Below are 55,533 nucleotides of genomic sequence, written 5' to 3' on the forward strand. Positions count from 1 at the left end.
TCGGCCCAGCGGTCGTGGCGAACAGCACCCGCAACGGCTCACAGCCCAGCCGCTGCCGGGCGCGGAACAGCGAGGACTTCGCCGGCACATGCCAGCCGCCCAGCAGGCCTGGCCCCGCAGACCCTCCACCAGGTGCCGCATCACTTCCAGATATAGAGCCGGAGAGAACAACGCCAGCCCCAGCACGAAGTACACCACCAGCCGCGCGGGAAGCAGCCGTCTACGTTGCTCCGCGCACCCGCAAGCCGCCACCACCCGATCCACCAACCCCGGCGGATACACCCAGGTCAACAACCCCAGACCCGATAACTCAGACACACGCACAGCCACCCAAACCACCCCCTGAGACCACTACCCAGGAACCCATGCCCAAGGCCTAAAACAACGGCATTGCCCCTAGCGGTGGTTTGTTGACTTCGGATCGGTTCAGGGGTACTTGGCTGAATGGGGGTGGTGGTGATGGTGACTGCCCGGCGGCCGTGTCCGCCTGCGCCCGGGCCGTTGGAGGAATACGCGGCCCGGTTCGACCGCCTGTTCTCCTCGCTGGCCCAGCGGCGGGGGTTTCGGGAGTACCTGACTGGGCTGCTGCTGCCGAGAGACCGCAACAAGACACTGACCTGCCTGGCCGGGGCGGAGCCGGTTGCCGGGGCCCGGCATCTAGCGGTGCAGCAACTGCAGTTCTTTCTGTCGGAGTAGCGCTGGGACCACGAGCAGGTCAACGCCCAACGCCTGGAGATGCTGCTGTCGGAACCGGCGACCACACCTCATGACGGCGGGGTGCCGGTGATCGACGATTCTGGCGACCGGAAGGACGGCCCAGCCACCGCGCATGTGGGCCTCGTCCGCCCTGCTGGCCACGGGCACTGCGCGCGGTCCGCAGTTGGCTGACCCCGTCCATCGTGTTACAACACGCCCCCGCCCGCCGAACTCCAAGCCCTCATCGACACGGTCCTCAGAGGCCAGCCACGCAACCCCTACTCCCCGGTTTAACAAACCACCGCCAGCCACGCAGGACTGCTTCCCGAGCGGCGTCGTGGCCCGGGCTGGGTGGCTGCTCCTCAGATGTCGAACCACCACATGTGGTAGGCCAGGACATGAGCGCAGGCGGGGCAGTGCCTGTACGGCGACGTGTGGGGTTCCCAGCTCCCGCTCCGCCCGGTATGACTGTGAATGGCCATAGAAGGCGCTCAGAGCAAGTCATGCCTCCTGCTGGGCGTTGATCTCGGCGATGAGAGCTTCGATGCGGGTCTTGATGTCGTCGCGGATCGGGCGCACGGCATCAACGCCCTTGCCCGCGGGGTCTTCGAGGGCCCAGTCGAGGTACTTCTTGCCGGGGAAGATCGGGCAGGCGTCGCCGCAGCCCATGGTGATCACGTAGTCCGACGCCTGCACTGCCTCGGTGGTCAGGATCTTCGGCTTCTGGTCGGCGATGTCGACGCCGACCTCGTTCATCGCCTCGACGGCGGCCGGGTTGACCTGGTCGGCGGGCAGGGAGCCCGCGGAGCGGACCTCGATCCGGTCGCCCGCGAGGTGGTTGAGGAAACCGGCAGCCATCTGGGAGCGGCCTGCGTTGTGGACGCAGACGAACAGCACGGAGGCGAGCGGGGCGGCAGGCATGGGTTCTTCCTTCGCGAAGTGGATCAGCGGCGGGTGCGCGGGGTGGTCCAGGTGGGCAGGGAGGTCAGCAGGTCGGTGATGTGGGCGGCGATGTCGTCGCGGATCGCTCGCACCTCTCCGATCGGCGCGCCGTCGGGATCGGCGACGGGCCAGTCCAGGTAGCGGCGGCCGGGCACGACAGGGCAGGCGTCCCCGCAGCCCATGGTGATCACGATGTCGGCGGCCTGGACGACCTCGTCGGTCAGCGGCTTGGGGGAAGCCCCGGCCACTTCAACGCCCGCCTCGCCGAGGACCTGTGCGATATGCGGCTCGACCTCGGCCACCGGGTGCGTCCCCGCCGAGGAGACGGTCACGCGACCGGCGGCACGGTACTCGAGGAGAGCCCGCCGCCAGCTGGGAGCGTCCGGCGTTGTGGCTGCAGACGAACAGCACGCGCGGCAGCCCGGGACCCGGCGCGCCCTGGACGTGTGCCAGGGCGTCCAGGCGCTCGGCAGTCAGGCGTTCGGCCAGCACGACGAGGTGCGTGTGGACTCGGGCGGTCGCAGCGAGGCGCCGGTAGGAGTCGGCGAGCAGGGTCTGCACGGTCTCGGCTGCGAAGCGGCCGGCGTGATGGGTGGCGAGCCGGGCTGCTCCGGCGGCAAGGCGCTCGTCGGGGAGGGCGGGTGGGGAGGCGGACATGGCGAGACCCTTCCGAGGGGCCTTACAGGTCAGCCTGGACTGGTATCAGCTCCAGGTGATGTGACAGTATCAGTCCATGATGACGTCAGTCGACACTGACCTGATCCGGGTGCTGGCCGACCCGCTCAGGCTCCAGATCGTGACCCTGCTGGCCCGCGAAACGTTGTGCACCACGCACCTGGTGGAGGAGACCGGCGCGCGCCAGACGAACCTGTCCAACCACCTCAGGGTGCTGCGCGAGGCCGGGGTGGTGGAGACCGAGCCGTGCGGCCGGTTCACCTACTACCGGCTCAAGCCCGACGTCATCGAAACCCTGGCGGGTCAGTTCGCCAACCTGGCAGCCACCGCCCGTGCCACCGCGGCCGCTGACACCAAGAGGGCCTGCCCGTGACCCGCACCGAAGCAGCCGCGACCGCCGACGAAACCTCTGTCGTCGCCAAGCTCTCCACGCTCGACCGCTACCTCGCCGTGTGGATCCTCGCTGCGATGGCTCTCGGGCTCGGGCTCGGCCGGCTGATCCCCGGCCTGAATGACACGCTGGCCAAGGTGGAGATCGGTGGCATCTCGCTGCCGATCGCGCTCGGCCTGCTGATCATGATGTACCCGGTGTTGGCGAAGGTCCGCTACGACAAGCTGGATGCCGTCACCGGCGACCGGAAGCTGATGATCTCCTCGCTGGTCATCAACTGGGTGCTGGGACCTGCGGTGATGTTCGCCCTGGCGTGGATCTTCTTGCCGGACCTGCCCGAGTATCGCACCGGTCTGATCATCGTCGGCCTCGCCCGCTGTATCGCGATGGTCATCATCTGGAACGACCTCGCGTGCGGCGACCGCGAAGCCGCCGCCGTACTCGTCGCCCTGAACTCCGTGTTCCAGGTCCTGGCCTTCGGCCTGCTCGGCTGGTTCTACCTCGACCTGCTGCCCGGCTGGCTGGGCCTGGGTGACGGCGAAGACCTGGACATCTCCATGTGGAAGATCGCCCTGAACGTCGTCATCTTCCTCGGCATCCCGCTCCTCGCGGGCTTCCTCACCCGCCGCACCGGTGAGAAGAAGCTCGGCCGCGAGACGTACGAGCAGAAGTTCCTGCCCAAGATCGGCCCCTGGGCCCTGTACGGCCTGCTGTTCACGATCGTCATCCTCTTCGCCCTCCAGGGAAAGACGATCACCTCGCAGCCGCTGGACGTCGCGCGGATCGCGGTGCCGCTGCTGGTCTACTTCGCGCTGATGTGGTTCGGCACCTTCGCGCTCGGCAAGGCGATCGGCCTGGACTACGACCGCACCGCCACCCTGGCCTTCACCGCCGCGGGCAACAACTTCGAGCTGGCCATCGCGGTCGCCATCGCCACCTTCGGCGTCACCTCCGGCCAGGCACTGTCCGGCGTCGTCGGCCCGCTCATCGAGGTTCCCGTCCTGGTCGCGCTGGTGTACGTGTCCCTGGCCTGGCGCAAGAAGTGGACGGCCGCGCGGTGACGCAGCGGGCAGATGTGGTGGTGATCGGCGGCGGCCAGTCAGGGCTCGTCGCCGGATACCACCTGCGCCGCCACGGCGTGGATTTCGTCATCCTCGATGCCCAGTCCACGCCCGGCGGGGCCTGGCAGTACATGTGGGACTCCCTGCACCTGTTCTCCCCGGCCGCCCACTCCTCGCTGCCCGGCCGCCTCATGCCACCCCAGCCCGGCGAGACCTACCGGGACGCCGGGCACGTGGTGGAATGCCTTGCCGATTACGAGAAGCGGTATGAGCTGCCGGTCCAGCACGGCGTCCAGGTCCAGGCCGTGTACCGCGACGGTGCGTGGCTTCGAGTGGAGACAGACTCCGGCGCCTGGCAGGCACATGCGGTCATCAGTGCCACCGGCACCTGGTTACGCCCCTTCCTGCCCGCCGTCCTCGGCCGCAACATCTTCACCGGCCGTCAGCTGCACACCGTGGACTACCGACGCCCAGCCGACTTCGCCGGCCAGCGCGTCATCATCGTCGGTGGTGGCAATTCCGGCGCGCAGATCGCCGCCGACCTTGCTCACGACACCGAGTTGACGTGGGTGACCCGGCGTCCGCCGCGGTTCCTGGCCGACGACATCGACGGCCGGGCCCTGTTCGATGCCGCCACCGCCCGACGTCGTGACCTCGACGAAGGCCGCACCGACACCGGCGGAGTGGCCTCCCTCGGCGACATCGTCGCCGTACCGCCAGTGCGCGCCGCCCGGGACGCCGGACTGCTCGCAGCGAAGCCAATGTTCACCCGGCTCACCGCGACCGGTGCCGAATGGGCTGATGGCACCCGCGCCAAGGCGCACACGATCATCTGGTGCACCGGCTTCCGACCCGCCCTGGCCCACCTCGCCCCGCTCGGACTGCGCGGAGCGCGCGGCCACATAGCCATAGACGGCACACGGGCAATCGGTGAGCCGCGACTACACCTGCTCGGCTACGGAGACTGGACCGGCCCCGCCTCAGCCACGCTGATCGGGGTAGGCCGCCCGGCCCGCGAGGCGGCACGCCAGGTCGCCGGGATGCTGTGAAGCCCGCCCCGCCCGGCGGTAACGAAAGTGGTGCCTAGTGGTGCTCGGGCAGCTTGGCCACATCGAACGCCTCCCGGGTCGGGGCGGCGGTCTCGAAAGTGGCGCTGCCCTCGTCGATACCCGCCTGGTAGACCGCCAAGACCTGGTCGGCGCGCTCGGCGGTCAGCGGGACGACGATCGCACTCGCTGGGTATGCGCAGGACACCCCTGAGCGCGGCTGTCAGGCGGCGGCGGTCGTCAGGAGCTTGCCCATCGCAGCCAGCACGGACGGCTCAACGCGGTAGTACACCCAGGTGCCGCGCCGCTCGGAGGTGAGCAGCCCGGCCTCCTTGAGCTTCTTCAGGTGGTGGGAGACGGTGGGCTGGGAGACGCCGACGTCGGAGATGTCGCACACGCACGCCTCGCCGCCCTTGTGTGAGGCGACGGCGGAGAACAGCCGCAGCCGTACCGGGTCGCCGAGTGCCTTGAACATCCGGGCGGCCGTCCCGGCCTCCTCGGCGGTCATGGGGCGCTCGGTCAGGGGCGGGCAGCAGGGCACCACGGCCTCAGGGGCGGCGTCCAGCAGCGGCAGCGCCTTGGCATTCGACATGCGTCTATGTTGACACATGTCGAAGCAGTGCGGCGAGGGCCGCGTGCGGCGTCAGTTCCGGGACACGTGAGCGGCCAGGCGGTGGGCTGCGCGGGCGGCGTCCCGGCCCACTCCGCGCAGGGAGTTGGAGGACAGGCTGCGCTGCCACTCCAGCCCGACGAACGCCAGGCCCGGATGCGTGGAGGAAGCGCCGTCGCGGTGGAGTGGGTGCCCTGCGGCATCGAGGGCGCCGAGGCCTCTGAGGTAGGGCAGGTCCGGCCGGTAGCCGGTGGCCAACAGGATCGTGTCGACCTGCTCCACGCTCCCGTCCAACCAGGTGACTTTGTCATCCTCGATGCCGGTGAACAGCTCCCGGCGGTCCGGCGCCGCCGCGGCGAGGGCGGCGCGGTAGCGGCCCTCGTCGATGACCAGCTGGGTCGGCGGGGTGCGCAGGAAGCGGCCGACCGGCGCCGAGTCGATGCCAGTCCACTTGAACCAGAAGTGCAGATCGCGGCCGAGGGGGCGCTGGTGCGCGAACTTCACCGGCCCCCGGCTGGCCAGGGACACCCGAGCCACGGCGGCGAGTTCGGTGGCGATCTGTATCGCGGAGTTTCCCGCGCCGACCACGACGATCCGCTGCCCGGCGAATGACTCGGGACTCCGGTAGTGGGCGGCGTGGAGCACCTGGCCGGCGAACCGGTCCAGGCCCGGCAGTGCCGGGCGGTAGGGGTGACCGAAGGTGCCGGACGCCGCGACCACGGCCCGCACCGCAAGGCTCCCGCCACCCTCCCACTCCACGACGAACCCCGATCCGTCCACACGCACGGCTGTGACGCGGCTGCCGGTGCGGATGTCGGCGTCCAGGCGGGCGGCGTAAGCGGTGAGGTAGGCGACCACCTCATCCCGGTGGGGGTATCGGTCCGGATCCTGACCGGGGAACGGCATCCCGGGCAGGGAGCTGTACCGGGCGGGCGAGAACAGGGTGAGGCTGTCGTAGTACCGCGGCCACGACCCTGCCGCCCGCTCCGATGCCTCCAGCACCACCGGGCTCAGCCCCTCCCGCAACAGCATGTGCGCCGCGGCCAGGCCCGACTGACCGCCGCCGATGACCACCACGTCAACGTGTTCCATAAGCGGACCTCGATTCGATAAATGTCTATGTTGACGCTTATCGAATCAGCTGCGATGCTGGCTACGCAAGACATCGACAGACGTCGAAACACGCAAGGAGTCGCCGTGACCGCACCCGCCACCACCGAGCTGCCCGTCGTCGTAGTCGGAGCCGGCCCCGCCGGTCTGGCCGCCGCTGCCCACCTGGTCGACCGCGGCCTCAAGCCGCTGGTCCTGGAGGCCGGTGACGCTGCAGGGGCGGCGGTGCGCGAGTGGTCGCACGTGCGGCTGTTCTCCACCTGGGGTGAGCTCACCGACCCGGCCGCGGAGAAGCTGCTCGCCCCGACCGGATGGACCAAGCCCGACGCGAGCACCTACCCGACCGGTGGGGACTGGGCCGAGCAGTACCTGCAGCCACTCGCCGATGCCCTCGGCGACCAGGTGGTGCGCTTCGGTGCCCGGGTGACCGGGGTGTCCCGATCCGGCCGCGACCGGATCGTGGATGCCGACCGTGAAGCCCAGCCCTTCGTCATCCACGTTCAGTACGCCAACGGCACCGAGCAGCGCATCTTCGCCCGCACCGTGATCGACGCCTCCGGAACCTGGACCACCCCGAGCCCGGCTGGCGCCTGCGGGCTGCCCGCGCTCGGTGAGAACGCGGCTGCCGACGGCATCGCCTACCGCATCCCCGACCTCAAGGACCCCGCCGCCAGGGCCCGGTATGCCGGCAAGCGCACTGCCGTGATCGGCTCCGGCGTTTCCGCCTTCACGGCGCTCGCCTGCCTGGCCGACCTCGCCAAGTCCGACCACGGCACTGGCACGAAGACGGTGTGGATCCTGCGCCGGGGCATCTCCGGTTCCACCTTCGGTGGCGGCACCGCCGACCAGCTGCCCGCCCGCGGTGCTCTCGGCCTCGCAGCGAAGGCTGCCGTAGACGAGGGCCACGCCGACGCGGTCACCGGGTTCCGTACCGAGGCGATCGAACGCGACGGCGCCGGGCACCTGGTGCTGGTCGGCGAGGACGGCCGACGTCTGGAGCCGGTCGACGAGGTGATCGTGCTGACGGGCTTCCGACCCGACCTGTCCTTCCTCTCCGAGATCCGCCTCAACCTGGACGAGCGCCTCCAGGCACCGATCGAGCTCGCGCCGCTGATCGACCCCAACCAGCACTCCTGCGGCACCGTCTACCCCCACGGCCACCGCGAACTGTCCCACCCTGAGCAGGGCATCTACCTGGTCGGCATGAAGTCCTACGGACGCGCCCCGACCTTCCTGGCCATGACCGGCTACGAACAGGTCCGCTCCGTCGTCGCCGCCATCGCAGGCGACCTCGAAGCGGCCGACCGTGTCGAGCTCGCTCTGCCCGAGACCGGGGTCTGCGGAGGCGCCGGCCTCTTCGACGCGCCCGAAGCCGACGAGGCGTCCAGCGGAGGCTGCTGCGTCGTCCCCGAGCCGCAGCTCGTCCAGCTCGGTGCACCAGCCGTCTCCGAGGAAGCTTCGACGGGAGGCTGCTGCGGCTCGTGACCAGCCTCAACGCTTGCGCACGCGGGGCCGCGACCGGATTGGGGGACCGGTCATGGCCCGTCGGTGGTCGGTAGGCTGCGGGCGCTCACACCGGAGTCGCGCGCCGATCTCGCGTCAACTCGCGGCCCGCCCGCCCTGGAGACGGCCGTCGCTGAAACGATGTCCCCCTATTGGGGCCTGACGCAGCGAGAGGTCGCTCGGGTTGCCTCGCTCCTGGATCAGCCGTCCGCCGAGGACGGTCTCTGGCTTTGCCCGAAGAGGAGCCCCACCAGGGCCAAACCGACGATAGCGCCGATCAGTTGCACGCCGATGAAGCCAGGCACCGAACCGGGGGCAATGCCTGCGAAGGTGTCGGAGAACGCCCGGCCGATCGTGACCGCCGGGTTGGCGAAGGACGTGGAGGAAGTGAACCAGTAGGCGGCACCGATGTACGAGGCCACGGCCACCGGCGCGATATGCGTCCGGCCGGTGCGGAGGAGTCCAAAAACCAGCAGGATGAGTCCGCTGGTCGCGACCACCTCGCCGACCAGCAGGTGGCCGGTCGCGCGGTCGTGGGCGGACCACTTCACCACCGGCTCGGCGAACATGACATTGGCCAGGACGGCACCCGCAATGGCTCCCACAGTCTGCGCGGGGATGTACGCGGAGACATCGCGGCCGGTGACACCTGGGCCTCCACGCCGGGCGGTCCACCACTCGGCAAGCGTGACCAGGGGGTTGAAGTGCGCACCGGAGACCGGGCCGAGCAGGGCTATCAGCACGCCGAGACCTAAGACTGTGGCGGTCGAGTTGGCCAGCAACTGCACACCAACGTCCCGGCTCAGCTCTGTCGCCTGGATGCCGGAGCCGACCACGACGGCCACCAGCGCGGCAGTCCCCACCAGCTCAGCGGCGGCCCGGCGGGCCAGCGGGGCGCGTGACGGCGGCGCTCCAACCACGGGTTGGGGAACAGCGTCCGTGGACTGGGATCCGGTGTCGATCTTCAAAGGGGCTCCTCATTCAGGAAGGATCAGGTGATCCCGCTCCCAGCGGTGGCACGGACAACGGCGGGGGTGCGCGCCGACAGTGTGAGTGATGATGCCGAGCTTGAGCCGGTATCGCCGCATGCGCCTGCTAGTGCATCCGTTTCCTCTACGCCGGGCTGGATGGACTGCGTCATCGGAAGTCCGGCCGACAGAGAGAAGAACGATGTCCGCCACCGCTCCCACAGGATCCGTGTTGCTCGTGTGCGCCCATAACGCCGGGCGCTCACAGATAGCTGGCGGCTTCCTCTCTCCCTGGCCGACGACCGGAACACACCCCACATCAAGGCTCTCGGGATAGATCAAATACCAGCAGGGGCCAGCTACCTCGTCGGGGTCGTCCTCGGCTCTCGCCAGGGCCGGACTACGCTTCCAGCCTGTGCACCGGGCGCGGATAGCCGGGGCGGAAAGCGGTGGCGGCAGCTGTGGCCACCGAGGCGCAGCCGCATGCCTCGTCCGCTGTGCGCACGGCCGCCCGGACTGCCTCGTCCAGTTCCAACGGATCGCACGCCACCCGAGCGTTGAACCGGACCTCGGCCGACCGCATGGTCTCGGTCGCCGTGCTGTAGGCGATGGGCTCTGCGCCCGCCGCGACAAGGCTCGCTTTGGCCAGGGCGGCGCCGGAGGTCAGAGTGACCTTGGCGTGTCCCACTGTCCAGCCGTGTTCGGCGGCTGCCGCAGACAGGTGTGTCAGGGCCGTGGTCGCCCATGTCTCCGAGGCGAAGCCGTGTGCGTCCTTGACTGCGGCGGTGTCGAACCGCTGGTTTAGCCACGCGAGATGGGCCTCGGCGCTGGCGTAGCGGTCGTAGTCGATGCTGAGGACGGGGGCGGAAGCATCAGGGGTGCTCAGCCAGGCGTCCACTAAATCTGGAATTCCGGTTCCGCTTGTCGCGGAATAGGGGATGATCGCCGTTGCCTCTGGAAAGCGCAGGCCGAGCTGAGATGTGATCTTTTCAGGGGCGTTCGGTGGCAGCTGATCGGTCTTGTTCAGGGCGATGATGTCGGCTTCTTCGAGCTGCTTTCCGAAGAGGTAGGACAGGTCGGCGTCCTTCTCTCCCACAGGCAGCGACGAGGTGAATGCCTGATAGCGGTCGGGTTCGACGACGGTGGTGAGCGGTGAGACCAGAAAACGATCTCCGTAATATCTCTTTAACGGCAGGACCACTGTGGCCTGGAGGTCCGTGCAGCTGCCCACCGACTCCGCGAGCAAGGTGTCGGCCGCGCCCCTGTCGATGAGGTCCTGGGCGACCTCCATTAAGTCCTCGAACCGGCAACAAAAACAGCCGCCGGTCACCTCCCCGACGGCTCCCATCTGCGACTTCATGAGCTGGGTGTCCACTAAGTCAGCGCCCTGGTCGTTGGTGATGACAGCGACCCGACGGCCTCGTTTCTCCAGTTCCCTGGACGCGGCCAGAAGTGTCGTCGTCTTACCTGCCCCCAGAAAACCACTCAGTGCTATGAATCGAATCATGCCATTGACGGTAGGGCGCGTGGCGGACTGCGGTCAATGGTGCCTTCGTGAAGTGCGTTTCAATATCATTTCACTGTGCTTCTGCGGCCTGGGGATGTTCCAGTAGGCACCCGAGCGATTCACGTGCAGCCGGGCTAATGCGGTAGTACACCCATGAGGCGCGTCGTTCGGACTCCACCAATCCCACGTCGCGCAGGATTTTCAAGTGGTGGCTGATGGTGGACTGTGAAAGATCGAAAGCGCCGACCAGTTCGCAGACACATACCTCACCATCGAGATGGGAGGCAATCAAGGAGAGTAGCCGTAGCCGTACCGGGTCGCCGATGGCCTTGTAACGGCGCGCGAGTTCGTTGCACCGGTCCTCGGACAGCGGGATACCTGCCATCGGGGGGCGGCGGTCCGCGACCTCGTCCACGATGTAAAGCTCGTTGGTCCCCATCGCCTGATGGTCCCATGTGTATACGGTCAGGTCGACAGTTCACGAGGTTGGCAGTTCAGTCGTCCAGTCCTCCAAGGTGGTGGCTCCCAGTTGCCGGAACAGTCCCTGCAACGCGCCGTTCGCGTGGGTCGTCGAGTACCACTCCCCGCCTCCGCGCTGGCAGAGAAACTCCCATAGCGGCGCCCGCAGTCGGAAGGCCTGGTGGTAGACGAGGGGGTAGCACGGCTGCCCTTCAAGGTACGCCTGCATCCGGCTGAACGCTTCCGCCCCGGGTGCTGCCACCTCGAACTCGGCGCTGAAGACACGTGTGTATTCGCCCTCCGGGTCCGGGCAGCCGTCGTGGACCGCCATCTCGTAGCACAGACCTGCAGCGACCAGGCGCTGTACGGCTTCCCGGCTGAACCGCAGCCGGGCCAGGGCTTCCTGCGGCACCTCCCGGCCAAGGAACTCTCGTTGCCACGAGGGCTGGTGCGCGATCTGCTCGAGGGCGAAGCCGAATCCCTCAGTCAGCGCGGGCGACGTCCGCCACAAGTCGGCGGGCCCGTTCACTCCCACGGTGAAGTGCAAGGCGTGCCCGAACTCGTGCAGCAGGACTGGCAAATCGCGAAGCGAGCGGCCGGTGCCCACCGACACGCGTACGTCCCTCGGAGGGGCGACCGGCGAGCAGAAGGAGAAGCTGAGCTTCCCCGCCCGGGCCGTGGTGTCGATCGTGACCCGTCTCAGGGCGCCGGACATGCCCCATGACGCGACGGTGTCCACGACGGCGGCCATCGGGTCCCCGCTGAGCCCAGCCGATCCGGCCCGTTCAGCGACCAGCCTGGTATCCAGGAGGCGTGGCTCGGTCAGACCGTCGATCCGCTGCCAGTCGCGCCAGCGCCGCAAGAAGTCCTCGCGGGTCTTGGCCAGCCAGCTGCGGGCGTCGGCAACCCACAGGTCGACGTCCGGGTGCAGGGCGCGCACCAGGTGGCCGTGTGTGGGGAAACCGAGCCGCTGCCGGGCCCCGGCGTATGCGTCAAGCCAGCGCAGCCGATGCTCACCCAGCTGTGCGCTGACCGCGGCCAGGGCCTGCCCGAGCATTTCCCGATCCTGTGGGGACTCCGCAACTCGGTGGGCAGCGAGCAGCTGGGAGTGGCTGAGCTCGCTGCCGCGCCATGGGGCCGTGGTGGCGCGCTGCGCCTGCCGCAACGAGAGGGTGGGCGCCGCGAGGTTGGTGCGGAAGTACCACAGGGCCAGCTCTTGGGCGAAAGCCACGTCGCCCCGGTCCAGTGCGGTGTGGAAGAGGTGGCCGTCGGTGACGTGCCGGAAGCGTTCGTACTGGTTGAGGGCCACGGCGTCGGTGCCGTTGTCCTGACCTGTGGCGGCGAGCCAGCGGTCGTGCGCGACCTGTCGTTGCAGAGCGGCCAGGTCGGCGGCGTGGTCGGTCAGGTAGTCCGGTAGCACCGTGTTCACCGTCTCACTCCCCCAGCCTGGCCGGGGCAGGGAGTCCGAGCACGTCCGCGGTGGTGTCGGCTGCCCGCTGCCAGAACGCTTGCCGGTCCTCGGGCAGCCCGGTGAAGAGCTGAGAGCAGTAGCGAGCGAGGTCGAAGGCGAGGCCCGGGTGGCTGAGCACTGCTCGGATCCAAGCCAGTTGGCCAGGTTCCGGCGGCTGGATCGTCACCTCCTCCAGCCCCGCGCGCATCCTTCCGGCGATCTTCTCCTCCACCCGCGCGCCGTACGTGATAGCTGACTCCTCCCAGCCGATGGTTCCGCTCAGCGCCGCGTCCAGGGTGTCGGCCAGGGCCCGCGCCCCGGTGAGGGCGTCGCCGATGCCCGCTCCGAAGAGGGGATCCTTGTGGCACAGCGCATCGCCGACGAGCCGCCAGCCGGGGCCTGCGGCAGCACGGTGGTAGTTGCGCAGCGTGCCACAGCCGTAGACCGGAGAGATGCGGTCCGCGTCACGCAGCCGTGCGGCCATTGAGGGCAGGGAGCGCAGCCGCTGTTCGTATCCGGCGACACCGTCGTGGCGGAGCGGTCCGAAGGTGTCGGGAGGGCAGGACAACATGATCACCCACTGATCGTCGTCGCAGGGCCCTGCCTGGATGATGTCTCCGTTGTCGTGCCACAGTTCCAACGAGGGTTCGGGGAGAGGACGCACGCCACGCCAGTATGCGTGGAAGGTGGCACGCAGGACGCCGGCGTCGAACAGCGTGGCGGCTCCAGCCTGCTGGGCGACGAGCGACCCACGGCCGTCGGCTCCGACGACGACCCGCGCCTTCTCCTGCCAGCCATGGCCTGCTACGCCGACTACCTGGCCGCCCTCGACCAGCAGGCGCTTGACCGAGCAGCGGTCGCGGATCTCCACCTGCCGCTCGGTGGCGGCCCGTCGCAGCAGGATCCCGTCCAGGGTCTCGCGCCGTACGCACAGGTTGTACGGGTGTCGGGCACGCGGCAGCATCGGCCCGCCGTAGTAGTTGTCCCCCAGTTGCAGATGCCAGTGCGCGAGCCGGGGGGCGCCGCTGGCCTCGACGTGCTCCCGAACCCCGAGTTCGTCGTCGAGGAAGGCCAGGACAGACGGTCCGAAGAAGTGGGTCGAGACAGCGGGGCTCGGCAGCGGGGCCCGGTCGCACAGCAACACTCGCCAGTTCCGCCTGGCCAGCAGTGCGGCGAGCACTGATCCGGCCACCCGGCCGCCGACGATGATCACGTCGTACGTCGGAATCCACTCCCTCGGTCGCTCCGGTCACAGGTCAGTACGAAGGGCAGCCGCCCGGTCCACATACGGCTGACCGGCCATACCTCGTTCGAGACCCCGGCGAGGCTGGAGCCGAGCGCATCACGTAGGTCCATCCGCAGGACACCGCCGCGTAATCGGGCCACGACGTGTCCGTGCCGCACCACGAAGCCCTGCCGGACCGGGGCCTCCACGATCGGGGAGAGGCGGCCCTTCTGCACACCGCCGAGCAGGGACTCGATCACCACGCCGTGGTCCATGGCGGCCAGCAGCCCAGCAGCAGGGGCTAGCAACTCCCGCTTGGCGTGCAGGTAGGCGTTGTTGAGCACTGCGGACACCGGCTGGGCTGGTTTGCGACGCAGGGCGTTGCCGCGGAAGCCGTGCCCGGTGGGGCGGGTGTTTCCGGTGGCCGCCGCGCTGTGGCGGGTGTGGTACCGGCCGCACGGCACACCGGCCTCTATCAGCGTGAGGGGACTGCAGAGAACACCCTCGTCGTCGACCGAGGGACATGGCAGGCCGTCTGCACCACCCGCTTCGTACCCGTCGGTTCCGTAGGTCCCGTCGAGCAGGCTCACGCGGGGGTCGAGGATCCGTTCGCCGTCCGACTGGTCGGTGACGAAGGAGCGGCCCATGGCGATGGCCGTGCCGCTCAGCGAGGAGACCAGCGGGGAGAGCAGGGTGTGCACGGCGTGGGGGGCGAGCAGCACCATCGGCTGTGGACCGGACGGCCAGGTTTCATGGGGCAGTTTCTGCCAGCCGCCTGCCTGGGAAAGCCAGTCGGCGACCTGGTCCGGGACTGAGGGGGCGCGCGTCCACGAAGTCCAGCTCGTCTGCAGGCGTCCGACTTGCTGGGCCTCCGCGACGCCGCTGACTGCCCACCGGCCGGTCGTCTCGACTGTGCCGCCGTGCTCCGTGGCCACGTGCACAGTCTCATCCACCCGTGAGATGGCGCCGTGCAAGAGGAGCCCGGTGCGGTGCTGCAGTCCGGCCAGTTGGTTCGCCAGCGCGCGGGTGCCGGCGACGATCTCCTCGTCGGGGGGATGCTCCGGGTGGCGGGCACGACCCGTGTGCGGAAGGTCTGGTGGGTCGGCCAGGGCGGGGACCGGTGGGCCAAACGCGGCGCATTCCAGGGCGGCGTTGATCAATTCGGCCACCCGCGTGGGGCGGGTCGTGGTGGCGGTTCCCAGTCTTCCGTCCACGACGAGGCGCAGGCAGGCCGTGAGCTCTTGGCCGGAACGGACCACGTCGGGCTCGCCGCTGGCCACTTCCACCACAGTCTCGCGCCGGTCGAGCGCCACCAGCTCCCAGAACTGGACCCGGGATGAGGCGGCGGCGCGGATCTCCTGGACGGCGTGGGAGAGTGCCGAGTCTGCTCGCCCGGTGTGGGTGTCACCCTGTCTCGACACGCAGCCCCCGGAGTCTGATGGCCGGGGCCCAGGAGGACACCGGCAGTGGCCACTGGCCCTGCTTGCCGCAGCTCGCCGAGGTGTCCCCGCGCCAGACCTCCTGTCCGACCGCGTCCACCCTGCCCAGGCTGTCCAGCACGTCACCGGAGAGCGTCGCTCCGCGCACCAGGCCCTTGACCTCGCCGTCCTCGACCAGTCGGCACGTAGCGGGCATGAACACGTACCCGAGGCGGTCGGTCTGGCCTCCCAGGAATCCGCAGGCCAGCAGGCCCCGTCCCCGGATTCCGCCGATCATGTCCGCGAGAGCGTCGGGGCCCGCCTCTATGCAGGTCGTCCGCAGGCGCGGCAGCGGCGGATGGCGGAAGTCCAGGGCGCGCGCGTTCCCGGTAGGGCTTTCCCCGAACGCCGCGGCGGTCCTTCGGTCGTGCAGCCGGGAGGTCTCCAGGACGCCCTTCCCGATGATCGTGACGTTCCGAGCCGGAGTCCCCTCGTCGTCGAACGGCACGTGGCCGCGCGCCGTAGGTGGGCCGGCCGCGTCCGTGATCGTCAGCTCGGCGGGGCCCACCTGCCGACCTGGCTTCATCGCCTCGACCATGTCCGGGTCGCCCAGTTGGTGGTCGGCTTCCGCGAGGTGGCCGACCGTCTCGTGGGCCCAGATGGCGGCCAGCGCACCGTCGCAGACGACGTCGTACGTACCGGACTTCAGGGCGGGCGCGCGGGACAGTTCGACGGCGGTGGCGGCGGCCTGGTCGATCCGCTCTTCCATGCCTCGTACCGCCGCGAAGTCCCCTGCGCTGCCGACCGACACAGAACCCACCCCGCGCCCGCCACCGTCGCCCGCGTACACCGTGATCTGCAAGGTCATGTCGCCTCTGGTCCAGCTGAGTTCGCTGCCGTCGCTGGTCACCAGATCCACCGTGCTGTGCGTGTGCCGGTAGTACACGAGTGCCCCGGTGATCGCGGGGTGTGCGGCGAGGGCCCGCGCGTGGTAGGCCGCCAGCAGGCCGACCTGTTCATCGAGGGCGATGTCGGCGACCGGCTCGGTCGCTTCCGTGCGGTAGGCGGCTCGCACCGGTTCCCGCTCGGCCGGCCGGGTGGGAGCGGCTGCGAGGCTCTGGGATCGGTGCCGCGCCTGGCGCAGGGCCGTGGCAGGGTCTCCGTCGGTGTACGAGACGAACGAGGATCCGCCCGGCCCCAGCACGCGGGCGCATCCGCCCTCGTCCAGCGTCCAGTTGATGCCCTCGAGTGCCCCGCCGCGCCAGACCGCGCTCAGCAGCCGGCTCCGTTCGGCGCGGAGCTCGGCGTACTCGGGGCCGCGCAGTCCTGCGGCGGCGAACGGGTTCAGCAGCACGGGGTCTCGGGCGGCTGGCCGCGGTAGGCCCGTATCGTCGCACTGGCGACACGGGCGCCGTCGCGGTAGGACACCGGCCCGTCGTCGCTGATCTCGACGTGTTCGAAACCGGCAGCGGACACCAACTCCCGGTACTGGTCGGCGGTCAGCCCCACCACACACCGCGCGTAGTCCTCGGCATCGGCGGTCGTGCTGTCCGCGGCGTCCTCGGGAACGTCGTCGAGGTACACCACGTCGGAGATCACCGCGAACCCGCTGCCCGGCCGCAGGGCTGTGGCGATCGCGCGCAGCACATCGGTCTTGTCCGGAAACATGCCGAGTACGCAGTTGCTGAACAGAACGTCCACGCTGTCGGGGCGCAGCGGCGGGCGGCGGATGTCGCCGACCCGTACATCGATGTTGGTCAGGCCGGCCTCCTTGGCCGCCTTGCGGGCCGTGCGGACCATGCTCATCGAGCCGTCGATGCCGATCACCCGCCCCTCGGGGCCGACGCGTCGGGCCGCGAGAATCAGATCCAGACCTGCGCCGCAGCCGAAGTCGGCGATCGTCTGCCCAGGGCGCAGGTCGACACCACCGAGCGGCGTGCCGCAGCCGCTGGACAGGTCCAGAACCCACTGCGGAATGTCAGCCAGTTCTTCGGGCGTGTAGATCGTCTGGGGCGCGCAGCACAGTGTGCTGGCTCCGGCCTGCGCCAGGGTGTCGTACCGTTCCTTGACGGCGGTCTCCACCGGTAACTCCGTAGAGGTGGGGGCGCCTATTCTCAGCTCATCCAGGGGAACGAACCCGCCTGTGCCATCTGCTGCCATGTGCTGTCACTCCTGTCGTCGGCCTTCTTCGTCTGGCTCCTGCGGCGCAGCGCCATGGGGAGCAGGTAGGCCAGTTCGCGTTCGACGTTGGTCTTGATGGTCTCGACCTTGGGGCAGTAGCAGGTGGCGAAGTCACCGCCGCTCGCCGCCCATGCCTTGATCGGGCAGCCGCCGCCTCCGCAGAACAGCTTGACGTTGCAGTCCCGGCACATCGGGACGGTGTCGACGTGCCGGTGCCGCCATGGCTCCCGGTAGCCGTGGGAGTAGCGGAACTCGGGTGCGTACTCGCCGCAGGCGTGCTGCGGGCGGCCTACGGTCTCCGGGCAGCCGTAAAGCTTGCCGTGGGGGTCGAAGGCGATGACGCTGGTGCCCGCGCTGCACCCTTGGAGGTTCGGATGCACGCGGTCGCCTTCCATAACGGCCGACCGGATGCGAGCCGGGTCGGGGCGGAGCAGCGCGTCGACCAGGGGGTTCGCTTCGAGCATGGCGTAGAAGGCATCCCGCAGGCCGGCTTTGACGTCACCGCGCACCATCCTCTGGCGCTTCTCCTCCGGGTGGTCCGGGGTGACGTACAGAAACGTGGTCTGCTTCGTGAATCCGTAGAACAGGGTCATCAGGGGATGGCCGATCCAGCCTTTGGCCCTGGCGAACTCGGCGAACTGGGGCATGTTGTCGATGCTGTCGCGGTCCACCAGGAGGCGGATGAGCACCCGGACCCCGGCATCCAGGGCGGCGTCGATGCTCCGCTCGATGCGGTGGAAGGTGGGCTTGCCGTTGCGGAAGACCCGCCGCTGGTCGTGCACCTCGGGGGTGCCGTCGAGGCTCACCTGGACCTCGTTGCAGCCGTAACGCTTCAGCAGGGGGACGTACTTGTCGAGGTCTACGCCGTTGGAGATCGCGGTGGACGGGTAGCCGCGGTCATAAGCGCGCCGCAGGATCTCCTCCACAGCCCAGTGCTGGTACGGGTTGTCCAGCAGAGGCTCGCCGCCGAACAACGTGATGTAGGGCGGTCCGGAGTTCTCGTGCAGTTCCTGGATTATCGGGATCGAGTCGAAAGCCGCCTCGATCATCTTCTCCGTCATCCGCGGGCTCTTCGTGGTCAGTTCGCCCTCGAAGCAGTAGTCACAGGCGAGGTTGCACACGAAGGACGGGATGAACATGAACTGGAACGGCGCTTCCTGGATCGCCTGGAAGTATCCGTCCACCAGGCCCTGATAGGCCGTCCGCTCGGATTCCTCGGACTCGTAGGCGTAGCCGCGGGCCTGGAAGACGGCGATGGTCTGGCGATCCTCGTCGGTGGCGGTACCGTTCCGCAGACGGTCCAGAGCCTCCAACTCGGCTCGGCTGACAAGATCCATGCTCCCGGAGACCGCGTCGGCCAGGACGCTGACTTTGCCGTCCTCGGCCAGGTACTCAGGACCGACCAGGCCGGGCGGGAGGCCCACCTTGAATTCCACGGTGTTTGCACTGACTCGCATGGCACTTCTCCCAAGACGTCTGGGGATGAGAGCACGGCAGGATGAGTAACCGGTACCGGTGCGTTCCGGTGGGCAGTGCGTTGTGCAGGCCGTACGGGTTCCCCGGGGTCAGTCGCACCCCTCGGGGTCGGCCACCATCACGTTGGCCTGGACGTCGAGGTTCTTGCGGCCGCGCAGTGCGGTGCAGCAGTCGGGCTGCTGCTCCTCAACCTCCGCGTTCTCGATGTTCGCGATCTCCATCATCGGACTTCACCTCCTTCCCTTTCGGTCTCTGCCGTGCCCTCGCATCCTCCGCCGACAGCGGAGGAAGTCCTGTTGGCGTGCTATTCGAGAAACGCTCTGACAGTCAGTACGGCGACCATGACGACGCCCTCGCCGATGATCAGCCCCGATGCCACAGCTTCGACCGTGCTCTGCCGCTCCGCGTGGCCACGTATGGCGAGTTGGCGCGCAAGGCCCCCGAGCCCGATCGTCAGGGAGTATGCGGGCGGCAGCAGGACGCCCAGCCCGATCATGGTGGGCATCACCTTGCCGAAGAACGACAGCACCGCCCCGACGGGGCCGCCGACGGCCAGAGCGAGCCCCATCGCTCCCGAGTAGTCCGCGGAGTCCCGGACCGTCGAATCGATGAAGCCCAGTGCCTGGGCAATGGGGGCCGGGAAGCTATGCCCGCCGATGAGCCCGAGGTGGATGAGCACGTAGATAACGCTGATGCCGAGCAGCGCGCCCACCACTCCGCCCAGGGCCTGCGTCCACACGATCCGCCGGGCCGGGACGGTCTCGCCGTCGGGGGCGGTGTCGGCCACTTTCACCGCGTACGTGTAATAGACCGAGGCGATGGCGGTGCTGCATATCGTCGCGGCGGCGAGCACAGCGGTCGTCGGCCCGAGACCGAGCGCGGCGAGCAACGCGACGCTCAGGTAGAGGACCGGGGCCAGCGGGGCGATTCCGATTTCGCCTCCGGCGCGGTTGAGGAAGAGGCCGAACACCAGCACCAGCACCATGCCGAGCAACACGAATCCGACCGTCTCGAACACCACCGCTCCCCACACGGCGGCCAGCGCGGCCACTGCGGCAAGCAGGGCCACTGCCGAAGCCATGGCCCCCCGTCGGCCGGAAGGGGAAGCGAGGACCGGGCGGACGCCCTTCGTCAGCGCGGCAGCCAGCGGAGCACGCACCCGCACCAGCGACATCACGGAGTAGCCCAAGATCAGGCCGACACCGCACGCCAGCACCCAGGGATACGTCAGGTGCCGGTCGTAGGAGATCGGCGACGAGTCGGCACGCTCTCGTACGAACCACACCACCATCGAGTAGGCGGAGCCCGCCGCAAGCCACAGACAGGCTCGGGGCCCGATGAGGAATCCCAGGCCGAACAGCAGCGGGGACAGCGCCAGAGACAGGAAAGACGCCCCCGGCACTCCGGGCGTGGTGTCGTGTCCTGTCACATCGGTCACAACCGCCACAGCCCCTGCGGCGGCGGCCGCCACAGGCAGGACGCGGCCTAAGCTCCTGGCCTCGGCGCCGCCCGACCGCGTCAGGGCCTGCATGAGAGTGATCGCGGGCCGCAGCGTAGGGAAGGGCAACCGCTCAGTGAAGACAAAGCCTCGGGCGATGGCCATACCGAGCAGCACACCGATGACGTTCGCCGTGGCGGCCAGGACCACCAGCAGCACCCACGCCGGTGTACGGCCGGTTTGGAGCATGACCGTGCCGATGCCGGTGTCCAGCGCCGCGGTAGCGACGTAACCACTGGTGGCGAGCGAGAAGACGATGAACAGATGCTGCCAGGTCAGTCGGCCGAGCAGCCGCAACAGCCACGCGCCCAGCAGCGCGACGAGCGCCGAGCCGCCGAAGGACGTGCCGGTCCTGAACAGCACAAGAACGTTCAGCACGCACAACACGGTGCCGATACCGAAGCCCACAGCGATGGTCGAGGCGAGCGAATGGCCGCCGACGCTGTGGTCCGGTAAGTCCGATAAGGATCGTTGAACGCTGCCCGTGCCGGCTTCCGGAGGCGGCGCGCCCGTCGACTCTGCATGATCGCTGCTGGCCATGGGCGTACGTCCCCCCTTCCACCGTGATGACGGTCAGTGGTATCGAAGTTTGCCGATGCCACTCCGAGACGGTAGAGATGCACCAGATGGGCGTCAAGACGGCACAAGTGATCCGGTTCTGTCAGCATCGAGCCCGAAACCTGGCACAACCATCCGCGACCACGCTGGGTGGCAGCATCCCGTGCAGCTTCCGGATACAACGGCGCTCATCCGCAGCACGCCGTCAGTCGCGTCAGACGAGGAGTCTTTGTTCGAGATGACTAGTGATGCCGAGGCCCACGTACGGACCGACGTACAAATCGAGCCGATGCGGTCCTGTCACGCCACCGAAGTGCTGGCCATCTACCAGCTCGGTATCGACGAGGGCGACGCGACTTTCGAGACGGCGGCACCTGATTGGGCCGCGTTCGCTCGCTCCAAGCTGCCCGGGCACCGCTTCGTCGCCCTGGATCCAGTTGCCGGCCGTGTCCTGGGGTGGACGGCCGCCGGGGCGATCTCGTCCCGTCCGGTGTATGCGGGAGTGATCGAGCACTCCGTATACGTTCACCCCGAAGCACGCGGGCGCGGTATCGGCGCAGCGTTGCTGCAGGCTCTGATCCGCTCCGCGGAGGAGGCGGGTGTGTGGACGATCCAGAGCGGCATCTTCCCCGAGAATGCCGCGAGCCTGGCCCTCCATACCCGCGCCGGTTTCCGTATCGTCGGAACCCGCGAACGCATCGGCTGCCATCACGGCGTCTGGCGCGACGTGATCTTCATCGAGCGCCGCAGCGGGGAAACCGGTCGCTGAGGCTTCCCCGCACACAGCCGCGGCCCTGTGGGCTTTCAAACAAGGCCGCTACGCTGACCTACGGCTTCATGTAGCGGGACTTACGTATCCGTTGGTGAGCCTTGTCGAGGATGGGGTTGGTGCCTGAGCCGTTCTTGGGGGAGTCCGGCGATGGGGTGGTCCGGCCAGGCGGTTGCACGTGGACTGCGCATGCGGCGCCTCCACCGGGATGATGTCGTGGCTGGTGGGGAACGCCGATGAAGGACTGAGCTGGCGGCCTGGTCCCGCCGGTAGGGCTGGCACTTGTAGAGGTGCTGGAAGTGGCGCTTTCGGTCGAAGAGCGGCTCGGAAGAGCGCGCCGCCAGGTCCGCTCTCTCTGCCGTCTGGGAAACCAGCGGTGTCGATGTTCCCAGAGGCGGGTGCCCGCGGGCGTCCTAGGCGTACACTGGACATATGCGACGCCCGGTCATGATGCCAGCTCCCATCCAACTTGCGGCGCAGAGGCCGAAAGTTGTGGACTCCTTTACTCGGCTGATTGCGCTTCAGCGTGACCTGGGAAAACGTACCGGAGCATGCCGCACAGGATCGACCCGACTGGGGGATTTGTGATCGTCCAAGTATGGGCATGATCGCTGATTGTGGGTCTGCGACTGCTCTACCTGATCTTCTGTCGACTGTTGGGCTGCCTCCTCCTGCTGGGCCGATCGACCGCCGCGAACAGCGCCGAGATCCTCGCGCTTCGCCATGAGGTCGCCGTGCTTCGTCGGCAGATCGAGCGCCCGCAGCTGTCATGGGCCGATCGTGCCGTGCTCTCCGCTCTCGCCCGCCAGTTGCCACCTGTCTTACGCCGTCATCGGCTGGTCACCCCGGGCACCCTGCTGAACTGGCACCGCCGTCTGGTGCGCTGGAAGTGGCGCCAACCCCCAACCGGCCCCGGCCGGCCACCGCTGTCGGAAGAGACTGCGGCGCTCATCCAGCGCCTGGCGCGAGAGAACCCGACCTGGGGGTACGTCAGAATCCAGGGTGAGCTCCGACGGCTCGGCCATAGGGTTGCCGCCGCCACGATCCGACGCGTCCTGCGCCGCTCCGGTCTACCGCCCGCACCGCAGCGCGCATCCCAGCAGACCTGGCGCTCTTTCCTCCGTTCACAGGCCCACACGCTGCTCGCCTGTGACTTCATGCACGTGGAGACCGTCTTCCTCAAACGTCTCTACGTCTTCTTCGTCATGGAGATTGCCACCCGGCGCGTTCACGTCCTGGGCGTCACCGCCCACCCGACCGGCGCATGGGTTACCCAGCTCGCCCGCAATCTGCTCATGGACCTCAAGGGCAGAGCCGGGCGCTTCCGGTTCCTCATTCGAGACCGGGACAGCAAGTTCACCACCGCATTCGACGCCGTCTTCGCCGGCAATGGCACAGCCGTCATCCCGACACTGCCGCAAAGCCCCCGGTCCAACGCGTTCGCCGAACGATGGATACGCACAGCCCGCGCCGAGTGCACCGACCGACTCCTCATCACCGGCGAACGACAACTACGTACGGTCCTCACCACGTACGCCGAGCACGACAACTCCGGACGAGCCCACCGCAGCCTCGACCTACGTGCCCCAGACGACGACCCGAACATGATCCCCCTGCCCGCCGCCACGGTCAGGCGCACGCAGATACTCGGCGGACTGCTCAACGAGTACCACACCACGCCACCCCGACCGCCTCACCATCTACAGAAAACGCCCAGCTCAGCAGCCTGATTGGAATATTGACACCCTTCAGGCGCAGGACGCGTCGGATCGGAGACGGCGTCGAAGTTGTCGGTGAAGTATGCGCCGCGATCCCGGATGAGGAATCTGACCGACTCGGCATGGTCGCCGAGGTCCATGAGGTAGTTGCGGGCTTGCTGGGTGATCCAGGGGCCGGTCGGGTGCCGGGTGATGCCGGCGATGTGCACCCGCCGGGTGCCGGGGTTGATGAAGAACAGCACGAACCAGCGCCGCAGGAAGACTGTATCGATGTGGAACAGGTCGGTGGCTACGATCGCGGAGGCCTGGTCTTTGAGAAAGGTGGCCCAGGAGCGGTCCGTGCGGCTGCGGCGACGGGTCGATCCCGGCCTCCTTCAGGATCGACCACACGGTCGAGGCAGCGACGTTGTGCCCCAGGCCGACGAGCTCTCCGCGGACGCGGCGGTATCCCCATCCCGGGTTCTCCCGCGCCAGACGCACGACCAGTTGCCGCAGGGCCTCTGGTTTCGGTAGTCGGCCCGGACAACGGGAGGAGTAAGTCCACTTCCAGGCCATGAGTCGTGCGTGCCAGCGCAGGACCGACCGAGGAGTGTCGCTCCAGGAAAGCGCGGCCGTGGCTGGGCGCATCGTGCGATAGCCAGTTGATGCCGGAGCATCAAGATCTCTGTGTCCTTCGAAACATCCGAGCGGGCGAGCAGGGCAAGCCATCGGAAGGTCTGGCAGGCGAGCAGGTAGATCAGCCGTATCACCACGATCGGCATGCTGCCTCAGAACGGCTCGCGGCCTGCTGAGGTCTGGCAGATCCGAACCAGCAGGTCAGCCCGAGTGACATAATTCCCGGCACCCACATGCCCGGCGCCGGCGAGAATTAACTCAAAAGTGAATAATGCGTGCATAGCTTGCTCAATTGGCTACTACCGCCCCCATGTTCCGGGGTGTGGTGAAAGGGCCGGGGAAGTGCGGCCCTCTGGCGGGGATCCTTCTGGGCCTGGCGCTGTTCGCCGTGGCCCGTGCGCTCGTCTGTGCGCTCCACGCCCCTGGTGGCCACCGCGGTCCGGTGTCCGGGCGGGAGTTCGGCGTGCTCGGGGTGTCCGTGGATCGATGGGGCGGAATCCAGCCTTCTGATCACCGTGTCTCGGGCGGTGACGGTGGCTGCTGTGAGTCCATGGCACACCTCTGCGACGGTCCGGCCCGCGTCGAGTCGCCGTTTCCGTGGAGGCTGCCGCTCGGGCTCCCCGTCCTGGGGGCGGCGGGCCTGAATACCTGCTCCGCCCCCGCTCGTTCGGCGATCCGCGCGGCGAGGGCATCCCCTCCGCGCCGCGGTGCGGATGTGCTCCGGATGGCCTGCGCCAGCCGTATGTGACCGATTCTGTGTGCCGCGCGGGCAGGTTGGCGCGATGTTTCAGGGGTGTTTCCCGGGCGCTCCCGCAACGGTGCTAGGGTCACGGCATGGTTACGGCCTGGTCGCCCTCCGTTATGTCGCGGTTCCGCCCCTCGGGGCGCCCGCTGCGTCTGCTGTGGGTGGCCGCGCTCCTGTTCGGGCTGGTGTACGCGCATGGCGTGAGCCCGGAGGGCGTGACGAGGCACCTCGCCTCCATCGCGGCGGGCCCCGGCGTTTCCGTGGGTCAGGGCGACGCTGTCATGACGGCATTCGCCGCCGCTGAGAAGACTTCTGACGGCGGGCTCGCGATGCGGGACCACCACGACGGCCACCACGGCTCTCCCCATCCGGCGCACGAGTGTCTGGTCGCCCAGCCACAGCACGGTTCCGGAGTGGCGGCTCCCTGCCCGGCGTCGCTCGGCCGGGAGTCGGCTCTCCTGATCGCGCCGCTCGAGGCGACCGGCCGGGCACCGACGTCCTGGGCCAGGTGCCCGTTCCAAGACTCCGCTGTCCGCGCGGTCCTGCGGATCTAGGCTCCGCCGTACCGTCGGCCGGCCGGTGTATGCCACGTATACGCCGCCCTTGTCCGGCGCCTTCGGCTCACGGCTCTCCGACCTCCGGTGGCGCGCCGCTCAAGGGTGCTGATCCGAGAAGGTCCGGGCGTCGCCCCCCCCATGCCCACTCCTGCTCACTGCCCATGCCCTCCCGTAGGGCGGGGTCGGTGTGTCATGCGGAGGAACTGTTGCCGTTCCACTCCCACGCCCGCCATGCCCTTTTACCGGACTCGTCGTGGTATCGCGGTGTTGTCGCGCTCCTGTTGTGCGGGTTGCTACTGACCCCTTTCGACTGCCTCGGCCCACACAACGAGTCGGCCCACCCGCGCGCCACGGCGCAGAACACCTCCGGGTCGCCCGCGGCGGCGTCCCGCGGGGACTCGGACGCTCCTGAGGCGGCGCGCAGCACCGAATCCTGCGCTCCCCTCGGCCTCACCGGCCTGTTCACGCCGCGGCCACCGGCGCCGTTCCGCGACCTGACGCCGACTGCCGGCGTATTCCCGGCACCGACCAGGGCGGCGTTCCGCGCGGCGATACGGCCCCGGGAGGAACGGCGTAGCCGAGCGCGGTCCGGGATGTCCAGACTCGCCGTCGTCTGCCGGTGGCGCATCTAGGCCATACCCGCCACCGCCGTCCCGCCGCCGCACGCGAGCGGGCTCCCCGGATCGGGAAGCCCGCCGCGGCCCCGGCCGTGACGCGGTCAAAGACGACCCGACACTTTTCACGCTCTGCGGAGAAAACACAAGATGCAATCCTCTACCACCACCGACACCGGTTCGCTCACCGCCAGGTCCGCCCTTTCCGGGCTGGTCGGCAACACCCCCCTGCTGCGGGTGTCCGAGCCCCTCGCCCCGGCCGGCCGCGGCTTCTGGGCCAAGCTGGAGGGCTTCAACCCGGGCGGTATCAAGGACCGCCCCGGGCTGCACATGGTCGAACGGGCCCGGGCCCGTGGCGAACTGCGGCCCGGCGGCCGGATCATCGAGTCCACCAGCGGCACCCTCGGACTGGGCCTCGCCCTGGCCGGCATGGTCTACGGCCACCCGGTCACCCTGGTCACCGATCCGGGACTGGAGCTGTCCATGACCCGGCTGCTGACCGCGTACGGCGCCCAGGTCAACGTCGTCTCCGAGCCCCACCCCACCGGCGGCTGGCAGCAGGCCCGCCGCGACCGCGTCCAGCGCCTGCGGGACCAACACCCGGGCTCATGGTGTCCGGACCAGTACAACAACCCCGACAACGTCGCCGCCTACACCCCACTCGCGCTGGAACTGGCCGGCGAACTCGGCCACATCGACACCCTGGTGTGCAGCGTTGGCACCGGTGGCCACTCCGCGGGCGTCTCCCGGGTCCTGCGCCAGCTCTACCCCGAGCTGAAGGTCATCGGGGTCGACACCACCGGCTCGACGATCTTCGGCCAGCCTGCCAGGCCCCGTCTGATGCGCGGACTGGGATCCAGCATCTACCCCCGCAACGTCGCCTACGACCAGTTCTCCGAAGTGCACTGGGTGGCCCCGGCGGAGGCGGTGTGGACCTGCCGTCAGCTGGCCGCGTCCCACTACGCCACCGGCGGATGGAGCGTCGGAGCGGTCGCCCTGGTGGCCGGCTGGCTCGCCCGGACCAGCCCCGCGGACACCCGCATCGTGGCGATCTTCCCCGACGGCCCCCAGCGCTACCTGGGGACGGTCTACGACGACGACTACTGCGCCGCCCACGGTCTGCTCGACGCGCCTCCGGCACCCGAACCGGAGGTGATCGGCCACCTCGACGAGAAGGAGGCGACCCGCTGGACCCGGTGCACCACCGTGGTCGACCCCCTCTCCCGCGACGACGCCGCCACCGAGGACGCAGACGAGGAGGAGGGCCGGTGAAGGCGCTGCTCACGCAGGTGCGCTCCTACGAGCGCAGCGTCCGGCTGCTGATGGTGAACCAGTTCACCATCAACCTGGGCTTCTACATGCTCATGCCCTACCTGGCCGCCCATCTGTCAGGAACCCTCGGACTGGCCGGCTGGCTGGTCGGGCTGATCCTGGGGGTGCGCAACTTCAGCCAGCAGGGCATGTTCCTGGTCGGCGGCACCCTGGCGGACCGGTTCGGCTACAAGCCGCTGATCGTCGCCGGATGCGTGCTGCGCACCGCCGGGTTCGCGGCCCTCGGGCTCGTGGACTCCCTGCCCGCGCTGCTCGCCGCGTCGGCGGCCACCGGGCTCGCCGGAGCGCTGTTCAACCCCGCCGTACGGGCGTATGTCGCGGCCGACGCGGGGGAGCGCCGGGTGGAGGCGTTCGCGCTGTTCAATGTCTTCTACCAAACCGGAATCCTGCTCGGCCCGCTGGTGGGCATGGTATTGACCGGCATCGACTTCCGCGTCACCTGTCTTGTGGCCGCCGCGGTCTTCGCCGTGCTCAGCGTGGTTCAGATCCGCGCGCTGCCGTCCCGCCGGGCCGACGACGCCAAGGACGGCGGCCGGGACGCCGCGCGCGAGAGCGTGTGGTCGCAGTGGCGGGATGTGGTGGCCAACCGGCCGTTTCTGCTCTTCTCCGCCGCCATGATCGGCTCGTATGTGCTGTCGTTCCAGGTCTATCTGGCCCTGCCGCTGGAGGTGCGCCGCCTCGGCGGCCAGGGCGAGGCCGGGACCGCGGCGGTGGCGTTGCTGTTCGCCGTCTCGGGCCTGAGCACCATCCTCGGGCAGACGAAGGTCACGGCCTGGTGCAAGGCGCGGATGGAGCCGGGGCGGGCGCTGGCCTGGGGGCTGCTCATCATGGGCGTGGCGTTCGTGCCGCTGCTGTCGGCGACCGCCGTTCCCGAACCGGAGGGCGGCGCGGGCCGTTGGCTGCTCGCGGCCGTTCCGCCCGCGCTCTCGGCGCTGTTGCTCGCCCTGGGGACGATGATCGCCTACCCGTTCGAGATGGACACCATCGTCCGGCTCTCGGGTGACCGGCTCGTGGCCACCCACTACGGGCTGTACAACACCATCTGCGGGGTCGGCATCACCCTCGGCAACCTGCTCACCGGCGCCGCGCTGGACGCGGCCCGGGCGGCGGGGATGTCCGCGCTGCCGTGGTGCGCGCTGCTCGCGCTGGGCCTGGCCTGTGCCGCCGCGCTGTACGGGCTGCACCGCACCGGCCGCCTCGCGGCGGTGTCCTCTCCCCGGACGCAGCCCGCGGCGGCCTGACGGGGCCACAGAGGGGAAACGGGGCGGCGGGCGGTCCCTGGCATCGTCCGCCGCCCCCGGGCCGGGCCCAGGGAGCTATCCGACGATCGAGGGGCAGCCGACCAGGAAAGGGAGCACCGGAACCGCCGTCACCGCGACGGCCATCGAGGCCGACAGCATCGGATGGGGGCGACGCCGCGGAGCCGGCACGCGCCGGAGCCGTACGAGTACGCCCGCGCCGCCCACGGCGAACGCGCCCCGGGGTGTCTTCGCGGCGGCCATGTCGCACATGGCCGCCGCGAGCACCTCGCGCGGGTGGCGGCGCAGGGCGCGGTCATCGGCGATCATCTCCAGGAGTATCGCGGTCTGCTCCCTGGCGTGCCGGGCCAGGGGCAGCCGGAAGACACGCGCGAACGCCTCGGCGGCGGCCGGGGCCAGGTGGTGCCGGCCGGCGATATCGTCAGCAGCCTGACCGGGGGTCAGCACGAACGCCAGCGGCAGCCCGCGTGCGTCGACCGCGGCATGGACTTTTGCTGCTCAGCCTGCCTCGGGACCGGCCGAGCCCGGCTGCCGCAGCGCGGGCCTTGCGGCGTCGCCGTGCGGCGGCACGATCCGCACCCGGCGACCGGTCCTGGCCGTCCGCACCGGGTGTGGCCTGCGCCGTACCACTCGCAGTACCGGCGGCTGATCGTCCAGCAGAGCCCTCTTTTCCTCGGTCAGGGCCTGCTCCAAAGCGTCCAACGTCTCCCCGGCGATCGCCAGACCGGCTGACTCGTGATGAGCCCGGACAATTGTGGAATCCACACTGACCAGCTCAAGCCCGACCTGCCCACGGGACGCGGCCTCGGCGATCAGCGCGTCCATCAGGCCCTGGAACACCCCGGCCTTGGACCAGGCATTGGAAGCGGTGCACCGGCGGTTCGTGCACCGGTTCAGCCGGTCGGAGCCGCGGGAGTCAGCGTTGGCCTATATACGGGGGCTGATCGCTCCGTTGCAGCGCAAGAACGGCTGGACGCTGGCCGAGGAAGCAGGCCATGGCGGGCCGGACCGTATCCAGCGGATGCTGAACCGGATCGAGTGGGACGCCGACGAGGTCCTCGACGACGTGCGCCGTTACGTGGTCGACAACCTTGGTGACCGGGAGGCGGTGCTCATCGTCGACGACACCGGCTTCCTGAAGAAGGGCACACGCTCGGCAGGGGTGCAGCGGCAGTATTCGGGCACCGCGGGCCGTACGGAGAACTGCCAGATCGGCGTCTTCCTCGCTTATGCCACCGGCCGCGTACGCACGCTGATCGACCGGCGGCTGTATCTGCCCGCCTCGTGGACTGACGACCGGGAACGCTGCCGCCGGGCCGGCATCGGTGACGAGATCGCTTTCGAGACGAAGGTCGTCATGGCCAAGGCGATGGTCCGAAGGGCGATCGCGGACCGGATCCCGTTCGGCTGGGTGACCGCGGATGCCGCCTACGGCTTCAGCAAGGGCTGGCGCTTCGAACTCGAGCAGGCCGACGTCTTCCACGTCATGGCCACCACCCGGCACGACACCGTCGTCACCCGCTGGGCACTCGACCACCCCGTCCATGACCTGTTCCCCGGCCTGCCACGGCAGAAGTGGAAGCGCCGTTCCTGCGGTGAGGGAGCCCATGGCCGGCGGATCTACGACTGGGCCCGCGTCGAGGTGAGGCCCTGGCACCGCGAAGACCGCCGGCACTGGGTGATCGCCCGCCGCAGCGTGAACAGGCCCGAGGAGATCTCCTACTACATCGCCTACTGCCCCGCCGACACCACCCTGGATCAGCTGATCCGCATCGCGGGCAGCCGATGGGCGGTGGAGGAGTGCTTCCAGACCGCGAAGCAGGAGTGCGGCCTGGACGACTACCAGGTCCGCCGCTATCCAGGCTGGCACCGCCACATGACCCTCGCCATGGCCGCCCACGCCTGCCTCACCGTCCTGCGGGCCCGACAGCTGGACACGGAGAAAGCAGAAACGGATCCTCCCAGCTCATCCAGCTGAGCCTCGCCGAGATCCGACGCCTGATCACCCGTCTCACCGGCCGCCGCCCCACCTCGATCGACCACATCCTGCACTGGTCGACATGGCGCCGACGACGCCAGCACCAAGCCCGAGTCAGTCACTACAAGCGACGCGGACACAGCCCCTGAAAACTGCCCAGCACTCAGAACAGACACCGTTGCAGTACTAGTGGCACCCAAGTTGTGGTGCCCGTGTCGGCGCACGGTCTGGTTCCTCCGCTGGCAGCGATGGTGCCCGTGAGGCGGTTTTCTTGGCGGGCCGGTCAGCGGCATCGTCCCGGACTGGGCTACAGCACCTCAACCGACCGATTGCACGGATTTGAGAGCCACCTGCGGCTGCTCAAGGCCCGCCCTGGGATCACCGGCCGCACGATGCCCGAATACCTCTACGCCCGCACCAACGGCGTCGTCGGCCTGCTGGAACGTCTCATCGAGGACGGCTGCACCGAGGCGATCGCCAGCGGTACCGAGCGCCTGACCGAGCCCCTCCTCGACAGCCTTCCCCTCACCCTCACAGACGCTGGCCGCGACGCCCAAGCGGGCGAGATCCCCGCCGTGCCCGCCCGACCGCGCCGGCGGCGCAACGGCGCCTTCGACGACCGCGGTCCCACCCCGGCAACCGCATGACCACCACCCCGCTGCCCCGAAGCCTTGACCCGGCACCGGGCGAGCTGCTGCCCGGCTACCTCCCGCGCCTGGCCCACCGACTCGCCCTCCCACCACTGGACCTCGGCCGCCTCTGCGGCCTTGTCACCGGCTCCACCTTTCCCGCCCGCCACATGGTCCGCCTCGAAGACGCCCAGGCCCGGCACATCGCCGACGTCTGCCGCCTCCACCCCGCCGAGGTCCACGCGCTCACCCTCGCCGGACAGGCCGCTGGCTACACGCCGCTGCGCATCGACTACCTGGGACGGCACCAGAGCCCCGTCACCATGGCCAACGACGGCTGGGTTCTTACCGCCTTCAGCCGCTACTGCCCCGACTGCCCGCGTGACACCGCCGACCTCCCCGGCGGTCCCATCTGGGACGGCCTGGAGCCTCCCACGCACCTTCCTGTGCGAGCGACACAACCGAATCCTGGCCTGGCGATGCCCCGCCTGCCACGCGCTGGCCTTCTCCAACGGTTACCGCGCCGACGGACGATGGCGCCCCACACAGCTCGTCCCCGCCCCGGCACAGCGCCTGCACCCCATCCGCTGTCGCCACCGGCCCGGCACCGGCCGAGCTGCCGTCTGCGGCCAGGCGCTCGACCAGCCCGCCGGACCGCTCGTACGGCCCACGTCGGCCATGGCACACGCGCATCAGCGGCTCGCCGATGCCGCCGCCGGGGCCGATCACGAGGTGACGAGCCTGGGGCAGCACGTGTCCGCCCAGTGGTTCTTCAACGATGTTCGCGCGACCGTCTCAGCCGTACGCGGAACCTGGCCCATGGCTGGCGAACTCATTGCCGAGTTCGGGCCGATGGACACGGTCGCTGCGCACGTCGAGGCTCTGCGCCGCCCGCGCCCGGAACGCACGACGGCGCTGGGCGACGGGCGGGTGGCCCGGACCTTCGGACACCCGCCCGCAGACCCGCTCGCGGCTGCAGACCTGATGGCCATCACCGTGGCCATCCTCGACGACCCGTCCGGACACCAGACCCTCGCGCGCCTCCTGTCCGCCCTGCCCTCGACCAGCACCGCCCACATCCGTCTGCGTCATCACGCCCAGCACTGCTCACCTGCCATGACCGCGGTGATCCGCAGCAGTGTCCGTTTCCCCCGCAAGGCCGCTGGCCCGCCCGCCCTCTTCCCACAGCCCGCCACCCACCGTGGCCGACTCGACCCACGCACCATCTCCACGCCCCTGCCCGAACACTGGGCCGTTCCGCTCGACGAACTCGACGCACCGAGACCGCAACTGCGCAGGGACGCGGCCATCCGCCTCGTCCAGACGGCCACCGGCCGCTCCCGCCGCTCCGCGGCCCTCTACCTCGGGATCCCTCTCGGCTCACTGCACTCCGCCACCATCAGCATCCGCACCTGGCAGAAGGAACCGGGCAACGCGACGGCGTACCGGAGAGCTCTCCACCGCGTCGCCGAGATCGCCATCGCACAAGGCCAGGCCGAGAGGGGCGGTGCCGGAGGCGGGTGACAGCGCCGTTTGACGTTGGTCCCGCGGAGAGCCTTGGTCTTGAGCTGTGTCTCGGGGGTGAGGCCGATTTTCCGGCATGCTCGGCGCATCGGACCCGTCAAATGACACTCGCGCAGCGATGTCTCAGTAGAAGGCGGGAAGGGGTCCCTGCCCGATATTGCCCGCGAGCCGCACGACAGCGTCGAGATTCGGTTGGGCGTCGTTGTCCACGACGATGTGCCGGGCTCCGGACCAGGCGCAGTCCTGGACCCCGAGCCGTTGCCAGAATGCGGGCCAGTCGGCCAGCTTGGCCCGGTCTCGTGGCAGACCTCGTTGCGTCAGTCTCGTACGAACGGTCTCCGCGGAGGCCCGCACCTCGACCACGACGACAGGTGTTCCCGCCGGCCAGGAGGCCCGGTCGGCGGAGACAGTCAAGAAGTCGGGGTTGCCGAGGTACGCCGCGAAAGGCGCGTCCAGGACGATGGGGAGGCCCAGCCGCAGGTTGTCGGCCGCTGTGGCGAACAGCGCCTTGTACTCGGCCGGCATCAACCGTTCGATGTGGGTCGGGTCGTCTTCACGGCCTCCGGCCCGCCGGCCGGCCAGTTCGAGTGCGGCGTCCACGAGGTCGCCGGCCAGGGAGTCCTTGTCGAGGTAGACCGCGCGGAGCCGGCGTGCGAGCTCACGTGCGACATGAGACTTTCCCGAGCCCGCGGGGCCGATCGCGACGAATACCGGTGGTGTCCCGGACGTGGGGGCCAGCGGGTCAGGCGCGGGCATCGGCCACCGCCTCGAGGAATGTCCGGGCCGCCGCGCGGACCGGGTGCTGCTCTGTGTCTTCTCGCTGCGCCGCCTTGGTGATGAAGCTTCCGACGCCGACCGCCGCGACTCCGGCATTGAACCACTCGTCCACGTTGTCCGGGGAGACGCCCCCAGCCGGGACCAGGGGAATGTGGCCGAGGGGCTCGAGTACTGCACGGGCGTAGTCGCGGTTGAGGACCGAGGAGGGGAACAGCTTGACGAGATCGGCTCCTGCCGTGGCCGCCTGGACGATCTCCGTGGGTGTTGCGGCTCCGGAGATGCTGACGGCCTGGTATCGGCCGGCGGTTTCCAGCATGCCGGAATCGACCTGGGGGCTGACCAGGAAGCGCGCTCCGGCCTGGATGCTGGCGTACGCGGATGTCGCGTCGAGTACGCTGTCGGCGCCGATCTCGGCCTCGGGGTACTCCGCGCTCAGCCGGCGAATCACGTCCAGGGCACCCGGCGTGGTGAGCGTCACCTCGACCGCTCGTATCCCTCCAGCGATGGCCTCGCAGGCCACTTCTTACGACGCCTCTGCGGTGGGCAGGCGCACGATCAGCACCGTCCCGGTGTCGCAGATGGCATTCAGCGTGCGCAGCTTGCGCATCGAGTCACCTCAAGGAAATCCGTTGTCGGGGGGTGTTGACAGAGCTTAGGACCCTCTGTTTCGGTAATGCAACCGATCTCAGCGATCGATTGCAGCGGCCGATCTCAGAGGGGCCAATCGGCAGAAGTTGCTCCATACCGAAAGTGAGGAGGCGCGTCGTGAGACGTCCGCGAACGGCAGTTCTAGGCGCCCGCCACTGGCACGTACCCCTGTATGTCAGCGCCTGGGCGGACACTCACGATGTCGTGCTGGTCCAGGACGAGGAGCCCGACGGGGTCACGGACATCGCCCGGCGCCTCGACGCGCCCGTCTGCGGGGAAATCGGGGAGGCTCTGGACGCCGGGCCGTTGGACTTGGCCTACGTCTTCGGGCCGCACGACCGCATGGTGGACACCTGCCTGGACCTGGTCGAGCGCGGCATTCCCTTCGTGGTGGAGAAGCCGGGTGGCACGGGGCCCGAGGATGTGGAGCGGATCCGGGATGCGGCCGCCTCGGCAGGGGTGGCGGTGACAGTCCCCTTCGTTCAGCGTGGCGGCCCCGTGGATCACGCGCTGTCCCTGGCCGGCGCGCCGACGTACCAACGGGCGAGCTTCGTGGCCGGCCCACCGGAGCGCTATCACGCGGCAGGCTGCTCATGGATGCTCGAGCCCGCGCGCTCGGGTGGGGGGTGTCTGGTGAACCTGGCGCCGCACTTCATCGACCTCTTCCTACATCGGAGCCGGGCCCGGCGCGTGGAGCTTGTGGCCGCCAACCTTTCCGCGAGCCTGCACGGCGAGGCCGTTGAGGATCACGCCACGCTGGTGTTCGCGGGCGACGACGGCAGCGAGGCCATCATCGAGGTCGGCTATGCCTTCCCGTCGAGTCCCACGAAGCGGTACTGCTCCTACACCAGCGCCGGCGAGGGGGGATACGTCGACGTGGGTACCTCCGGCGACGTCTCCTTCACGCGTGCGTCGGACGGTGTCACCGAGTCGAGCGCCATCGACGTGGACAGCGACCCGCTGTACGAGGTGTTCGTTCGACAGGTGGCTGACACCTGGACGGACGGCTTCGCCGGGCTGCCTACCCTGGCCGACCTTGCCGACACAATGAGGCTCATCTGGGCCGCGTACAAGCGGTCTCCCATTGCGTCTGTGGAGGTCAGCCATGGCTGAGGTGAGCATCGACGACGTCGCCGCCCGAGCGGGCGTGCATCGTTCCACGGTTTCCCGCGCCTTCTCCCGGCCGGAAGCCGTGAATGCCGAAACCCGGAAGCACGTCCTGGAGGTGGCGAGGAGTCTCGGCTACCGGGTGAACCCGCTGGCGCAAGCCCTGCGCCGCCGTGCAAGCAAGCTTGTTCCGCTGATCATCCCGGACATCACCAACCCCTTCTACGGTGAGCTGGCGAGGACCATGGCGGCCGCGGCGGCCGACCGGGGTTACCAGTTGGTGTTGTGCGTGACCGGCGGCGAGGTGGCCCAGACCAACGCGTATCTGACATCGCTGCAGGAGATGTACGCGCCCTTCGGGATCGTCGCGCCGTCGACCACCGTGGACCTCGACGAGCTGCAGAACGTCGCGCTCGGCAGCAAGGTCGTCGTCGTCGACCGTGTCGAACAGGCACAGGTGCCGACCGTGACGGTGGACAGCGCCGAGGGCATCGCACTCGCCGTGGACCATCTGCGCGGCCTGGGGCACCGGCGCATCGCCTACGTGTCCGGCATCTCCGGGGCGTACACGTCCAGGGACCGCCTGGCCGCCTACGAGGGGCTGGCCGCGGAACTGGACATGCCGACGATGGTCCTGGACGGAGGCACCGGGCCCGACGTGGGTGAGCGGGCCGCCCAGCGTCTGGTGGACATGACACGCGAAGAGCGCCCGACAGCAATCATCGCGGCCAATGACATGGTCGCCTTCGCCCTCATCTCCGCTCTTGGTGTGCGCGGTGTTTCCGTCCCGGACGAGGTGTCGGTGATGGGCTTCGACGGCCTGGAGTTCGGCGCCCGGTTCAACCCACGGCTGACCACCGTCCGCCAGCCCATCGCCGACATGGGAGTGATCGCCATCGACCTCGCCGAGAAACTCCTCAAGGACGGGGAGACGAGCCATGTCGTTCTGGCCCCGGACCTGCTGGTCCGTGAGTCGACCGCGGAGGTGCCCCGATGAGCCTGCCCGCAGGGTTCCAACACGTCGACCATGTCGCCTTCACGGTGCCCGACCTCGGCGAAGCGGTCACCTTCTTCACGGACGCCTTCGGAGCCGAGGAGCTCTACCGCTCGACGCGGGGGCCCGACGCCGACTTCATGCCCGCGCATTTCGAGGTCCCGGCCGATGCCCATCTGGAACTCGCCATGCTGCGCATGCCGCCAAACCTCAACGTGGAGCTGTTCCAGTGGTGGAGCACGGACCAGCGCCGCGACTACCCGCGCCACTGCGATGCCGGCGGCCACCACCTGTGCTTCACCGTGGCGGACGTCGACACCGCCGTCGAGCATCTCCGCTCGCACGGCGCCCGTGTGCTGGGCGGAACCAAGGAGGTCGGCCTGGACAGCCCGCGCGTCGCGGGCAACCGGTGGACCTACCTCCGGGCGCCCTGGGGCCTGTTGATCGAACTGGTCGACCGCTCCCGCGTCCACAACCCGCCACCGCTGATCGGGCCTGCCGACTGGACTGCCCCCTCCCGAACCGAAAAGGACCTGTAGTGCGGATCATTGGCCACACCCTCGGCACACCGGAACAGACCCTCCCCGAGGCGCTGGAACTCTTCGCCTCCGCCGGTCTGGACGGAGCGGAGGTCATCTACCAGAACGACTACCGCAGCGGACTGCCGATCGGGGACGATGCCGCCGCTGCCGAGGCGGCCCGCGTAGCGGACGATCTCGGCGTAGCGGTGGTGGGTCTCGCTCCGTACACCACGGGGCTCAACCACGAGGACCCGGCGCAGCGACTCGCCGCGCTCGATGAACTGCGGTCGGCCATCGACTGCGCCCATCGCGTGGGCGCCACCCGGATCCGCGTGTACGCGGGTTCCTGGGGAGCGGATCGAACCGATCACGCCGCACACTGGGAGCGCCTGCAATCGGGGCTTTCGGAGCTGGCGCCGCTCGCCGCCGACGCCGGAGTACTCCTGTGCGTGGAGAACCACTTCGGAACCATGACGCAATCGGCGAAGGAGACCGCCCGGCTGATACGCGAGGTGGACTCACCTGCCGTCCGAGTGCTCTACGACCAGGCGAACCTCACCTTCACCCACGACGAGGCATGGCCGGAAGCACTGCGGGAGCAGGGCGACCTGATCGGGCACGTCCACGTGAAGGACCTCGTCTTCACCGATCCGAACGCACCCTTCGTCGCCTCTGAGACGGCCCGGGTGAAGGCGGACGAGCGGGCGGTGCGCTCCCGCGTCGTCGGCGAGGGCATCGTGCCCTGGGCGGACATCCTGCAGGCGGTCAAGCAGCACGGATACGACGACGTCCTCAGCCTCGAATACGAGTACCGGTGGCACCCGCAGGACCTCCCGTCCCCGGCGGAGGGCTTCACGCGGTCCGCCCGCGCGCTGCGCTCACTCCTCGAAGAGGCCGCCGGACTCGCACCCGCGGAGGTCTCCCGATGAACCGGCCGCCGCTGCGTGTCGGAGTGGTCGGCGCCGGGAACATCGCACACATCGCGCAGCTGCCCACCCTGGCAGCACGGGACGACGTCATCCTCGATGTCCTGGTGTCCCGGCGCGAGGACCCCTCCGAACTGGTCCGCCGCTGGGGGTTCTCCACGGCGGTCCCGACCGTCGAGCAGGCACTCGAACGTGACTTGGACGCCCTGTTCGTGTTGACCCCGAGGTCAGAGCATGTCACCGGCGTGAGCAGCGCGCTGGAGGCGGATGTGGATGTCTTCTGCGAAAAGCCCCTCGCGACCGCGACCAGTGACGCGGAGCGGCTCGCCGACCTCGCCGACGAGCGTGACCGCGTGCTGATGGTCGGCTTCAATCGCAGGTTCGCGCCGACCTACGTCGCCGCTCGTGACCAGTTCGGGGACGCCGGTGCCGCCTTCTGCGTCGCGCAGAAGAACCGCCGCGGCAGCGAGTACCGCGCGACCTTCGAGAACGCCATCCACATGGTGGATCTGCTGCGCTGGTTCTGCCCGGGCGAACCGGTCGACGTCTCCGCCCACGCCGCCGGTGACGACCCCTGGCAGGAGGACGGCGTCTCCGCCCTGGTCCGGTTCGCCGGCGGCGGCACCGGTGTCCTGATGGCGGCACGGACCGCTGGTGCGTGGGCCGAAAAACTGGATGCCTACGGCGCCGAGCGCTCGGCCGAGGTGGTGGCTCCGGACACGGTGACCCTCACCCGGGACGGTGCGAGCACGGTGCGCTCGATGAGCCCCGAGGCATTCGGCTGGGCCACGGCGACGAACACCTTCGGGTTCGCCGCCGCCGTTCACCACTTCCTCGACCGCGTACGAGACCGTGGAGCGCCGCTGACGTCAGGGCGGGAAGCCGCCCGCACACAGGCGCTCCTCGACGACATCCTGCAGGCCGCCGGTCTGCCCGTGAAGGAGCAGGAGGGCCGCACCTGGTCCAGCCACGCGACGCGCTGACCCTCCGCGAGCCTCGAACGGCCCCTCACGGAGCTGGCGCCGGCGGCGTCCCCTCTCGAAGAAGGCTTTCCGAACCGCCGACGTCGTCGACCGTCACAACCCGGTCCGCGGTGCCATGACCCGACGACTGTTCGCACAGATCCCATCCCTCACTGCACTGAGGAGCGCTCAATGGCGAACGCACCAAGAATAACCTCACCGGAATTCCCCTCCGCAACGGCCAAACCGGCCACCCCACCCCGCGTAAGGCGGCTGAACATCCTGGCCGGTACTGTCGGCCACTTCATCGAGTGGTACGACTGGTACATCTACGGCCTCCTGGCCGCCGTCTTCTCCAGCCAGATCTTCCCCGGAAACAGCCCGGCGATGTCGCTGATCGGCGCCCTGCTGACCTACGCAGTCGGGTTCGTGGTGCGGCCGCTGAGCGGCATCATCATCTCCCCCCTGGCAGACCGATACGGCCGCCGCGTCGTCCTGGCCACCACCATCGGCGGCATGGCCGCGGGCAGCCTGATCCTCGCGCTCACCCCGCCGTTCTCCGCCATCGGATACGCGGCACCGCTGCTGTTCCTGCTCGCCCGCGTACTGCAGGGCATCTCGGCCGGCAGCGAGATGCAGAGCGCCATCGCCTACATGGTGGAGAACGGCTCGACCGACCGGCGCGGCCTGTTCGGCTCGTTGTCGAATGTGGCCAGCGGCCTGGCGACGCTGGCCGCCACCGGCATGGGGGCGATTGTCACCTCGACCCTGAACACCCATGACCTGGAGACGTGGGGCTGGCGCATCCCGTTCGCCATCGGCGGCCTCCTCGGCATCGTCGGTCTGCTGCTGCGCTCGCGCGCCGACGAATCCCCGGAGTTCGAGGCCGCCGAAGAGGCCGCCGCCCGCCGACAACCCGAGAACCTGCGACTGCGGGAACTGCTGCGCAGGCACCCCAAGGCACTGCTGCAGACCGCGGCTCTGTCCGCCCCGGCCGTCGCCTACTACACGTGGGCCACCTTCCTGCCCACCTACGCGCACCTGACCACCGGCCGTGACCTGGACTCCGCCTTGGCCGGCAACACCATCGGACTGGGCCTGCTGGTGATCATCGTGCCACTGTGCGGCTTCCTGTCCGACCGCATCGGCCGGCGCAAGCCCTTCCCCATCATCGGGGCCATCGGCATGGTGGTGCTCTTCTATCCGCTGCTGCTCCTGCTGCAGCAACCCGGATTCGGCGTCTACGTGACGGTGACCGTCTCCGGCTGGGTGGTCCTGGCCATCTGGCAAGGGGTCTACCCGACCATCCAGGCCGAACTGTTCCCCGCCGCCGTTCGCGTATCCGGCATCGGTGTCGCCCACCAGATCGTCATCGCAGCCCTCGGCGGAACGGCCCCACTCATCGCCAGCGCATTCATCGACGCAGGCCACCCCATGGGCGTAGCGGTATACATGACGGCCATCGTGCTGCTCTGCCTCATCGTCTATCTGACCCTGCCGGAAACGGGCCGCTCAGGCGCGCACACCACCACACCACCCGCTGCGGAATCCGACACCGAGCACAGCGCTGCATCCACAAAATCCACGAAAGCCACCGAGGACACCCCATGACCGCCCCGTCCCAGATCGCCCTTGTCACCGGGTCCAGCGGAGGCATCGGAGCCGCCACTGCTGAACGACTGCACGCAGCGGGCACGGTGGTCATCGGCTGCGACCGCACGGCACCGGACAGCCGCCCGAAATGGCTCGCGGAATTCCGCGAGCTGGACGTCACCGACGAGCAAGCGGTGCACGACACCGTGACCGCGATCAAGGCGGAGTTCGGGACGATCGACGTCCTGGTGCACGCCGCCGGCATTCTCGGCAACGAACCGCACCTGCTCACCACCCCGAGCTCCGAATTCGCCCGGGTGATGGCGATCAACGCCACGGGTGCCTTCTCCGTACTGCGCGAAGTCGGCCTTGTCATGCAGGCCCAGCGCTCCGGCTCCATCGTCGCGGTGGCCTCGGTCGCCGCGAAGGAGGCCCGTCGCGCGTACGTGCCCTACAACGCCAGCAAAGCGGCCGTGCTGAACATCTGCTGGTCACTCGCCCTGGAACTCGGCCCGGACAACGTGTCGGTCAACGCCGTGTGCCCCGGCCCGGTCAACACCGCCATGTGGGACCAGCTCGCCACCCGCGCCGGCGGCAGCGACCCCGACGGAGACCAGCGCGCCCGACAGGCCCGGGCCGCTCAAATCCCGATGGGCCGATTCGCCGAGCCAGAGGAGGTAGCGGCGACCATCACCTTCCTCACCGACCCGGCCAACAGGTACCTGACTGGCCTGAGCCTGGATGTCGCCGGCGGCGCCCGGCTCGGAATGGGCAGCTGACGGAGCGACTCCGCCCTCGGAACGGGCGACAAGGGCCGACCTCTTGTGGGCCCAGCCGTCCGCGCTGTACCCGGCTGGCTCCCACACATCCTCGGACACCAGCTCCAGCCGGGCGCGCATCTCCAGTTACTGCAGGCGTGCAGGTAGATCGCGCTGGTGGTCACCGACCGGCGCCCCATCCTGATCCACACCCATCGGCGGGTCGCCCAACCCTGTGGGTGCCGGAAAGTATGTCACCCAGGTTGACCTGCTGGTTCGAGTTTGCCAGAGCTCGGGTGGCTGCAGGCTGTTCTGGGGCAACATGCGGGGCGTGGTGATACGGCTGATCTACCTGCTCGCCTGCCAGACGTTCCGGTGGCTTGTCCTCCTGGCCCGCTCGAGTGCGGCGAAAAATGTCGAGATCTTGATGCTCCGGCATCAGCTCACCATCGCGCAGCGCAACCGGCCTCGGCCTCGGTTCTCCTGGAGCGACAGGGCCGTCATGGCAGCTCTGCTCCGGATCGTGAGCAAGGAACGGCGTACCCAGGTGGCCTTGCTGGTCACTCCGCGATCGGTTCTGCGCTGGCACGCACGGCTCATCGCCTGGAAATGGACCTACCCCTCCCGTCGTCCCGGTCGACCACCGAAACCAGAGGCGCTGCGGCAGTTGGTCGTGCGTTTGGCGCGGGAGAACCCCGCATGGGGATACCGCCGCATCCAAGGAGAACTCCTCGGCCTGGGACGCAAAGTCGCCGCCTCGACCGTCTGGTCGATCCTGAAGGAGGCCGGGATCGACCCGTCGCCGCAGCGCACGGACCGCTCCTGGGCTACCTTCCTCAAGGCCCAGGCCTCCGCGATCGTGGCCACCGACCTCTTCCCCATCGACACCGCCTTCTTGCGGCGCTGGTTCGTGCTGTTCTTCATCGACCACGGCACCCGGCGGGTACACATCGCCGGCATCACCCGACACCCGACCGGCCCGTGGATAACTCAGCAGGCACGCAACTACCTTATGGACCTCGGCGACCGCGCGGAGTCGATCAGGTTCCTCATCCGGGACCGCGGCGCGTACTTCACCGACAGCTTCGACGCCGTCTTCCAAGCGGTCGGCGTGCGGGTCATCCCGACACTGCCCCAGGCACCCCGGATGAACTCAATCGCAGAACGCTGGATCGGATCATGTCGCCGCGAGGCCACCGACCGCATCCTGATCACCGGCCAGAACCACCTCCGCCTCGTCGTCAATGAGTACGCAGAGCACTACAACAGACACCGACCACACCGGTCCCTCGGCCAACGGCCACCAGACCCGCTGATCACACCTGAACCGCGGCCAGCCAGCGCCTCCACATCGGTCTCCCGGCGTGATCGGCTTGGTGGTCTCATCCGCGAATACAAGCAGGTCGCATAGGTTGACAGCGTTTCCGGCACCCACACGCCCCACCGGCGCATGGGTCAGCCAACTCGCCCGCAATCTGCTCATGGACCTCGGCGACAGAGCCGGGTGCTTCCGGTTTCTCATTCGCGACCGGGACAGCAAGTTCACCGCCGCGTTCGACGCCGTCTTCGTCGGCAACGGCACAGCCGTCATCCCGACGCGCCGCAAAGCCCCCGGTCCAACGCGTTCGCCGAACGATGGATACGTACAGCCCGCGCCGAGTGCACCGACCGACTCCTGATCACCGGTGAACGATACCTGCGTACGGTCCTCAACCAGTACGCAGAGCACTACAACACGGGACGGGCCCACCGCAGCCTTGGCCTACGTGCCCCAGACGACGACCCGAACGTCATCCCCCTGCCCGCTGCCGCGGTCAGGCGTCGGCAGGTGCTCGGTGGACTGCTCAACGAGTACCACACCACGCCTCTCCGATTGCCTCAGAAGCCGTCTCTCAACCGATCATGGAATGTGTGGGTCGAACAGGTTTCCCGCCGGGGTGATCTTCCGGCGGTACGCGCATGAAGGCAGGGCCTCTCGGTAGCTCGGGGATGCGAATCGAACCGAGCAATGCCGGAGGCCCTGTTGTCGTTGTTGTACGCGTCCGAGCCCGACCAGTTCAACTCGGCTGCACCATCGTGTGACTGCCTCGCGCACGTGTACGGCAATGCGGCCGACCATCCCGACCGGGTGCGCCGGTATCCGTCGGACATGACGGACGCTGAGTGGGCGTGTTGGCACTCCTTGAATTCGGCCACCCCATGATCGGCGCCGCCTCAGAGTTGCTCGGCTTGATTCCCCAGGTATACCCGTGCTGACTTGCACTGAGACGCCACAGCGGAGGGGCCGCCCGATAGCCAGCCAGTACCAGGGGCCTGGCGGCCGGCCCAGTGTGCGCGCGGAGCATCGCGTGAGCGACGCCGCAGGCGCCCTTGACGCCCCGGGGTCCTAGCTCAGACACCAGTGTCTGTGATGCTCAGGCCGTGGGCTCGCCGGTGTCCGGTGTCGGCTCGACGACCCGGGCGGTGAGTACGCGTTCGTGGTCGCTGGTGTCCGCGATGAGAACTGGCCGGAAAGCCGGTATTCAGACCCTGCGGTACTCCACCGACATCCTTGGGCTTTGGCCCCTTGGAGTCCGGCATATGGCTGAAGTGCTGCTGGACTGCGTAGGCCTCCCCTGCCACGTTCGAAGCCGCCGAGGGAACGGCTAAGGGGGGCTGGGAATGCTGGTGACGGAGTTCAGCACGGACGTCGTGGAAGCGCCGGATCGGTTCGCACTGTGGGAAGAAGCCACCGCACAGTCGCACATGCGCAATCTGATGCGCAGCAACGACCAGGACGACTTCCGTGCCAAGATGCGCAACCTGGACCTGGGGGAGGTACAGGTGTCCTCGCTGGCCTTCCCGCATCTGGAGATCATGCGGACAGCGAAGCTGGTACGGCAGTCCGACCCAGAGGTGTACCTGATCAACTACGTTCTCGGCGGGGAAGGTGGCGTCTCCCTGGATGGGGGTGACACGGTGTTGCATACCGGCGACCTCGTGGTGCTGGACAGCAGCCGTCTCTACCATGCCCACCGGTACGCTCATCAGGACAGCTGGTCGCAACTGACCGTGCAGTGTCCTCGCCGGCTGTTGCCGCTGCCAGAGAAGACGGCGCAGCACCTGCTCGCTGTCCCGATCAACGGGCGCCATGGCATGGGCGGCGTGTTTACCCGCTGGCTGACCGACCTCAACGCACGTGCTGGCGAGTTCACCCCAGCCGACATCCCCACCCTCGCCTCGGTCACCCTGGACCTCCTGGCATCCGTCATCGCCCGCTGTCTGGAAGCTGATGCGGCACTGACCCCGGAGGCCCGCCGGAGCGCCCTGCGGGTCCGGATCAATGCGTTCGTCGAGCAGCATCTCGCCGACCCGGCTTTGACTCCCCAGGCGATCGCGGACGCCCACCACATCTCCCTGCGCCATCTCCAGCAGCTGCTCGCCGAAGACGGCGCGTCGCCGGCGGCCTGGATACGCCACCGCCGTCTGGAACGCTGCCGCCGCGACCTGGCCAACCCCCGTCTGCACGCCCGCCCGATCCAGGCCATCGCCCTACGCTGGGGCTTCACCGACTTGACGCACTTCAGCCGCCTGTTCCGTGCAGCCTACGGAGTGCCGCCACGCGACTTCAGGAACCTGCGGGCTAAAGAGTGTGCGCGAATCGTCAACAGCCCTGCGCGGACTGACAAGTACTGCATGCTGTCAAGCTCGGCATTCTGGAGCAGCACAGCAAACAGTCCACCAAGCAGTAAAAATCAACCGAGAAAAGGAGCACCCATGCGGAGACGCTATGCCCTGGCTGCCGCCACAGTTGGCACGGCACTTGCCCTGGGCACCATGAGCATGTCGGCCCAGGCCGCTCCCGCATCCAAGGCTGCTGCGGATGCAGTAACCAATGCGCCCGCATCAACCGAGTCTTCACCGGCTTCGATACGCGCCACGTGGCACCAGATGGACCGCTACTACTGGAAACTCCAATGCTATGCCGCTGGTGTTGAAGCCACGGTGGGGCCCGATTCTTTTGCAATCGACTACCCGTGCCCGGTTGACGCGTCAAACCCGGACTACTACAGGCTCTGGCTGCTGTACTGAGGTCATTGGGCCTGGATCCTTGGGTAAGCGCCTGTCCAAGTGTCCGGTTCGCGCTCTACTCGTCCACGTGGGCTGTCTGCACGCTGGTCTGACAGGCATCAGCCGGGGCGGGTATGGCGAAGCGGAGGCACCCGCAGCCCAGGGACAATCGGGGCAGGTTCGTGAAGGCGGCCCCGGTCCCGGTCTGGCAGGCCGGGACCGGGGCCGCCGGTGTGGAACATCGAGCGGCCGCCGCCGCGGCCCGGACACTGATCAAACGGGCGTCCCCGGCTCACCGCTGGTGTGTTACTCACTGGCCTTCCCTGCTCCCTTGAGAACCGGACCAAGTGAGGCGAGGAGTAGCCCTGGCCGAATCCAAGAATCGCCATCAGGCGGCCGTCCGGCCGTTGCTGCCAGTGCCGGCCTGGCTCCAGGGACGGGGCGGGCAGCCCGAGGGCTACTGCCACCGCCAGATGCTGGACGCGATCCGCTACCTGGTCGCGGGCGGGATCTCCTGGCGGGCGATGCCCGCGGACTTCCCCGCCTGGGGCCGGGTCTACGCCTTCTTCCGCCGCTGGCGCGAGCACGGGCTGATCACCGAGTTCCACGACCGGCTGCGCGGAAAGGTCCGTGAGCACGAGGGCCGTGAGGCCGAGCCCACCGCGGGGATCATCGACGCCCAGTCGGTGCGGGCCGCGGCTTCGGTACCGGCCGCCTCACGCGGATACGACGGCGGGAAGAAGGTGCCGGGCCGCAAGCGGCACATCGTGACCGACACGCTCGGTCTGCTCCTGGCCGTCGCGGTCACCGCCGCGAACATCGGTGACCGGGACGCCGCCGCGGGCCTGCTTGCCCGGCTGCGCCGTCTGCACCGCGACATCACCCTCCTCTGGGCCGACGGCGGCTACACCGGCTCCCTCGTCGACCGGGCACGAGAGAAACTCGCGCTGACCCTGGAGATTGTCAAACGCACTGACGATACGCGGGGATTCGTGGTGCTGCCCAGGCGGTGGGTGGCAGAGCGCACGTTCGCGTGGCTGATGAACTCCCGCCGCCTGGCCCGGGACTACGAGAGGCTGCCGAAGAACAGCGAGGCGATGATCCGGTGGTCGATGGTTACACGGATGAGCAGGCGTCTGGCACGGCCACGGGCCGCCGCCCGGCACTGAATGCCCCCGACGCCTCCAGGAGAAGCCACCCGCGCTCCGCCAGACGTCTGGCCTTCGACCGCACCCCTTCGACCTTCGCCGACGTCGTCCCAAGGCCCAGCTCCACCGTGATCTCCTTGGCCTTCACCGGTCCCTTGCCCGCTGATCGTCGTTCATCCAGCACACCCAGAATCCGCCGGTAGTCCGGCGCCAGCACGGTCACCGGCAGCCCCTCCCGCCACGGTGGCACCGTCGAGCCCGGCATCGGCACGGCCGGCGGCGCCGTTTCCTGCTCTGCCCCGGCCCCGGTCACGGCAGTGGACTCGGCCACGGAGGCGGCCAGTGCCTCGACCAGTTCCTCCCGCGCGATCACCCGCCGGTCCAGCTCGATCTCAGCAGCCTCCAGCACCTCAGCCAGCCGCGCGGCTTCCTCCCGCAGACCCTCCACCCTCACCCGGGCAGCCGCCTCCCGCTCCTCCAACATTCCCAGCACCGACGCCACCGCGCACCCCTCGGCCATCAAGCGGACACAAGACGCCGCATCCCTCCCTCACCCCGAGCGAAACCATGCCTGACCAGCAAGAATCAAACGATCACGTTCGGTTGAGAGACGGCTTCTCACCATCGACAGAGAACGCCCAGCTCAGCAACCTGATCGGAATAATGACACCCTTCAGGAGTCCTCCACCAGTACCAGCACGCCGTCTGAGCTGCGCGGATGATTTATCGGCATCCGCAGTGTCCAAACCCTATGCCGATACCCCTGGGCATTCCGCGGCCCGCACGACGAGGTCTGGCGGAGGAGTGGTCAGTGGCTCTTACTCATCGCCGATCGCTTCGGCCAGATGTGTGGCCAAGGCTTCGGCCATTGGGCGCAGTCCCATAGCGCGCTGCAGTACGTGGTCATCGTAGTCGCCGCGTTCGATCGCTTCCCGGTTGTTGAACAAGATACTTACTTCGGGGTCAAGCAAGGTGAGGAACCAGGAGACGAATTCGGCCGCGTCCAACGCTGCGTACCTGCTAAGGATCAATCCACTACGGAGACTGTACTCTCCGGAGCGCTCAGTTCCGTCTTCGAATGTCATGGCAAACCGAGTCCGCTGCGCCGTTCCGGAATCGTCTTCGATCAGGCGCGTGCTGCAGTCAGGCCAGCGGCTCTGGGCTGCCTGTGCGAACTGTTCTGGTGTGACGTGCCACCGTTCGCCCTTCATCGGGGCGAAGTAGTAGCTCGTGATGACGTTGGCGGCTTCATCGGGAGTCACTGAACGCTCCTTCTCAGTTGCCCTGGGCCGGGTGCTTTCTCTTCGGTTCCTGCGCGCGCGTGAGCTGGGTCTCCAGCCCGATCCCGAGCTGCTCTACATCTCGGCGATGTTCCACGACGCGGGCCTTCTGGTCCCGTTCTCCGACACGGAACAGCGTTTCGAACTGGACGGCGCCGACCACGCGCGGAAGTTCCTGCTCGAGCGCGGGTTCTCCGAGAGCGCCGCCGAGGTGGTCTGGACGGCGATCGCCCTGCACGCGACCCCGGGGATTCCCGGCCGGATGGGCCAGGAGATCGCTGCCACGAACTACGATGTTCTGACCGAGGCGGTCGGCTGGGGGATGGACCGGATCGCAAGCGAACAGGTGGACGAGATCGTCTCCGCTCATCCGCGCGGAGAATTCAAGAAGGAATTCCTGCAGGTGTTCGTCGAGGGCCTGAAGGACCGTCCCGACACGACATGCGGGACCATCAACGCGGACGTCCTGGAACACTTCGTTCCCGGCTTTCGCCGCACCTCCATGGTCGAGCGCATCCTCGACGCTCCCTGGCCGCGGTGACCCGGCAGCAGCCATACATCACGCCGATGAGACCGGTCGCCTCCCGCCGCGACCGTCGTCACCTGGACAGGTGGCATCACCTTGACATGGCCCCGCCCCTTCCGCACTGTCCGAGCCGTCGACACCGCTCATCTCCTGGACCTGGCCCAGGAGGCCGCCATGCACGGCTTCAGTCAGCGGCTCCCGGTCGACTGGTTCCAAAAGCGCCTCGCCGCAGCGGCGACGCACTACCAGTTCCCTATGCTCGTGCAGCGGCTCCGCATCGAGCGAGCAGTGCCCCAGCGCGAGTGGGTGGAATAACTGAGACACGAGCTCCCGGACATGGGCTGGGACAGGCCAAGATCTCTTACCACATCGGGGCGCATCCGGCGCGCCCGTCCCGTCACGGAGCGACGGCGGGAGAGGCGCGGATGGAGTCCGTCCGTCCGGAAGAGCTGGAGGGCATCGTGGGGAGACCTCCGCGTGAACGGTGTCGGCTGGACAGATCGCTGACCGTGGCGGGTGGCTCCCGGCCGCTCATGTCGACGTGATGCCGGCGAGGCGCCGATGAGGAGAGTTTCAAATCCGGATAATTAGGGCATTTGTTCGCTTATGGGGTCGTTTCGCTGAAGGAGGATCCGATGTCAACAGGTACCCTCATCGCCATTGTCGTCGTCGTGGTGCTCGTGCTGATCGTCGTCGCGACCGGCTTGAGGCTCACCATGCGCCGCCGTCACCTGCGTGAGCGGTTCGGCCCGGAGTACGAGCGGGCGGTTGAGTCGGGCGACAGCCGGCTGGCGGCCGAGCGAGAGCTGAAAGAGAGGGAGACCGAGCACGACGCCTTGGAGATCAAGCCGCTGTCCGGCGCGGCCCACGACCGCTATGCCCAGGACTGGATGAGAGTGCAGGAGGAATTCGTCGACCGGCCCGACAGAGCCGTCGACGACGCGGACCGTCTGGTCACCCGGCTGATGAGTGAGTGCGGATACCCCACGGATGATTTTGATCAACAACTGAGGCACTTGTCCGTCGAACACGGTCAGACGCTGGAACACTACCGGGCCGCCCACGAGATCACCGCGCGAAGCGACCGCGACGAAGCGAGTACCGAGGAGCTGCGCAGTGCGATGGTGCACTACCGCACGCTGTTCGACGAACTGCTGGAGGCCGGCGGCGGTCGGCGAGCGTGAAAGGCCCCACTGGGACGGTCTGCTGATGGTCCCACCAGAGGAGGGTCCACCTCGGGACCGCCGGATGGTCGGTTCCCGTACGGAGGAGACGACATTATGGACCAGGACGAACTGCACGAGCGCGCGGAAAATCCGCCCACCGAGGACATCGCCCCTGCTCAGGAGAGCGCGGGGGAGAGGCGCCCAAAGGAAACCGAGGCCGCTGAGCAGAGGCCCTCGGGCGGCGGGACGGCACCCGCCGCAGAGCAGGAAGAATCGACCCCCATGACCGCCCCTGGCGGTGAGGAGGAGGCAGCGCAAGCGGATACGGAAACCATCACCACTACCGTGCCGGAGACCGGGGCGGGGACGGAGCAGGGTGCTGCGGGGGAGGGCGCCGCAGAGGCAGGAGAGCCGCTCCTCCGGAAGAAGGAAGTGGAGGAATACCAGGAGAGGTGGCACGAGATCCAGAGCCGGTTCGTCGATGACCTCCGGGATTCCGTGCACGCGGCCGACACGCTGGTCGCCGAGGTGATGCAGACCCTGGCTACCTCATTCTCGCAGCACAAACATCGGCTGGAGGAGCAGTGGCGGCGCGGGGAAGAGGTCGCGACCGAAGATCTGCGCGTGGCGCTACGGCGCTACCGGTCCTTCTTCCACCGTTTGCTGCAGAGCTGAGCGGCCTGCCGGGACTGGCGACATTCGGGTTCTGGCCGGTCACGTCTCCGCCCTGACGATCCGTTCCGGTGCGGAGACTCGTGATCGCCCTCGACATCGGACGACATCATCACACTCCGTGTTTGCTCCCCAAGATCTGTGCCAGAAGAGCCGCGGGCGCTCGATCGCGGCGCCGCCATAGTCGTGCGCCCGAAAGCTCTCGGCACCTGCCAGGCTACGCCCGGCCGGGGCGGACGGCGCGGCCCGCAGTTTCGACGGTCGGCCGAGGGGGCCGGGTCGGCGAGGTAGGTGACGACGCGCACGCGCCTGTCGGCACTACCAAGAGGAGATCCCTGTGCGTGCAGCCGTGATGTACGGCGCAGGAGACGTTCGGATCGAGGGCCGTCCCAATCCGGGGATCCAGCATCCATCGATGCCCGCTGTCCGGGGCGTGCTGTCGTGTGTGTGCGGCAGCGACCTGTGGCCCTACAAGTCCATGCCCCGCCGCTGGCACCGGCCGTCCGATGGGATACGAGTTCCTCGGCGTGGTGGAGGAGACCGGCTCCGACGTGTCCGGCCTCAAGACCGGCGACCTGGTCGTCGCCCCGTTCACGTACTGCGACAACACCTGCGACTACTGCGCCAAGGGCCTGCACCGCAGTTCCGCACGCCTCATGGTCACCGGTCATTTCCGCCGGTGGCTGCGGCGCGTCCCGGGGCGGGAAGGCGGGCGCTCCGGAGTGGTGCTCCGGCCTGATGGAGGCTGGTGAGGGCCTGCCGGTAGGAGGTGATCAGCCCGGCCTCCAGGTAGGCCACGCCTAGTTCCTCGCAGTAGCGCCGGACGATGGCCCGGGCCTTGCGCAGGTTGGGGCTGGGCATGCTGGGGAACAGGTGATGCTCGATCTGATGGTTCAGCCCGCCCAGCGCGATGTCGGTGAACCAGCCGCCGCGCACGTTGCGTGAGGTGAGCACTTGGCGGCGGAGGAAGTCCGGGCGGTCTTCGCCTTTCAGAATCGGCATGCCCTTGTGGTTGGGCGCGAAGAGGGAGCCGAGATAGACGCCGAACACGCCCTGGTGGACGGCGAGGAAGGCGATCGCCATCCCGGGCGGCAGGAGCCAGAGCAGAACGGTCAGGTAGACCGCGAAGTGCGCGAACAGCAGGGCGCCGTCGAGCGTTCGGTGCTTGAGCGACCGATTGGCCAGCGCCTTCACGCTCGACACATGCAGGTTGAAGCCCTCCAGTGTGAGGAGTGGGAAGAACAGGAACGCCTGCCAGCGGCCGATCAGGCGGGGGAGCCCTTTGGCGGCCCGGGCCTGATCCTGGGACCAGACCAGCAGGTCGGGGTCGAGGTCAGGGTCGAGTTCCTCATGGTTGGGGTTGGCGTGGTGGCGAGTGTGCTTGTCCTGCCACCACCCGTAGCCCATCCCGATTCCGACACCGGCGATCCGACCGGACACCTCGCTGGCCCGGCGTCGGCGGAACACCTGGCGGTGGGCTGCGTCATGGGCGAGCAGGGCGACTTGGCCGAAGACAACGGCGAGGAAGGCGGCGACCGCCAGTGTCCACCAACTGTCGCCGATGAGCGCGACGGCGGCCCACCCACCGACGTAGAGCCCGGCCACCACTGTGATCCGCAGTGCGTAATAGCCGGGACGGCGCCCCAGCAAGCCGGCATCAGCGATCTTTCTCGACAGTCGGGCGAAGTCGCTGCCGGGCGTCTCCGAGGGCGGGGGGCGGACCGTGGTGTGTCTGGTCATGGGGGTGAAACTCTCTCTGAAGGAGGCAGTTGGCTCGGCGCTGCCTTGGAAGCCGCTGAGACCGGGCCGCGGGTAGGGACGCGCTTCTTCCGCTGCGGGACGCGTATCGCGCCACCGCGGAGCAAGGAAGACGTCTGGTTCGTCTGCCAGCGGCAGCGTAGGCCCTTTGCCTGAATGCGGGTTCCCTGCCAGGCAGGTCTCACACGTGACAGGGCAGGGCTTATGAAGTGATCCGCGCGCTTGCATGGCAGATTGGCAGATTTGTCCGGATATGCTTGAGGGAGGGCCGGGAAGAGTCAGAGTCGGAGAGGGGCAGGAAGCGATCGTGACCGTTCTCGCGATGTTTCTTCTCATCATCGGGGCGATTTTGATTCTGCTTGGGACGCTCCTGCTCATCGTCGGGGCATTCGTGATCTTCATGGGGATTGCCCTGATCGCCCTTGCGGCCTTCCTGCTGATCCGGAGAGCGCTGAGGCGCCGACAGTAGAAGGGGCAAGGCCGAAGGGTGTCTGGGCGTTCGGGCCGGGCGGCGGCCGCGGTGTGCCCTGTGCCCTGTGCCGAGGGCGAGACCGGAGAAATGGGATCGGATCACGCCGAACGCGTCGAGCTGCCGTTGACGCCTGGCTGGCTAGGCCGCGGTTTCCGTGATGAGGACGGCGGCAGTGACCGGTCCGGGGGTGTCGGTGGTGGCTGCGGCGGCCACGGCCTCCCGAACCGCGCGGGCGACTTCCAGGGGATGGTGTCCGGGGCGACCGCGAGTTGGATCTCGATGTGCCGGCCGGGTGGATCGTCATGGTCCTCCACCTTGACCGGGAGGCTTCCCAGCACGGCGGTGAGGCGGGCGACACCCGGAACACCCGTCACGACGTCCGCCGGCGCACCGACGGGCCCCCGCATGGAACCTGTTCCGGTCACCGGGGGCGCGCTTCGCGTGGCCGGGGCTTCCGGCGCCGACCTCATGGCCCTCGTCGCGGTCCGCGACTCCATGCCTGTCTCCGAGGCCGCATGGAGATCCGTGACGCGCAGGTCAGCCGTCATCGTGGCCAGGCCGAGCCGTTCAGCGGCCGCGTTGAGCAGTGCGCTCCTCAACTGGTCGGCGGTGTGGGGCAGCGGCTGCCCCAGGGATGCTGTGAAGGCGGCTTCCATCCTGAGCGGGCCAGGCGGTAGCGCGCTGGCCGGCGGACGGACGGCCGGCTCGGACACGGACTCGAGCGGTGCCGACCCGATACGCAGAGATTCCAGCCGGACACCGGGAATCTCGGCGGCAGCGCGCCCGAGGGCCCGGACGGCCGCTTGCTCGGTGATCCACGTCCCGTCGTCGGGCCCGCCGAGCGGTAGCAGCTGGCCCAGGTCGAGCTGGCGCCGTCCTGCCCGCGTCCACGCCTCGGTTTCCACCGGCCTCTCACCCTCTTCCTTACACCTCTCTCTTCCACGGCCGCGGTTCCCGGCGGTGACTGGGAAGTTGATCGGCGTCCGGGCATCCCCGCGGGGAGCGTGGCGCGGCCACTGCCGCCGACCGGCTCGTCGCGAAGATCGCGTCCCAGGTGGCGCGCGAGGCGCTGAGCCGGTTCACCGAGTCGGTCGGCCACGCGCCGCCCGGCCGCCGGACGCCACGCGTGACGACGTTCGTGCGGCGGTCACCGGAGCGGATCCGAGGCCGAAGAGAACACCTCCCTGGGGGAGAGAAACGCCAGGCCGTCGGGGTTGACGCGCTGTGTCCCCCGCCGGATTCGAATCCCCCGCAGGATTCGAAACCGCGCCACCCGCTCTGGGGTGGTGGGATCGAAACCTTGATCGGGGATGTTCGCTCATGCCGGGTGCTGCTGCTGTCCGCGCAGGTCAGAAGCGCCCGGCATGATGCTTGATCCTTCCTTGTGGCGTGGCGCCTGGTGCGCGCTCACGCAGACCGCAGACGAGGACGACGTCGATGCGTGGTATCACCCCGGTGTCCTGGCCGGACCAGGAACAGCTCAGGGACGCGGCCATGAACTGGCACGGCGCGTACCGCGACACCCCTCGGCGTTGGCATGGTCGGGGTCAGTGTTTGAAGGCGTCCTTGATCTTTGCCACGGCCTGCTTGAGGTTGCCCTTGGTCTGGTCTCCACGGCCTTCCGCCTGCAGGCGCCGACTACCGGTGGCGCGGCCGGTCGTCTTCTTGGCACCGCCCTTCGTTGCTTCGGCTCTGTGCGCGATTTTCTTGGCGAAACTCATGGGTGGCCGCCCTGGGTGAGTTGTCTTGGGGGGTTTGACGGGAGGACTGTCCCGTAGCGCTGACTGTCAGCGTTCTGTGCGTGCGGTGGCGCGGCCTACCGGGGGGCGGGCCGGTGCCCGAACAAGTGCAGTCTCCTCCGACGACGGCCATCCGGGGCCGGAGCCAGGTCACCGCGGGGTGGGTTCTCCCGCGCGTTCGCGTTCTCCCCGCGGGCGGGCTCGCGTAGACCGGCCAGGTCGTCGCGGTCCCTCCTGGTGGAGGCCGTATCGCGGGGGACTGCTTGGGTTCACGGCGCGAGACGCTGCCACGGCGGTGGCGTACACCGGCCCACGCCAGCCACAGCCCGAACAGGGCCGCCGCTCCGACGACGATGCCGGACAGGAACAGCGCGCCGGTGGAGCCGGTCATGCCGTGGCCGAATACCGAGAAGCCGCCAGTGAGTTCATGCCCGCTGCCGTTGTTGGTGAGAGCACCGGCTACGCCAACCACCACCGCGGCGATCAAGATGATCAGTCCAAGGATGACGATCATGATGCACTCCCAGGATCTACCTGCTCCAACAGCAGAACCACACCGTCCACAAGGCCACCGGGACCGGGACGCAGGGTGAAGGCCACCGGGACCGGGACGCAGGGTGTTGGAGTGTTCGCGTACGTCCCGTCGGCTTGTCCCTGCCGCCGGCGACCGCTCTGTTCTGTCGCCGACCGCCAGGGCGCGGCCGGCGCGTGCCGGAGTCGCAGCAGGGCGGACGCGATCGCGCGGTCCACTGCTTCACCGGCCTGTTCTTCCGCCAGGAGATCGCCGCCGTATCGGTGACCTGCCGCATTCGTCGCCCCCTGGTCTCTCCTCCCGCACCAAGCCGCAGGTTTCCGGCGATCGCCGAAGCCGCTCCTTGCCATCCGCGCCGTCCCGCTATAACCTTACGGTCGTAAGTTAAACGATCGTAATTCAATGATGCGGGGAGTCTGTCATGGCGACACATCGGCCGGTAGCACTCGTAACGGGGGCGTCATCGGGGATCGGTAACACAACCGCTCGCGCCTTCGTCACAGCCGGGTTCGAGGTGATCGGAACTGGACGGAACACCTTGGGACTCACCCCGCCCGCCGGTGTGACCTTCCTCGACCTCGACGTGACCAGTGACGAATCCGTCGCCGCCGCCGTCCAGGAAGTGATCAAACGGTTCGGACGGATCGACGTCCTCGTCAACAACGCCGGTCTCGGCTCGGCCGGCGCCGCCGAGGAGAACTCCGTCGCCCAGGCCCAGAGCCTCTTCAACCTCAACTTCTTCGGTCTCGTCCGCATGACGAAGGCCGTCCTGCCGCACATGCGCGCCCAGGGCCGTGGACGCATCGTCAACCTCTCGTCCGTCCTCGGCGTCATCCCGCAGCCCTACATGGCCCTCTACGTCGCCGCGAAGCACGCCATCGAGGGCTACTCCGAGTCCCTGGACCACGAGGTCCGCGAGCACGGCGTCCGCGTCCTGCTCGTCGAGCCCGGCTACACCCGGACCGCCTTCGACGCCAATGCCGCGCAGCCCGACACCCCGCTGCCGCTGTATGCGGAGCGGCGGCGTGTCTTCGACGAAGTGGTCGCTGCGGCAATGAAGACCGGCGATGACCCTGCCGTCGTCGCCAAGGAGATCGTCACGGCAGCCACCGCCTCGAAGCCGAAGCTGCGCTACACCGCCGGACCGCTCGCCTCACGCATCACCACCGCGCGACGCCTCGTCCCTGCCGGGATCTTCGACAAGCAGATCCGCAGATTCAACCGGATGCCCGGCTGACGTCGCACCCGGCCCATCGACCTGCAGTGCGCGCGAGAGGCGCGTTCAGCTCTGACCTGACAAGGAGCTTCCCAATGCTGATGTCAAGCTGCTGCCGTAACAGGCGATGTGGCTTGGTAACACGCTCCGTCGCGGATCATGGCCCACAGGACA

Annotated in this window: 58 protein-coding genes and 3 pseudogenes; 32 read left to right on the plus strand and 29 right to left on the minus strand. The window is 68.5% G+C overall.

Annotated elements, in window-relative coordinates; all coding sequences use genetic code 11:
• Positions 1-88 (minus strand): transposase domain-containing protein (locus ACFZDL_RS45040; protein WP_353596803.1); only part of this gene is annotated, 88 nt, incomplete at its 3' end.
• A 20-nt stretch (positions 89-108) separates the two neighbouring features.
• Positions 109-339 (minus strand): annotated as a pseudogene (locus tag ACFZDL_RS45045) (transposase domain-containing protein); the annotation flags it as partial.
• A gap of 105 nt (positions 340-444) precedes the next feature.
• On the opposite strand from ACFZDL_RS45045, the gene ACFZDL_RS45050 reads away from it, so the two are divergent.
• Complete coding sequence (locus ACFZDL_RS45050) at positions 445-696, plus strand: hypothetical protein (protein ID WP_353596767.1); 252 nt, start codon at positions 445-447, stop codon at positions 694-696.
• 501 nt (positions 697-1,197) lie between these two features.
• On the opposite strand, the gene ACFZDL_RS45055 is transcribed toward ACFZDL_RS45050, so the two are convergent.
• The 3 genes from ACFZDL_RS45055 to ACFZDL_RS45065 are packed head-to-tail and all read right to left on the minus strand — an operon-like array spanning position 1,198 to position 2,295.
• Positions 1,198-1,617, minus strand: a complete 420-nt coding sequence (locus ACFZDL_RS45055) for an arsenate reductase ArsC (RefSeq protein WP_353596768.1) — start codon at positions 1,615-1,617, stop codon at positions 1,198-1,200.
• A gap of 23 nt (positions 1,618-1,640) precedes the next feature.
• Positions 1,641-1,970 (minus strand): arsenate reductase ArsC, encoded by a 330-nt coding sequence (locus ACFZDL_RS45060; RefSeq protein ID WP_353596769.1) that lies wholly within the window; start codon positions 1,968-1,970, stop codon positions 1,641-1,643.
• Positions 1,888-2,295, minus strand: coding sequence for a three-helix bundle dimerization domain-containing protein (locus tag ACFZDL_RS45065; protein ID WP_353596770.1), 408 nt, complete (start codon positions 2,293-2,295; stop codon positions 1,888-1,890). The genes ACFZDL_RS45060 and ACFZDL_RS45065 overlap by 83 nt, the downstream gene beginning before the upstream one ends.
• Before the next feature lie 76 nt (positions 2,296-2,371).
• Between ACFZDL_RS45065 and ACFZDL_RS45070 the strand changes: the two genes are divergently transcribed.
• The 3 genes from ACFZDL_RS45070 to ACFZDL_RS45080 are packed head-to-tail and all read left to right on the plus strand — an operon-like array spanning position 2,372 to position 4,814.
• The gene (locus tag ACFZDL_RS45070; protein WP_353596771.1) at positions 2,372-2,686 is read left to right on the plus strand and encodes a metalloregulator ArsR/SmtB family transcription factor; all 315 of its coding nucleotides are present in this window, start codon (positions 2,372-2,374) and stop codon (positions 2,684-2,686) included.
• Positions 2,683-3,765 carry an ACR3 family arsenite efflux transporter gene (gene arsB, locus ACFZDL_RS45075; RefSeq protein ID WP_353596772.1) on the plus strand — a complete coding sequence of 361 codons (1,083 nt, stop codon included), beginning with the start codon at positions 2,683-2,685 and terminating at the stop codon, positions 3,763-3,765. The genes ACFZDL_RS45070 and arsB overlap by 4 nt, the downstream gene beginning before the upstream one ends.
• Positions 3,762-4,814: an ArsO family NAD(P)H-dependent flavin-containing monooxygenase gene (locus ACFZDL_RS45080; protein WP_353596773.1), complete on the plus strand. Its 1,053-nt coding sequence runs from the start codon at positions 3,762-3,764 to the stop codon at positions 4,812-4,814. The genes arsB and ACFZDL_RS45080 overlap by 4 nt, the downstream gene beginning before the upstream one ends.
• Positions 4,815-4,854: 40 nt before the next feature.
• On the opposite strand, the pseudogene ACFZDL_RS45085 reads toward ACFZDL_RS45080, so the two are convergent.
• The 3 genes and pseudogenes from ACFZDL_RS45085 to ACFZDL_RS45095 all read right to left on the minus strand — a co-directional run.
• Positions 4,855-4,992: pseudogene (locus ACFZDL_RS45085) on the minus strand (N-acetyltransferase); the annotation flags it as partial.
• 42 nt (positions 4,993-5,034) lie between these two features.
• Positions 5,035-5,403 carry a metalloregulator ArsR/SmtB family transcription factor gene (locus tag ACFZDL_RS45090; protein ID WP_353596774.1) on the minus strand — a complete coding sequence of 123 codons (369 nt, stop codon included), beginning with the start codon at positions 5,401-5,403 and terminating at the stop codon, positions 5,035-5,037.
• A gap of 51 nt (positions 5,404-5,454) precedes the next feature.
• A complete protein-coding gene (locus tag ACFZDL_RS45095) occupies positions 5,455-6,513 on the minus strand; it encodes an NAD(P)/FAD-dependent oxidoreductase (RefSeq protein ID WP_353596775.1) in 1,059 nt (352 codons plus the stop codon).
• Positions 6,514-6,618: 105 nt separating this feature from the next.
• Between ACFZDL_RS45095 and ACFZDL_RS45100 the strand changes: the two genes are divergently transcribed.
• Positions 6,619-8,016 carry an NAD(P)-binding domain-containing protein gene (locus ACFZDL_RS45100; RefSeq protein ID WP_353596776.1) on the plus strand — a complete coding sequence of 466 codons (1,398 nt, stop codon included), beginning with the start codon at positions 6,619-6,621 and terminating at the stop codon, positions 8,014-8,016.
• Between the two features lie 218 nt (positions 8,017-8,234).
• Here ACFZDL_RS45100 and ACFZDL_RS45105 read toward each other — a convergent pair whose 3' ends face one another.
• The 11 genes from ACFZDL_RS45105 to ACFZDL_RS45155 all read right to left on the minus strand — a co-directional run bounded on the left by ACFZDL_RS45105 (position 8,235) and on the right by ACFZDL_RS45155 (position 20,756).
• Positions 8,235-9,002 (minus strand): MIP/aquaporin family protein, encoded by a 768-nt coding sequence (locus ACFZDL_RS45105; protein ID WP_353596777.1) that lies wholly within the window; start codon positions 9,000-9,002, stop codon positions 8,235-8,237.
• A 400-nt stretch (positions 9,003-9,402) separates the two neighbouring features.
• Entirely contained in the window at positions 9,403-10,509 is a 1,107-nt protein-coding gene (locus ACFZDL_RS45110) for a GTP-binding protein (protein ID WP_353596778.1), read from the minus strand.
• Between the two features lie 70 nt (positions 10,510-10,579).
• Positions 10,580-10,948, minus strand: a complete 369-nt coding sequence (locus tag ACFZDL_RS45115; protein WP_391194356.1) for a metalloregulator ArsR/SmtB family transcription factor — start codon at positions 10,946-10,948, stop codon at positions 10,580-10,582.
• A 39-nt stretch (positions 10,949-10,987) separates the two neighbouring features.
• Positions 10,988-12,397: a hypothetical protein gene (locus tag ACFZDL_RS45120; protein WP_353596779.1), complete on the minus strand. Its 1,410-nt coding sequence runs from the start codon at positions 12,395-12,397 to the stop codon at positions 10,988-10,990.
• Between the two features lie 4 nt (positions 12,398-12,401).
• Entirely contained in the window at positions 12,402-13,631 is a 1,230-nt protein-coding gene (locus tag ACFZDL_RS45125; protein WP_353596780.1) for an NAD(P)/FAD-dependent oxidoreductase, read from the minus strand.
• On the minus strand, positions 13,628-15,064 hold the full coding sequence (locus ACFZDL_RS45130; protein WP_353596781.1) for a metallopeptidase TldD-related protein: 1,437 nt from the start codon (positions 15,062-15,064) through the stop codon (positions 13,628-13,630). Before ACFZDL_RS45130 ends, ACFZDL_RS45125 begins: the two co-directional genes overlap by 4 nt.
• Positions 15,048-16,415: a TldD/PmbA family protein gene (locus ACFZDL_RS45135; RefSeq protein WP_353596782.1), complete on the minus strand. Its 1,368-nt coding sequence runs from the start codon at positions 16,413-16,415 to the stop codon at positions 15,048-15,050. Before ACFZDL_RS45135 ends, ACFZDL_RS45130 begins: the two co-directional genes overlap by 17 nt.
• Positions 16,406-17,143, minus strand: coding sequence for a methyltransferase domain-containing protein (locus ACFZDL_RS45140; RefSeq protein ID WP_353596783.1), 738 nt, complete (start codon positions 17,141-17,143; stop codon positions 16,406-16,408). The genes ACFZDL_RS45135 and ACFZDL_RS45140 overlap by 10 nt, the downstream gene beginning before the upstream one ends.
• A gap of 32 nt (positions 17,144-17,175) precedes the next feature.
• The gene (locus tag ACFZDL_RS45145; protein WP_353596784.1) at positions 17,176-18,699 is read right to left on the minus strand and encodes a radical SAM/SPASM domain-containing protein; all 1,524 of its coding nucleotides are present in this window, start codon (positions 18,697-18,699) and stop codon (positions 17,176-17,178) included.
• 108 nt (positions 18,700-18,807) lie between these two features.
• Positions 18,808-18,942, minus strand: coding sequence for a hypothetical protein (locus ACFZDL_RS45150; RefSeq protein WP_353596785.1), 135 nt, complete (start codon positions 18,940-18,942; stop codon positions 18,808-18,810).
• An 80-nt stretch (positions 18,943-19,022) separates the two neighbouring features.
• Positions 19,023-20,756, minus strand: a complete 1,734-nt coding sequence (locus ACFZDL_RS45155) for an OPT/YSL family transporter (protein ID WP_353596786.1) — start codon at positions 20,754-20,756, stop codon at positions 19,023-19,025.
• Between the two features lie 307 nt (positions 20,757-21,063).
• Here ACFZDL_RS45155 and ACFZDL_RS45160 point away from each other — a divergent pair, with 307 nt between their 5' ends.
• Together ACFZDL_RS45160 and ACFZDL_RS45165 are read left to right on the plus strand one after the other, a co-directional pair.
• Positions 21,064-21,543, plus strand: a complete 480-nt coding sequence (locus tag ACFZDL_RS45160) for a GNAT family N-acetyltransferase (protein WP_391194377.1) — start codon at positions 21,064-21,066, stop codon at positions 21,541-21,543.
• Between the two features lie 617 nt (positions 21,544-22,160).
• On the plus strand, positions 22,161-23,273 hold the full coding sequence (locus tag ACFZDL_RS45165) for an integrase core domain-containing protein (RefSeq protein WP_353596787.1): 1,113 nt from the start codon (positions 22,161-22,163) through the stop codon (positions 23,271-23,273).
• On the opposite strand, the gene ACFZDL_RS45170 is transcribed toward ACFZDL_RS45165, so the two are convergent.
• Positions 23,237-23,503: a hypothetical protein gene (locus ACFZDL_RS45170; protein ID WP_353596788.1), complete on the minus strand. Its 267-nt coding sequence runs from the start codon at positions 23,501-23,503 to the stop codon at positions 23,237-23,239. The genes ACFZDL_RS45165 and ACFZDL_RS45170 overlap by 37 nt on opposite strands.
• A 1,207-nt stretch (positions 23,504-24,710) precedes the next feature.
• Between ACFZDL_RS45170 and ACFZDL_RS45175 the strand changes: the two genes are divergently transcribed.
• From ACFZDL_RS45175 to ACFZDL_RS45185, 3 genes are all read left to right on the plus strand, one after another.
• Positions 24,711-25,175: a hypothetical protein gene (locus ACFZDL_RS45175; RefSeq protein WP_353596789.1), complete on the plus strand. Its 465-nt coding sequence runs from the start codon at positions 24,711-24,713 to the stop codon at positions 25,173-25,175.
• Positions 25,176-25,942: 767 nt separating this feature from the next.
• Positions 25,943-27,064 (plus strand): PLP-dependent cysteine synthase family protein, encoded by a 1,122-nt coding sequence (locus tag ACFZDL_RS45180; protein ID WP_353596790.1) that lies wholly within the window; start codon positions 25,943-25,945, stop codon positions 27,062-27,064.
• On the plus strand, positions 27,061-28,365 hold the full coding sequence (locus tag ACFZDL_RS45185; RefSeq protein WP_353596791.1) for an MFS transporter: 1,305 nt from the start codon (positions 27,061-27,063) through the stop codon (positions 28,363-28,365). Before ACFZDL_RS45180 ends, ACFZDL_RS45185 begins: the two co-directional genes overlap by 4 nt.
• 75 nt (positions 28,366-28,440) lie before the next feature.
• Here the strand turns inward: ACFZDL_RS45185 and ACFZDL_RS45190 are convergent, their stop codons facing one another.
• Both ACFZDL_RS45190 and ACFZDL_RS45195 read right to left on the minus strand, forming a co-directional pair.
• Positions 28,441-28,830, minus strand: a complete 390-nt coding sequence (locus ACFZDL_RS45190) for a hypothetical protein (protein WP_353596792.1) — start codon at positions 28,828-28,830, stop codon at positions 28,441-28,443.
• A 51-nt stretch (positions 28,831-28,881) separates the two neighbouring features.
• Positions 28,882-29,208, minus strand: a complete 327-nt coding sequence (locus ACFZDL_RS45195) for a hypothetical protein (protein ID WP_353596808.1) — start codon at positions 29,206-29,208, stop codon at positions 28,882-28,884.
• Here ACFZDL_RS45195 and ACFZDL_RS45200 point away from each other — a divergent pair.
• The 3 genes from ACFZDL_RS45200 (at position 29,207) to ACFZDL_RS45210 (ending at position 32,514) form a co-directional block, all read left to right on the plus strand.
• Complete coding sequence (locus tag ACFZDL_RS45200; RefSeq protein WP_353596806.1) at positions 29,207-30,361, plus strand: IS701 family transposase; 1,155 nt, start codon at positions 29,207-29,209, stop codon at positions 30,359-30,361. The two genes, ACFZDL_RS45195 and ACFZDL_RS45200, sit on opposite strands and share 2 nt — an antisense overlap.
• A 329-nt stretch (positions 30,362-30,690) precedes the next feature.
• Complete coding sequence (locus tag ACFZDL_RS45205) at positions 30,691-31,008, plus strand: hypothetical protein (RefSeq protein WP_353596793.1); 318 nt, start codon at positions 30,691-30,693, stop codon at positions 31,006-31,008.
• Between the two features lie 660 nt (positions 31,009-31,668).
• Positions 31,669-32,514, plus strand: a complete 846-nt coding sequence (locus tag ACFZDL_RS45210) for a hypothetical protein (RefSeq protein WP_353596794.1) — start codon at positions 31,669-31,671, stop codon at positions 32,512-32,514.
• Between the two features lie 123 nt (positions 32,515-32,637).
• On the opposite strand, the gene ACFZDL_RS45215 is transcribed toward ACFZDL_RS45210, so the two are convergent.
• Positions 32,638-33,270: an ATP-binding protein gene (locus tag ACFZDL_RS45215; protein ID WP_353596795.1), complete on the minus strand. Its 633-nt coding sequence runs from the start codon at positions 33,268-33,270 to the stop codon at positions 32,638-32,640.
• A complete protein-coding gene (locus ACFZDL_RS45220) occupies positions 33,257-33,811 on the minus strand; it encodes a bifunctional 4-hydroxy-2-oxoglutarate aldolase/2-dehydro-3-deoxy-phosphogluconate aldolase (RefSeq protein ID WP_353596796.1) in 555 nt (184 codons plus the stop codon). The genes ACFZDL_RS45215 and ACFZDL_RS45220 overlap by 14 nt, the downstream gene beginning before the upstream one ends.
• Positions 33,812-34,056: 245 nt before the next feature.
• Here ACFZDL_RS45220 and ACFZDL_RS45225 point away from each other — a divergent pair, with 245 nt between their 5' ends.
• From ACFZDL_RS45225 to ACFZDL_RS45280, 12 genes are all read left to right on the plus strand, one after another.
• Positions 34,057-35,052 carry a Gfo/Idh/MocA family oxidoreductase gene (locus ACFZDL_RS45225; RefSeq protein WP_353596807.1) on the plus strand — a complete coding sequence of 332 codons (996 nt, stop codon included), beginning with the start codon at positions 34,057-34,059 and terminating at the stop codon, positions 35,050-35,052.
• Positions 35,045-36,043 carry a LacI family DNA-binding transcriptional regulator gene (locus ACFZDL_RS45230; protein WP_353596797.1) on the plus strand — a complete coding sequence of 333 codons (999 nt, stop codon included), beginning with the start codon at positions 35,045-35,047 and terminating at the stop codon, positions 36,041-36,043. Before ACFZDL_RS45225 ends, ACFZDL_RS45230 begins: the two co-directional genes overlap by 8 nt.
• Positions 36,040-36,579, plus strand: a complete 540-nt coding sequence (locus ACFZDL_RS45235; RefSeq protein ID WP_353596798.1) for a VOC family protein — start codon at positions 36,040-36,042, stop codon at positions 36,577-36,579. The genes ACFZDL_RS45230 and ACFZDL_RS45235 overlap by 4 nt, the downstream gene beginning before the upstream one ends.
• On the plus strand, positions 36,579-37,490 hold the full coding sequence (locus tag ACFZDL_RS45240; RefSeq protein WP_353596799.1) for a sugar phosphate isomerase/epimerase: 912 nt from the start codon (positions 36,579-36,581) through the stop codon (positions 37,488-37,490). Before ACFZDL_RS45235 ends, ACFZDL_RS45240 begins: the two co-directional genes overlap by 1 nt.
• Positions 37,487-38,470, plus strand: coding sequence for a Gfo/Idh/MocA family oxidoreductase (locus ACFZDL_RS45245; protein WP_353596800.1), 984 nt, complete (start codon positions 37,487-37,489; stop codon positions 38,468-38,470). The genes ACFZDL_RS45240 and ACFZDL_RS45245 overlap by 4 nt, the downstream gene beginning before the upstream one ends.
• Positions 38,471-38,641: 171 nt before the next feature.
• Entirely contained in the window at positions 38,642-40,060 is a 1,419-nt protein-coding gene (locus ACFZDL_RS45250) for an MFS transporter (RefSeq protein ID WP_353596801.1), read from the plus strand.
• The gene (locus ACFZDL_RS45255; RefSeq protein WP_353596802.1) at positions 40,057-40,821 is read left to right on the plus strand and encodes an SDR family oxidoreductase; all 765 of its coding nucleotides are present in this window, start codon (positions 40,057-40,059) and stop codon (positions 40,819-40,821) included. The genes ACFZDL_RS45250 and ACFZDL_RS45255 overlap by 4 nt, the downstream gene beginning before the upstream one ends.
• Positions 40,822-41,122: 301 nt before the next feature.
• Positions 41,123-42,211, plus strand: a complete 1,089-nt coding sequence (locus tag ACFZDL_RS45260) for an integrase core domain-containing protein (protein WP_391194381.1) — start codon at positions 41,123-41,125, stop codon at positions 42,209-42,211.
• Between the two features lie 70 nt (positions 42,212-42,281).
• Complete coding sequence (locus ACFZDL_RS45265; protein WP_353597237.1) at positions 42,282-42,479, plus strand: hypothetical protein; 198 nt, start codon at positions 42,282-42,284, stop codon at positions 42,477-42,479.
• A complete protein-coding gene (locus ACFZDL_RS45270; RefSeq protein WP_353597235.1) occupies positions 42,440-42,763 on the plus strand; it encodes a hypothetical protein in 324 nt (107 codons plus the stop codon). Before ACFZDL_RS45265 ends, ACFZDL_RS45270 begins: the two co-directional genes overlap by 40 nt.
• 698 nt (positions 42,764-43,461) lie before the next feature.
• Positions 43,462-44,871: an AraC family transcriptional regulator gene (locus tag ACFZDL_RS45275; protein ID WP_353597224.1), complete on the plus strand. Its 1,410-nt coding sequence runs from the start codon at positions 43,462-43,464 to the stop codon at positions 44,869-44,871.
• Between the two features lie 326 nt (positions 44,872-45,197).
• On the plus strand, positions 45,198-46,019 hold the full coding sequence (locus ACFZDL_RS45280; RefSeq protein ID WP_353597225.1) for an IS5 family transposase: 822 nt from the start codon (positions 45,198-45,200) through the stop codon (positions 46,017-46,019).
• Here the strand turns inward: ACFZDL_RS45280 and ACFZDL_RS45285 are convergent.
• The gene (locus tag ACFZDL_RS45285; RefSeq protein WP_391194369.1) at positions 45,967-46,500 is read right to left on the minus strand and encodes a hypothetical protein; all 534 of its coding nucleotides are present in this window, start codon (positions 46,498-46,500) and stop codon (positions 45,967-45,969) included. The two genes, ACFZDL_RS45280 and ACFZDL_RS45285, sit on opposite strands and share 53 nt — an antisense overlap.
• Before the next feature lie 316 nt (positions 46,501-46,816).
• Positions 46,817-47,260, minus strand: coding sequence for a hypothetical protein (locus ACFZDL_RS45290; RefSeq protein WP_353597227.1), 444 nt, complete (start codon positions 47,258-47,260; stop codon positions 46,817-46,819).
• Between ACFZDL_RS45290 and ACFZDL_RS45295 the strand changes: the two genes are divergently transcribed.
• The 5 genes and pseudogenes from ACFZDL_RS45295 to ACFZDL_RS45315 form a co-directional block, all read left to right on the plus strand.
• Positions 47,232-47,819 (plus strand): HD domain-containing protein, encoded by a 588-nt coding sequence (locus tag ACFZDL_RS45295; RefSeq protein WP_391194383.1) that lies wholly within the window; start codon positions 47,232-47,234, stop codon positions 47,817-47,819. The two genes, ACFZDL_RS45290 and ACFZDL_RS45295, sit on opposite strands and share 29 nt — an antisense overlap.
• Before the next feature lie 81 nt (positions 47,820-47,900).
• Positions 47,901-48,119, plus strand: a complete 219-nt coding sequence (locus ACFZDL_RS45300) for a hypothetical protein (RefSeq protein WP_353597238.1) — start codon at positions 47,901-47,903, stop codon at positions 48,117-48,119.
• 320 nt (positions 48,120-48,439) lie between these two features.
• Positions 48,440-48,988 carry a hypothetical protein gene (locus tag ACFZDL_RS45305; RefSeq protein ID WP_353597236.1) on the plus strand — a complete coding sequence of 183 codons (549 nt, stop codon included), beginning with the start codon at positions 48,440-48,442 and terminating at the stop codon, positions 48,986-48,988.
• Positions 48,989-49,084: 96 nt separating this feature from the next.
• A complete protein-coding gene (locus ACFZDL_RS45310; protein ID WP_353597229.1) occupies positions 49,085-49,645 on the plus strand; it encodes a hypothetical protein in 561 nt (186 codons plus the stop codon).
• A gap of 349 nt (positions 49,646-49,994) precedes the next feature.
• Positions 49,995-50,286: pseudogene (locus ACFZDL_RS45315) on the plus strand (alcohol dehydrogenase catalytic domain-containing protein); the annotation flags it as partial.
• 16 nt (positions 50,287-50,302) lie between these two features.
• On the opposite strand, the gene ACFZDL_RS45320 reads toward ACFZDL_RS45315, so the two are convergent.
• Complete coding sequence (locus ACFZDL_RS45320; RefSeq protein WP_353597230.1) at positions 50,303-51,382, minus strand: acyl-CoA desaturase; 1,080 nt, start codon at positions 51,380-51,382, stop codon at positions 50,303-50,305.
• Between the two features lie 325 nt (positions 51,383-51,707).
• On the opposite strand from ACFZDL_RS45320, the gene ACFZDL_RS45325 reads away from it, so the two are divergent.
• Entirely contained in the window at positions 51,708-51,869 is a 162-nt protein-coding gene (locus ACFZDL_RS45325; RefSeq protein WP_353597231.1) for a hypothetical protein, read from the plus strand.
• Between the two features lie 101 nt (positions 51,870-51,970).
• Here ACFZDL_RS45325 and ACFZDL_RS45330 read toward each other — a convergent pair whose 3' ends face one another.
• Entirely contained in the window at positions 51,971-52,777 is an 807-nt protein-coding gene (locus ACFZDL_RS45330) for a hypothetical protein (RefSeq protein ID WP_353597232.1), read from the minus strand.
• Between the two features lie 642 nt (positions 52,778-53,419).
• Entirely contained in the window at positions 53,420-53,593 is a 174-nt protein-coding gene (locus ACFZDL_RS45335) for a CsbD family protein (RefSeq protein ID WP_353597233.1), read from the minus strand.
• A gap of 971 nt (positions 53,594-54,564) precedes the next feature.
• On the opposite strand from ACFZDL_RS45335, the gene ACFZDL_RS45340 reads away from it, so the two are divergent.
• Positions 54,565-55,380: an oxidoreductase gene (locus ACFZDL_RS45340; protein WP_353597234.1), complete on the plus strand. Its 816-nt coding sequence runs from the start codon at positions 54,565-54,567 to the stop codon at positions 55,378-55,380.
• The last annotated feature ends 153 nt before the right edge of the window (positions 55,381-55,533 follow it).

The organism is Streptomyces sp. NPDC007917, from assembly GCF_042959105.1.
Taxonomy (GTDB): Bacteria; Actinomycetota; Actinomycetes; order Streptomycetales; family Streptomycetaceae; genus Streptomyces.

Excerpts from the sequence above, each read along its gene's own strand:
- ACFZDL_RS45050 (WP_353596767.1), top strand. The coding sequence starts at position 445 with ATGGGGGTGGTGGTGATGGTGACTGCCCGGCGGCCGTGTCCGCCTGCG.
- ACFZDL_RS45055 (WP_353596768.1), bottom strand. The coding sequence starts at position 1,617 with ATGCCTGCCGCCCCGCTCGCCTCCGTGCTGTTCGTCTGCGTCCACAAC.
- ACFZDL_RS45065 (WP_353596770.1), bottom strand. The coding sequence starts at position 2,295 with ATGTCCGCCTCCCCACCCGCCCTCCCCGACGAGCGCCTTGCCGCCGGA.
- ACFZDL_RS45070 (WP_353596771.1), top strand. The coding sequence starts at position 2,372 with ATGATGACGTCAGTCGACACTGACCTGATCCGGGTGCTGGCCGACCCG.
- ACFZDL_RS45090 (WP_353596774.1), bottom strand. The coding sequence starts at position 5,403 with ATGTCGAATGCCAAGGCGCTGCCGCTGCTGGACGCCGCCCCTGAGGCC.
- ACFZDL_RS45095 (WP_353596775.1), bottom strand. The coding sequence starts at position 6,513 with ATGGAACACGTTGACGTGGTGGTCATCGGCGGCGGTCAGTCGGGCCTG.
- ACFZDL_RS45110 (WP_353596778.1), bottom strand. The coding sequence starts at position 10,509 with ATGATTCGATTCATAGCACTGAGTGGTTTTCTGGGGGCAGGTAAGACG.
- ACFZDL_RS45115 (WP_391194356.1), bottom strand. The coding sequence starts at position 10,948 with ATGGGGACCAACGAGCTTTACATCGTGGACGAGGTCGCGGACCGCCGC.
- ACFZDL_RS45145 (WP_353596784.1), bottom strand. The coding sequence starts at position 18,699 with ATGCGAGTCAGTGCAAACACCGTGGAATTCAAGGTGGGCCTCCCGCCC.
- ACFZDL_RS45150 (WP_353596785.1), bottom strand. The coding sequence starts at position 18,942 with ATGATGGAGATCGCGAACATCGAGAACGCGGAGGTTGAGGAGCAGCAG.
- ACFZDL_RS45155 (WP_353596786.1), bottom strand. The coding sequence starts at position 20,756 with ATGGCCAGCAGCGATCATGCAGAGTCGACGGGCGCGCCGCCTCCGGAA.
- ACFZDL_RS45160 (WP_391194377.1), top strand. The coding sequence starts at position 21,064 with ATGCGGTCCTGTCACGCCACCGAAGTGCTGGCCATCTACCAGCTCGGT.
- ACFZDL_RS45175 (WP_353596789.1), top strand. The coding sequence starts at position 24,711 with ATGGTTACGGCCTGGTCGCCCTCCGTTATGTCGCGGTTCCGCCCCTCG.
- ACFZDL_RS45180 (WP_353596790.1), top strand. The coding sequence starts at position 25,943 with ATGCAATCCTCTACCACCACCGACACCGGTTCGCTCACCGCCAGGTCC.
- ACFZDL_RS45195 (WP_353596808.1), bottom strand. The coding sequence starts at position 29,208 with ATGGACGCGCTGATCGCCGAGGCCGCGTCCCGTGGGCAGGTCGGGCTT.
- ACFZDL_RS45210 (WP_353596794.1), top strand. The coding sequence starts at position 31,669 with ATGGCACACGCGCATCAGCGGCTCGCCGATGCCGCCGCCGGGGCCGAT.
- ACFZDL_RS45215 (WP_353596795.1), bottom strand. The coding sequence starts at position 33,270 with ATGCCCGCGCCTGACCCGCTGGCCCCCACGTCCGGGACACCACCGGTA.
- ACFZDL_RS45230 (WP_353596797.1), top strand. The coding sequence starts at position 35,045 with ATGGCTGAGGTGAGCATCGACGACGTCGCCGCCCGAGCGGGCGTGCAT.
- ACFZDL_RS45235 (WP_353596798.1), top strand. The coding sequence starts at position 36,040 with ATGAGCCTGCCCGCAGGGTTCCAACACGTCGACCATGTCGCCTTCACG.
- ACFZDL_RS45245 (WP_353596800.1), top strand. The coding sequence starts at position 37,487 with ATGAACCGGCCGCCGCTGCGTGTCGGAGTGGTCGGCGCCGGGAACATC.
- ACFZDL_RS45250 (WP_353596801.1), top strand. The coding sequence starts at position 38,642 with ATGGCGAACGCACCAAGAATAACCTCACCGGAATTCCCCTCCGCAACG.
- ACFZDL_RS45255 (WP_353596802.1), top strand. The coding sequence starts at position 40,057 with ATGACCGCCCCGTCCCAGATCGCCCTTGTCACCGGGTCCAGCGGAGGC.
- ACFZDL_RS45260 (WP_391194381.1), top strand. The coding sequence starts at position 41,123 with ATGCGGGGCGTGGTGATACGGCTGATCTACCTGCTCGCCTGCCAGACG.
- ACFZDL_RS45265 (WP_353597237.1), top strand. The coding sequence starts at position 42,282 with ATGGACCTCGGCGACAGAGCCGGGTGCTTCCGGTTTCTCATTCGCGAC.
- ACFZDL_RS45275 (WP_353597224.1), top strand. The coding sequence starts at position 43,462 with ATGCTGGTGACGGAGTTCAGCACGGACGTCGTGGAAGCGCCGGATCGG.
- ACFZDL_RS45295 (WP_391194383.1), top strand. The coding sequence starts at position 47,232 with ATGACGTTGGCGGCTTCATCGGGAGTCACTGAACGCTCCTTCTCAGTT.
- ACFZDL_RS45305 (WP_353597236.1), top strand. The coding sequence starts at position 48,440 with ATGTCAACAGGTACCCTCATCGCCATTGTCGTCGTCGTGGTGCTCGTG.
- ACFZDL_RS45310 (WP_353597229.1), top strand. The coding sequence starts at position 49,085 with ATGGACCAGGACGAACTGCACGAGCGCGCGGAAAATCCGCCCACCGAG.
- ACFZDL_RS45320 (WP_353597230.1), bottom strand. The coding sequence starts at position 51,382 with ATGACCAGACACACCACGGTCCGCCCCCCGCCCTCGGAGACGCCCGGC.
- ACFZDL_RS45335 (WP_353597233.1), bottom strand. The coding sequence starts at position 53,593 with ATGAGTTTCGCCAAGAAAATCGCGCACAGAGCCGAAGCAACGAAGGGC.
- ACFZDL_RS45340 (WP_353597234.1), top strand. The coding sequence starts at position 54,565 with ATGGCGACACATCGGCCGGTAGCACTCGTAACGGGGGCGTCATCGGGG.